The organism is Paraburkholderia ultramafica (assembly GCF_902859915.1).
Classification (GTDB): Bacteria; Pseudomonadota; Gammaproteobacteria; order Burkholderiales; family Burkholderiaceae; genus Paraburkholderia; species Paraburkholderia ultramafica.
The window spans coordinates 57,672-114,248 of the sequence record NZ_CADIKK010000005.1 but is presented as its reverse complement, the minus strand read 5'-3'; the positions used below and the strand labels follow the sequence as shown (position 1 = coordinate 114,248).

General features: G+C 64.1%; 53 protein-coding genes and 2 pseudogenes (2 of these 55 running past the window's edge). 30 read left to right on the top strand and 25 right to left on the bottom strand.

Annotated features, from left to right (window positions below):
- On the bottom strand, positions 1-79 hold the 5' portion of the coding sequence (locus tag HV744_RS07100; protein ID WP_175148831.1) for a hypothetical protein. Its footprint begins 851 nt before the window's first position; the window shows 79 of its 930 coding nt (coding positions 1-79); it begins with the start codon at positions 77-79; its stop codon lies beyond the left edge, outside the window.
- 159 nt (positions 80-238) lie between these two features.
- Here HV744_RS07100 and HV744_RS07095 point away from each other — a divergent pair, with 159 nt between their 5' ends.
- From HV744_RS07095 to HV744_RS07045, 11 genes are all read left to right on the top strand, one after another.
- Positions 239-844, top strand: a complete 606-nt coding sequence (locus tag HV744_RS07095) for a 2'-5' RNA ligase family protein (RefSeq protein ID WP_175148830.1) — start codon at positions 239-241, stop codon at positions 842-844.
- A gap of 511 nt (positions 845-1,355) precedes the next feature.
- Positions 1,356-1,757, top strand: coding sequence for a DnaJ family domain-containing protein (locus tag HV744_RS07090; protein ID WP_175148829.1), 402 nt, complete (start codon positions 1,356-1,358; stop codon positions 1,755-1,757).
- Complete coding sequence (gene tadA / locus HV744_RS07085) at positions 1,754-2,500, top strand: tRNA adenosine(34) deaminase TadA (protein ID WP_175148828.1); 747 nt, start codon at positions 1,754-1,756, stop codon at positions 2,498-2,500. Before HV744_RS07090 ends, tadA begins: the two co-directional genes overlap by 4 nt.
- A gap of 27 nt (positions 2,501-2,527) precedes the next feature.
- Positions 2,528-3,454 carry a muramoyltetrapeptide carboxypeptidase gene (gene ldcA, locus HV744_RS07080; protein WP_175148827.1) on the top strand — a complete coding sequence of 309 codons (927 nt, stop codon included), beginning with the start codon at positions 2,528-2,530 and terminating at the stop codon, positions 3,452-3,454.
- A 310-nt stretch (positions 3,455-3,764) separates the two neighbouring features.
- Positions 3,765-4,505, top strand: a complete 741-nt coding sequence (locus tag HV744_RS07075; protein WP_175148826.1) for a GntR family transcriptional regulator — start codon at positions 3,765-3,767, stop codon at positions 4,503-4,505.
- Positions 4,506-4,844: 339 nt separating this feature from the next.
- Complete coding sequence (locus tag HV744_RS07070) at positions 4,845-6,326, top strand: NCS1 family nucleobase:cation symporter-1 (protein ID WP_175148825.1); 1,482 nt, start codon at positions 4,845-4,847, stop codon at positions 6,324-6,326.
- Between the two features lie 79 nt (positions 6,327-6,405).
- On the top strand, positions 6,406-7,251 hold the full coding sequence (locus HV744_RS07065) for an aspartate/glutamate racemase family protein (protein WP_175148824.1): 846 nt from the start codon (positions 6,406-6,408) through the stop codon (positions 7,249-7,251).
- 265 nt (positions 7,252-7,516) lie between these two features.
- A complete protein-coding gene (puuE, locus tag HV744_RS07060; protein ID WP_175148823.1) occupies positions 7,517-8,467 on the top strand; it encodes an allantoinase PuuE in 951 nt (316 codons plus the stop codon).
- Positions 8,464-8,985: a 2-oxo-4-hydroxy-4-carboxy-5-ureidoimidazoline decarboxylase gene (gene uraD / locus HV744_RS07055; protein WP_175148822.1), complete on the top strand. Its 522-nt coding sequence runs from the start codon at positions 8,464-8,466 to the stop codon at positions 8,983-8,985. The genes puuE and uraD overlap by 4 nt, the downstream gene beginning before the upstream one ends.
- Before the next feature lie 72 nt (positions 8,986-9,057).
- A complete protein-coding gene (gene alc / locus HV744_RS07050) occupies positions 9,058-10,071 on the top strand; it encodes an allantoicase (RefSeq protein ID WP_175148821.1) in 1,014 nt (337 codons plus the stop codon).
- Positions 10,068-10,580: an ureidoglycolate lyase gene (locus HV744_RS07045; RefSeq protein ID WP_175148820.1), complete on the top strand. Its 513-nt coding sequence runs from the start codon at positions 10,068-10,070 to the stop codon at positions 10,578-10,580. Before alc ends, HV744_RS07045 begins: the two co-directional genes overlap by 4 nt.
- A 94-nt stretch (positions 10,581-10,674) precedes the next feature.
- Here the strand turns inward: HV744_RS07045 and HV744_RS37970 are convergent, their stop codons facing one another.
- The 4 genes from HV744_RS37970 to uraH all read right to left on the bottom strand — a co-directional run bounded on the left by HV744_RS37970 (position 10,675) and on the right by uraH (position 12,924).
- Positions 10,675-10,800: a hypothetical protein gene (locus HV744_RS37970; RefSeq protein WP_281363631.1), complete on the bottom strand. Its 126-nt coding sequence runs from the start codon at positions 10,798-10,800 to the stop codon at positions 10,675-10,677.
- Positions 10,797-11,039, bottom strand: a complete 243-nt coding sequence (locus HV744_RS07040) for a helix-turn-helix domain-containing protein (protein ID WP_175148819.1) — start codon at positions 11,037-11,039, stop codon at positions 10,797-10,799. The genes HV744_RS37970 and HV744_RS07040 overlap by 4 nt, the downstream gene beginning before the upstream one ends.
- A 47-nt stretch (positions 11,040-11,086) precedes the next feature.
- Positions 11,087-12,280, bottom strand: coding sequence for a urate hydroxylase PuuD (locus HV744_RS07035; protein ID WP_175148818.1), 1,194 nt, complete (start codon positions 12,278-12,280; stop codon positions 11,087-11,089).
- A gap of 290 nt (positions 12,281-12,570) precedes the next feature.
- On the bottom strand, positions 12,571-12,924 hold the full coding sequence (gene uraH / locus HV744_RS07030; protein WP_175148817.1) for a hydroxyisourate hydrolase: 354 nt from the start codon (positions 12,922-12,924) through the stop codon (positions 12,571-12,573).
- A gap of 592 nt (positions 12,925-13,516) precedes the next feature.
- Here uraH and HV744_RS07025 point away from each other — a divergent pair.
- Entirely contained in the window at positions 13,517-14,926 is a 1,410-nt protein-coding gene (locus HV744_RS07025) for an 8-oxoguanine deaminase (RefSeq protein ID WP_175148816.1), read from the top strand.
- 160 nt (positions 14,927-15,086) lie between these two features.
- Here HV744_RS07025 and HV744_RS07020 read toward each other — a convergent pair whose 3' ends face one another.
- On the bottom strand, positions 15,087-16,019 hold the full coding sequence (locus HV744_RS07020) for a LysR substrate-binding domain-containing protein (RefSeq protein WP_175148815.1): 933 nt from the start codon (positions 16,017-16,019) through the stop codon (positions 15,087-15,089).
- A 251-nt stretch (positions 16,020-16,270) separates the two neighbouring features.
- Here HV744_RS07020 and HV744_RS07015 point away from each other — a divergent pair, with 251 nt between their 5' ends.
- The 4 genes from HV744_RS07015 (at position 16,271) to HV744_RS07000 (ending at position 21,175) form a co-directional block, all read left to right on the top strand.
- Positions 16,271-17,872: an ABC transporter ATP-binding protein gene (locus tag HV744_RS07015; protein ID WP_175148814.1), complete on the top strand. Its 1,602-nt coding sequence runs from the start codon at positions 16,271-16,273 to the stop codon at positions 17,870-17,872.
- Between the two features lie 63 nt (positions 17,873-17,935).
- Positions 17,936-19,042 carry an ABC transporter permease gene (locus HV744_RS07010; RefSeq protein ID WP_175148813.1) on the top strand — a complete coding sequence of 369 codons (1,107 nt, stop codon included), beginning with the start codon at positions 17,936-17,938 and terminating at the stop codon, positions 19,040-19,042.
- Positions 19,043-19,083: 41 nt separating this feature from the next.
- The gene (locus HV744_RS07005; RefSeq protein WP_175148812.1) at positions 19,084-20,013 is read left to right on the top strand and encodes an ABC transporter permease; all 930 of its coding nucleotides are present in this window, start codon (positions 19,084-19,086) and stop codon (positions 20,011-20,013) included.
- Positions 20,014-20,080: 67 nt separating this feature from the next.
- Positions 20,081-21,175, top strand: a complete 1,095-nt coding sequence (locus HV744_RS07000; protein WP_175148811.1) for a BMP family ABC transporter substrate-binding protein — start codon at positions 20,081-20,083, stop codon at positions 21,173-21,175.
- A 151-nt stretch (positions 21,176-21,326) separates the two neighbouring features.
- On the opposite strand, the gene HV744_RS06995 is transcribed toward HV744_RS07000, so the two are convergent.
- Positions 21,327-21,533 (bottom strand): dodecin, encoded by a 207-nt coding sequence (locus tag HV744_RS06995; RefSeq protein ID WP_175148810.1) that lies wholly within the window; start codon positions 21,531-21,533, stop codon positions 21,327-21,329.
- A gap of 174 nt (positions 21,534-21,707) precedes the next feature.
- Here HV744_RS06995 and HV744_RS06990 point away from each other — a divergent pair, with 174 nt between their 5' ends.
- The 4 genes from HV744_RS06990 to HV744_RS06975 all read left to right on the top strand — a co-directional run bounded on the left by HV744_RS06990 (position 21,708) and on the right by HV744_RS06975 (position 26,508).
- Complete coding sequence (locus tag HV744_RS06990; protein WP_175148809.1) at positions 21,708-22,667, top strand: NAD(P)-dependent oxidoreductase; 960 nt, start codon at positions 21,708-21,710, stop codon at positions 22,665-22,667.
- Positions 22,668-22,750: 83 nt separating this feature from the next.
- A complete protein-coding gene (locus tag HV744_RS06985) occupies positions 22,751-24,343 on the top strand; it encodes an ABC-F family ATPase (protein WP_175148808.1) in 1,593 nt (530 codons plus the stop codon).
- Between the two features lie 241 nt (positions 24,344-24,584).
- Positions 24,585-25,775 (top strand): NAD(P)H-dependent flavin oxidoreductase, encoded by a 1,191-nt coding sequence (locus tag HV744_RS06980; RefSeq protein WP_175148807.1) that lies wholly within the window; start codon positions 24,585-24,587, stop codon positions 25,773-25,775.
- 76 nt (positions 25,776-25,851) lie between these two features.
- A complete protein-coding gene (locus HV744_RS06975) occupies positions 25,852-26,508 on the top strand; it encodes an OmpW/AlkL family protein (protein ID WP_175148806.1) in 657 nt (218 codons plus the stop codon).
- Positions 26,509-26,635: 127 nt separating this feature from the next.
- Here the strand turns inward: HV744_RS06975 and HV744_RS06970 are convergent, their stop codons facing one another.
- A complete protein-coding gene (locus HV744_RS06970) occupies positions 26,636-26,839 on the bottom strand; it encodes a DUF1289 domain-containing protein (protein WP_175148805.1) in 204 nt (67 codons plus the stop codon).
- Positions 26,840-26,995: 156 nt separating this feature from the next.
- On the bottom strand, positions 26,996-28,300 hold the full coding sequence (locus HV744_RS06965) for an Nramp family divalent metal transporter (RefSeq protein ID WP_175148804.1): 1,305 nt from the start codon (positions 28,298-28,300) through the stop codon (positions 26,996-26,998).
- A gap of 526 nt (positions 28,301-28,826) precedes the next feature.
- Here HV744_RS06965 and HV744_RS06960 point away from each other — a divergent pair.
- From HV744_RS06960 to HV744_RS06945, 4 genes are all read left to right on the top strand, one after another.
- Complete coding sequence (locus HV744_RS06960; RefSeq protein ID WP_175148803.1) at positions 28,827-29,927, top strand: polyamine ABC transporter substrate-binding protein; 1,101 nt, start codon at positions 28,827-28,829, stop codon at positions 29,925-29,927.
- A gap of 92 nt (positions 29,928-30,019) precedes the next feature.
- The gene (locus tag HV744_RS06955) at positions 30,020-31,189 is read left to right on the top strand and encodes an ABC transporter ATP-binding protein (protein WP_175148802.1); all 1,170 of its coding nucleotides are present in this window, start codon (positions 30,020-30,022) and stop codon (positions 31,187-31,189) included.
- Entirely contained in the window at positions 31,186-32,115 is a 930-nt protein-coding gene (locus HV744_RS06950; protein ID WP_175148801.1) for an ABC transporter permease subunit, read from the top strand. Before HV744_RS06955 ends, HV744_RS06950 begins: the two co-directional genes overlap by 4 nt.
- Positions 32,115-32,933, top strand: a complete 819-nt coding sequence (locus HV744_RS06945; protein ID WP_175148800.1) for an ABC transporter permease subunit — start codon at positions 32,115-32,117, stop codon at positions 32,931-32,933. The genes HV744_RS06950 and HV744_RS06945 overlap by 1 nt, the downstream gene beginning before the upstream one ends.
- A gap of 93 nt (positions 32,934-33,026) precedes the next feature.
- On the opposite strand, the pseudogene HV744_RS37170 reads toward HV744_RS06945, so the two are convergent.
- From HV744_RS37170 to HV744_RS06930, 3 genes and pseudogenes are all read right to left on the bottom strand, one after another.
- Positions 33,027-33,314: pseudogene (locus tag HV744_RS37170) on the bottom strand (methyl-accepting chemotaxis protein); the annotation flags it as partial.
- A gap of 289 nt (positions 33,315-33,603) precedes the next feature.
- The gene (locus tag HV744_RS06935) at positions 33,604-34,593 is read right to left on the bottom strand and encodes an alpha/beta fold hydrolase (protein WP_175148799.1); all 990 of its coding nucleotides are present in this window, start codon (positions 34,591-34,593) and stop codon (positions 33,604-33,606) included.
- A 62-nt stretch (positions 34,594-34,655) separates the two neighbouring features.
- A complete protein-coding gene (locus tag HV744_RS06930) occupies positions 34,656-36,161 on the bottom strand; it encodes a flavin-containing monooxygenase (RefSeq protein ID WP_175148798.1) in 1,506 nt (501 codons plus the stop codon).
- A gap of 143 nt (positions 36,162-36,304) precedes the next feature.
- Here HV744_RS06930 and HV744_RS06925 point away from each other — a divergent pair, with 143 nt between their 5' ends.
- Positions 36,305-36,994, top strand: a complete 690-nt coding sequence (locus HV744_RS06925) for a TetR family transcriptional regulator (protein ID WP_175148797.1) — start codon at positions 36,305-36,307, stop codon at positions 36,992-36,994.
- Positions 36,995-37,131: 137 nt separating this feature from the next.
- On the opposite strand, the gene HV744_RS06920 is transcribed toward HV744_RS06925, so the two are convergent.
- The 4 genes from HV744_RS06920 to HV744_RS06905 form a co-directional block, all read right to left on the bottom strand.
- Positions 37,132-38,313 carry a tetratricopeptide repeat protein gene (locus tag HV744_RS06920; RefSeq protein WP_175148796.1) on the bottom strand — a complete coding sequence of 394 codons (1,182 nt, stop codon included), beginning with the start codon at positions 38,311-38,313 and terminating at the stop codon, positions 37,132-37,134.
- Positions 38,314-38,428: 115 nt separating this feature from the next.
- Positions 38,429-39,109 carry a PspA/IM30 family protein gene (locus HV744_RS06915; RefSeq protein WP_175148795.1) on the bottom strand — a complete coding sequence of 227 codons (681 nt, stop codon included), beginning with the start codon at positions 39,107-39,109 and terminating at the stop codon, positions 38,429-38,431.
- 255 nt (positions 39,110-39,364) lie between these two features.
- A complete protein-coding gene (locus HV744_RS06910; RefSeq protein ID WP_175148794.1) occupies positions 39,365-39,595 on the bottom strand; it encodes a hypothetical protein in 231 nt (76 codons plus the stop codon).
- Between the two features lie 73 nt (positions 39,596-39,668).
- Entirely contained in the window at positions 39,669-40,304 is a 636-nt protein-coding gene (locus HV744_RS06905) for a hypothetical protein (RefSeq protein ID WP_175148793.1), read from the bottom strand.
- Positions 40,305-40,798: 494 nt separating this feature from the next.
- Between HV744_RS06905 and HV744_RS06900 the strand changes: the two genes are divergently transcribed.
- Positions 40,799-43,300: a penicillin-binding protein 1A gene (locus HV744_RS06900; RefSeq protein ID WP_175148792.1), complete on the top strand. Its 2,502-nt coding sequence runs from the start codon at positions 40,799-40,801 to the stop codon at positions 43,298-43,300.
- Positions 43,301-43,383: 83 nt separating this feature from the next.
- On the opposite strand, the pseudogene HV744_RS06895 reads toward HV744_RS06900, so the two are convergent.
- Positions 43,384-44,299, bottom strand: a pseudogene (locus HV744_RS06895) (lipid A biosynthesis lauroyl acyltransferase).
- 670 nt (positions 44,300-44,969) lie between these two features.
- On the opposite strand from HV744_RS06895, the gene HV744_RS06890 reads away from it, so the two are divergent.
- Together HV744_RS06890 and HV744_RS06885 are read left to right on the top strand one after the other, a co-directional pair.
- Complete coding sequence (locus HV744_RS06890) at positions 44,970-45,740, top strand: hypothetical protein (protein ID WP_175148791.1); 771 nt, start codon at positions 44,970-44,972, stop codon at positions 45,738-45,740.
- Between the two features lies 1 nt (position 45,741).
- Entirely contained in the window at positions 45,742-46,050 is a 309-nt protein-coding gene (locus HV744_RS06885; protein WP_175148790.1) for a hypothetical protein, read from the top strand.
- Between the two features lie 196 nt (positions 46,051-46,246).
- Here HV744_RS06885 and HV744_RS06880 read toward each other — a convergent pair whose 3' ends face one another.
- The 6 genes from HV744_RS06880 to HV744_RS06855 form a co-directional block, all read right to left on the bottom strand.
- Positions 46,247-46,426, bottom strand: coding sequence for a hypothetical protein (locus tag HV744_RS06880; protein WP_175148789.1), 180 nt, complete (start codon positions 46,424-46,426; stop codon positions 46,247-46,249).
- Positions 46,423-46,590: a hypothetical protein gene (locus tag HV744_RS06875; protein WP_175148788.1), complete on the bottom strand. Its 168-nt coding sequence runs from the start codon at positions 46,588-46,590 to the stop codon at positions 46,423-46,425. Before HV744_RS06875 ends, HV744_RS06880 begins: the two co-directional genes overlap by 4 nt.
- A 375-nt stretch (positions 46,591-46,965) precedes the next feature.
- Entirely contained in the window at positions 46,966-47,322 is a 357-nt protein-coding gene (locus HV744_RS06870) for a hypothetical protein (protein ID WP_175148787.1), read from the bottom strand.
- Between the two features lie 669 nt (positions 47,323-47,991).
- Positions 47,992-49,494, bottom strand: coding sequence for an efflux transporter outer membrane subunit (locus tag HV744_RS06865; RefSeq protein ID WP_175148786.1), 1,503 nt, complete (start codon positions 49,492-49,494; stop codon positions 47,992-47,994).
- A gap of 8 nt (positions 49,495-49,502) precedes the next feature.
- Positions 49,503-52,625 (bottom strand): efflux RND transporter permease subunit, encoded by a 3,123-nt coding sequence (locus HV744_RS06860; RefSeq protein WP_175148785.1) that lies wholly within the window; start codon positions 52,623-52,625, stop codon positions 49,503-49,505.
- Entirely contained in the window at positions 52,622-53,773 is a 1,152-nt protein-coding gene (locus tag HV744_RS06855; protein ID WP_175148784.1) for an efflux RND transporter periplasmic adaptor subunit, read from the bottom strand. Before HV744_RS06855 ends, HV744_RS06860 begins: the two co-directional genes overlap by 4 nt.
- Positions 53,774-53,992: 219 nt before the next feature.
- Here HV744_RS06855 and HV744_RS06850 point away from each other — a divergent pair, with 219 nt between their 5' ends.
- Positions 53,993-54,610 (top strand): TetR/AcrR family transcriptional regulator, encoded by a 618-nt coding sequence (locus tag HV744_RS06850; protein WP_175148783.1) that lies wholly within the window; start codon positions 53,993-53,995, stop codon positions 54,608-54,610.
- Positions 54,611-54,788: 178 nt separating this feature from the next.
- On the opposite strand, the gene HV744_RS06845 is transcribed toward HV744_RS06850, so the two are convergent.
- Entirely contained in the window at positions 54,789-55,001 is a 213-nt protein-coding gene (locus HV744_RS06845) for a hypothetical protein (RefSeq protein ID WP_175148782.1), read from the bottom strand.
- A gap of 256 nt (positions 55,002-55,257) precedes the next feature.
- Between HV744_RS06845 and HV744_RS06840 the strand changes: the two genes are divergently transcribed.
- On the top strand, positions 55,258-56,307 hold the full coding sequence (locus tag HV744_RS06840) for a LysR family transcriptional regulator (RefSeq protein ID WP_175148781.1): 1,050 nt from the start codon (positions 55,258-55,260) through the stop codon (positions 56,305-56,307).
- Between the two features lie 96 nt (positions 56,308-56,403).
- Here the strand turns inward: HV744_RS06840 and HV744_RS06835 are convergent, their stop codons facing one another.
- Positions 56,404-56,577, bottom strand: the 3' portion of a protein-coding gene (locus HV744_RS06835) for a DUF2795 domain-containing protein (protein WP_175148780.1). Its footprint extends 57 nt past the window's final position; the window shows 174 of its 231 coding nt (coding positions 58-231); its start codon lies off the right edge, out of view; its stop codon occupies positions 56,404-56,406.

Below are 56,577 nucleotides of genomic sequence, written 5' to 3'. Positions count from 1 at the left end.
AGCACATGGTCAGGATGGCTAATATCAGTTTCGATTTGCGTGGCCTGTTATTGCCGATGCTTTCAGCAAGCGCGGTCATTTCCGTGCTCCCGCCTCAGATTGTTGGCATCTACCTTGAAGCATACCTAAACCGCAGAGCCTCTCACAATGTGTCGTCTGAAACGATCAGACTCGCGGGCGAGTGCGCACCGTGAACGGAGATCCATCTACATGCCGGCTTTACCCGGTCAGGAACAACATGCCTGAACAACTCTGGCTGCCCGGGCTCGAAGCGCCGCCAACGCCGACAGACGGCCTGTTTTTCGCCGTCTTCCCGGATACCCACACGGCGACCAGCATCTCGAAGCTTGCCCAACAGCTTTGCGGGGCAACGCGCGCCCGTAGCAAACCGCTCGCGGCTGGCCGCTTGCACGTCACCTTGCTGCACCTCGGGAATTTCGCGGGCGGCTTGCCGCGCGATCGAGTCGAGGCCGCGATGCGGGCGGCCGCGTCGATCAGCATGGCGCCATTCACAGTCGAATTCGACTCGGTCGTCAGCTTTGCGTCGAAACCGCGGCCGGGGCCCATGGTGTTGAGCGGGGGCGACGGCGTCGAGGGTCTTCATGCGCTTCACGGCGCGCTGGGACATGCGTTGCAAGACGCTGGTCTGGGCGATCGCGCAGGTTCAATCGCCGCGCCTTATACGCCGCATGTCACGTTGGCGTATGGCATGCCTTGGGCCGCCGTACGCCCCGTTGAACCGGTGTGCTGGAACGTGCGGGAGTTTGCGTTGATGCACAGTTTGCTTGGGCGTACCCGGCATGTTGCGCTGGCGCGCTGGCCGCTAGTGGGTGGCGAGTCATGACCTGCGGCGCGCGTCGAGCGTGGGTGACGCCCATGCCAATGGGCGTCGGATCAAAACCGCACACCCGTCCCGCAACCGGCGGCAAAGCCGCCGCCGCTTCCACCGGCGCCACCGCAAAATACGCCGCAACCGGACAGCGCCATCGACATGATCGTGGCTGCCAGGGTCGCGCGCAGCCATGGTCGGAATAGGCGCTTGCACGGCCGCGCAGGGCACGCGGCGGATGTCGCGACGGGGCGGTTGAATCGTGGGTCGATCATTCCGGATCGCATAGCGTCAGGGACCTCGGGGAGCGAAGAGCAGGGGCACGAGCGGGGTCGCCTGCTGGAAGACTTTTTGGCGGTTCTGTCGCGGCGAAACGCGCCGCTCGGGCGAATCTCTCACTCTAGCCCACACTCATGCGCCCCCAAATACGCAAAATCTGAAAAGTGGCAAGATTTGCCAGCCGGACAATCGGAACGGTCGTGCGCTCCCTGATAGAATGCTTGAGCCGCAACGTAGTGGATTGCCGATGAAATTGCTTGATGCGCTTGTCGAACAGCGTATTGCCGCCGCAGCCGCGCGCGGTGAATTCGACGACTTGCCGAGCGCGGGCGCGCCGCTGCCCCTGGACGACGATGCACTGGTCCCGGAAGAAGTGCGCGTCGCCAACCGGATTTTAAAGAATGCGGGCTTCGTGCCGCCCGCTGTCGAGCAGTTGCGCGCATTGCGTGACCTGCAAACGGAGCTGAATGCCGTGAGCGACCAGGCTACCCGTTGCCGTCTGCAGGCGCGCATGCTGGCGCTCGACATGGCACTCGAATCGCTGCGCGGCGGCCCACTGGTTTTGCCGCGCGAATATTGCCGGCGCATTGCCGAGCGGCTGTCGGAGCGCGTCGGCGGCCTCGACACGGCAGACGTGGGTTCGCGGTGAGCGAGCCGCTTGTCCGCTGCGCCGCGTCAGAGCCGGCGTCGATAGAATCCGGCGACGCGCCGAATGTGCCGGCACTGCCTGCTTCGCCAGGCGGATTGGAGTCTCCCTGCGCCGAAGCTGCCGGATCGTCGCTGACAGATTGCGGCGCGGCCGCCGCCACGGCGACCAGCGCTTCCATGCCCGTCGATCCATCTGCACCAGCCGTCGTCTCCGATCGCGATCGCCGCTTCATGGCGCTGGCCCAGGCCGCCGCCGAAGAAGCGCGCGCAGCCGGCGAAGTGCCGGTCGGCGCAGTGCTCGTGCGGGGCGACGAAGTCATCGCCAGCGGTTTCAATCATCCGATCGGCGCGCACGACCCGTCCGCGCATGCGGAAATGGTCGCGTTGCGCGCCGCCGCGCAAGCCGTCGAGAACTATCGTCTGCCGGGCTGCGAACTCTACGTGACGCTCGAGCCGTGCCTGATGTGCGCGGGCGCGATCATGCACGCCCGGATCGCCCGCGTCGTGTTCGGCGCGCGCGATCCGAAAACCGGCGCATGCGGCAGCGTCGTCGATGCGTTCGCGAATCCGCAGTTGAATCATCACACCACGGTGAGCGGCGGGGTGCTCGAAGCCGAATGCAGCGCCGCGCTCAAGTCGTTCTTCGCCGGACGGCGTCGCGCGAGCCGCGCTGCGCGCGCGGCGGCACGTGGCGAAGCAGGTGCCGAGGCAGCCGGAGAGCCGGCTCCCGCTGAGCCGCTCTAAAACAACTACGTCCAACAGGTCTTGCCAATGACCGTTCATCGCAACTTCGAACTGATCGCGCCGTCCGGGTATCCGCATGACTCGGAGGCGCTGCATCGCGCGCTGCATCGCCTGCATGCGCAGGGGCACCGCGTCGGCGGCGAGGAGGCGGCGACGCGCCGCTATCAGCGCTTCGCCGGCACCGACGGCGAGCGCGCGGCAGATCTGAACCGGCTCGCCGATCCCTCGCGTGAGCTGCCCGACGTGGTGCTGGCCGTGCGCGGCGGTTATGGCGCGGTGCGCATCCTGCACGGGCTCGACTATGAAGGGCTGCAACGGCGGCTGACCGATCAGCCGGTCGCGCTGGTCGGGCATAGCGACTTCACCGCGATCCAGCTCGCGCTGCTGGCGCGTGCCGGCGTCAAAACGTTCGGCGGCCCGATGCTGGTGAGCGACTTCGGCGCGGAGGATCTCAGCGAATTCACGATGCACCACTTCTGGTCGGCGCTGACGAAGCCGACCATGACGGTGACGAGCAACACGCCGCAAGCGCATTCGGTCGACGTGTCGGGCATGCTGTGGGGCGGCAATCTGGCGGTGCTGGCGTCGCTGATCGGCACGCCGTATATGCCGCCGGTGCAGGGCGGCATCCTGTTTATCGAGGACGTCAACGAGCAGCCGTTTCGGGTGGAGCGGATGATTTATCAACTGCACCTGGCCGGCATCCTCGCGCAGCAGCAGGCTCTCGTGCTGGGCGACTTCTCAGGCAGCAAACCGTACGACTACGACAACGGCTACGACCTGCACGCGATGATCGAGCAGGTGAGGTCGTTGATCGGCATTCCGATCGTCACGGGTCTGCAATTCGGGCATGTCCGCAACATGCTGACCTTGCCGGTGGGTGCGGACGCGCATCTCGTCGCCGATGCGCACGGGTTCAAGCTGATGCTGGCGGGCTATCCGTGTCTCGGCTGAGCTGACGGAGCGAAGCGGGCGGTTGCCCGCTCTCTTTTTGCCTAAATAACGCAACTAACGGTCAGTAATTCACTTCTCACCGCGAGCAGTCCGTCCCGTGAATGTCTCACGTTTTGTTGACAAAACACGCCTGCAATAGACAGTCTCCACGTCACCTAATTAAACTGCTATTGAAGCCACGCCTTGCTGGTGGCGCCTACCGCTTAACCTGTAGCCCAACCCCATCTTGAAGATTGTCGATATTCGAGATAAAAATTGTTGACAATCTTTGTGTCCATCCTATGATGACCAACATACCGAGACGCAGATCATGTCCGACACAGACTCCGCCGCCGCGAACAGTTCGAAACCCGAAGCGATTGCCGAGCGCATCCGCGCCGCAATCCTCGAGCATCGGCTCGCACCCGGCGCCAAGCTGACCGAAGCGCAGTTGTGCGAAGTATTCGGCGTGAAGCGCGGCCCGATCCGGCAGGCGCTCGCGCAACTGGCGACCGACCGCCTCGTTGACCTCGAACCGAATCGCGGTGCGTTCGTCGCGAGTCCGTCGCTGCAGGAAGTGCATGAGGTGTTCGAAATGCGCCGGATCATTGAACTCGCGGTGGTCGAAAAGATTTGCAACGGTCATGGCATGCGGCGTTTGAATAGCATCGGCAGCATGATCGGCCGTGAACGCAAAGCGTTCGAAACACGTGATTTCCCGGCGTGGATTCGCCTGTCGGGCGAGTTCCATACCGAGTTGGCCGGACTCACCGGCAACGCCGTACTGTGCGACTGCCTGAACGGGCTGGTCGCGCGCTCGACGCTGATCTCCGCGCTGTACGAGTCGCTCGGAAAGAGCCCTTGCTCGTTCGAAGACCATGCAGCGATTCTCGCCGCGCTCGACGCCGGCGATGCAAAAGAGGCGGCGGCACTGATGTCGCGCCATCTGCAAAGCGTCGAGTTGAAGATGCTGGAGCGTCCCGCACGTGGCGCGGCGGACCTGCATGAAGTGTTCGGCGCGCTGAGCGTGGCGCCGAAGGATGCCTCCAAAGCCAGCTCCACACCGGGCTGAGGCAAGCAGCAAGGCGCGCGCCCGTTGGCGGTGCGCGCCGCACTGAATTGAACTGAACCGAATCAGGCGTTGCAGGGCGGCTTGGCGTGAGCGCTGCCGGCTTGCGCACGCGTGTCCGCCGCTACACGACGGATTTCGAGCAGCGACGCATCGCCGGGAATCCGCGGCGGCTGGCGATGCGATAACCACAAGTACTTCAGTACGGAGACACCCGCGGCACGGCCCGCACAGATCGCGCCGACTTCTTCACCCCAGGGCGGGCGAGGAGGGCGCGACTGGCATGGCCGATGCAACGTCCGTCGATGCGGTTATCGATGGTCCCAATCTCAAGGAGGAATCATGGCTCAGTTCAGTGCAGCGCCAGGCAGTCCCACCATTTCCACGTACGCCGACGACGGCGCGTCCGCCGATCCGTCGCTGCCGGCTGGCTACAGCGAGCGGCTCTACAACGCGGACCTCGCGCCGCTGCGCCATCAAACCTGGGGCGCGTACAACATCTTCGCGTTCTGGATGTCGGACGTGCACAGCGTCGGCGGCTATGTGTTCGCGGGCAGTCTGTTCGCGCTCGGCCTGACGAGCTGGCAGGTGCTGGTCGCGCTGCTGGTCGGCATCACGATCGTCAACCTGCTGTGCAACCTGATCGCCAAGCCGAGTCAGACGAACGGCGTGCCTTATCCGGTGGCGTGCCGCGCAACCTTCGGCGTGCTCGGCGCGAATATTCCCGCGGTGATTCGCGGCCTGATTGCGGTCGCGTGGTACGGCATTCAGACCTATCTGGCGTCGAGCGCGCTGGTGATCGTGGTGCTCAAGTTCATCCCCGCGTTGCTGCCGTATGCCGACGTTCATCATCATGGCTTCATGGGCCTGTCGACGCTCGGCTGGGTCGGCTTCATGCTGCTGTGGGTGTTGCAGGCGCTGGTGTTCTGGCACGGCATGGAGACGATCAAGAAGTTCATCGACTTCGCCGGTCCCGCCGTCTACGTGGTGATGTTCATTCTTGCCGGCTACATGGTGTATCGCGCGGGGTGGCGCAACATCGGCATCAACCTGGGCGGCGTCAAATATCACGGCATGCAGGTGGTGCCGGTGATGATCACGGCGATCTCGCTGGTGGTGTCGTACTTCTCTGGTCCAATGCTGAATTTCGGCGACTTTTCGCGCTATGGCAAAAGCTTTCGCAGCGTGAAGCGCGGCAACTTCTGGGGACTGCCGGTCAACTTTCTCGCCTTCTCGCTGGTGACGGTGATCACGACCGCGGCCACGCTGCCGGTGTTCGGCGAGCTGATTACGGACCCGGTCGAAACGGTCGGCCATATCGACTATCCGACCGCGGTGATCCTCGGCGCGCTGACCTTCACGATCGCGACGATCGGCATCAACATCGTGGCCAATTTCGTGTCGCCGGCCTTCGACTTCTCGAACGTCGCGCCGCGCCTGATCAGCTGGCGTGCGGGCGGGATGCTCGCGGCGGTGGCATCGATCTTCATCACGCCGTGGAATCTGTTCAACAACCCGGCCGTGATCCATTACACGCTCGACGTGCTCGGCAGCTTCATCGGACCTTTGTACGGGGTCCTGATCGTTGACTACTATCTCGTGAAGCGTCAGAAGATCGTGCTCGACGATCTGTACACGGTGGCGCCGACTGGCTCGTACTGGTATCGCAACGGCGTCAACTACCGGGCCGTGGCCGCGTTGCTGCCGGCCGCGCTGATCGCCGTGATCTGCGTGATGACGCCGGGGCTCGACGGTATGGCGAATTTCTCGTGGTTCATCGGCGCGGGGCTGGGTGCGCTGTTCTATCGCGTTCTTGCACGCTGAGTTTCCCGGTGCCCCAGGGGACTTCCTTCGAGGCGTCCCCGAAGAGGACTTCATTCAGGGCGCCGCAACAGGAGTCGATATGCGCATCAAACTGATCAACCCCAACACGACCCAACGTATGACCGAGGCGATGGGCCGCTGCGCGCGCGACGTCGCGGCACCCGGCACCGAGGTGATCGCAGTGAATCCGACCATGGGGCCGCCGTCGATCGAGGGCTATTACGACGAAGCGCTCGCCACGCCGGGCTTGCTGGCCGAGGTCGCCGCGGGCGAGCGCGCAGGCTGCGACGGTTATGTGATCGCCTGTTTCGGCGATCCCGGTCTGTACGCCGCGCGCGAACTGGCGCGCGGCCCGGTGATCGGCATCGCGGAAGCGGCGATGCACGCGGCGAGCGTGCTGGCGCCGGGCTTCTCGGTGGTGACGACGCTCGCGCGCACGTGCGGCATGGCGTGGCATCTCGCCGAGCGCTACGGCATGAAGCGCTTTTGCCGCAACGTCCGCGCGACCGACGTCGCGGTGCTCGATCTCGACAAGCCCGGCTCGGCGGCGCGCCGCATCATCCTCGACGAATGCCGGCGCGCGCTGGCCGAGGACGGGTCGGACGCGATCGTGCTCGGTTGCGCGGGGATGGCCGAGTTGTGCGCGGAGATCGAAGACGCGTTGGGCGCGCCGGTGATCGAGGGTGTGACGGCGGCCGTGAAGTGGACCGAGGCGCTGGTTGCACTGCGCCTGTCGACCGCCAAGCGCGGCGACTACGCGCGGCCGCTGGCCAAGCGCTACGACGGCGCGCTGGCCGCCTTCAGCCCGAGCGGGGCCGCTCTGAATCCGCAGCCGCCGCGTGGCTCCACCGGCGTTTCTTCCGCGCTTGCGCAGCAAAACGACGAGAGCACTGAAAGCGCTAAGCCGCGGATCTGCTGCGGGTAAACACTAGAAAACCGGGAGCAGCACATACATTCAGTCTGACACGCACTATCTGGCCCGGTGTATGGGCGCACCCGGACGTTTTCGCTACACTGGTCCAACTCGGCGCGGGTGCCAGAAGGGCTTTTTTACCGCTGATTCCGCTGTGTTTGCATCCGCGCCGGCGTGACTCACAGGCACCCCGCAAGCAGGCCCACGCGATGCCCACGTGCCCGCCGCGTGAGCGCCTCGCGAACTTTACGTACCGTCACTACGCATCCGTCAAACCATGCCACTCGACCCGAACTACCCACGCGATCTGATCGGCTACGGCCGCCACCCGGTGCAGGCAAACTGGCCGGGGCGAGCGCGAGTCGCGGTGCAATTCGTCCTGAACTACGAAGAGGGCGGTGAAAATTGCGTGCTGCATGGAGACCCCGGCTCGGAGCAGTTTCTGTCGGAGATCGTCGGCGCGGCGTCCTTTCCGGCTCGCCACATGAGCATGGAGTCGATCTACGAATACGGTTCGCGCGCGGGCGTGTGGCGCATCCTGCGCGAATTCGAAAAACGCAGCCTGCCGCTCACGGTGTTCGGCGTCGGCATGGCTATCGAACGGCATCCGGAACTGGCACGCGCGTTCGTCGAACTCGGGCATGAGATCGCGTGCCACGGCTATCGCTGGATTCACTATCAGGACGTGTCGCCGGAGCAAGAGGCGGAGCACATGCGTCTCGGCATGGAAGCGATCGAACGCGTGACGGGCGAGCGGCCGCTTGGCTGGTACACGGGCCGCGACAGCCCCAACACGCATCGTCTGGTCGCCGAATACGGCGGCTTCCTGTACGACTCGGATTACTACGGCGACGACCTGCCGTTCTGGATGGACGTCGACGTCACGGGCGGCGCGAAAGTGCCGCAACTGATCGTGCCGTACACGCTCGACACCAACGACATGCGCTTTGCCAGCCCGCAAGGCTTCAATACCGCGGACCACTTCTTCACCTATCTGCGCGACGCCTTCGACGTGCTCTACGAAGAAGGCGACGTAGCGCCGAAGATGCTGTCGATCGGCATGCACTGCCGCCTGCTCGGACGCCCGGGGCGCTTGCGGGCACTGCAACGTTTTCTCGACCATATCGAACAGCACGATCGCGTGTGGGTGACGCGGCGCGTCGATATCGCGCGGCACTGGCGCGAACATCACCCTTACCAGCAAAACAACCGCGGGGCAGCGGCATGAAGGCGATGCAATACACTCTGGACCAACTCAACAGTATCTCGACCGACGCGTTCGTCGCAGCGCTGTCGGGCATTTTCGAGCACTCGCCGTGGGTGGCGGAAGTCGCCGCGCAGCAACGGCCGTTCGCGAGCATCGACGAGCTGCATCGCAAGATGTCGGGCATCGTCGAAACAGCCGGCGAAGAGAAGCAACTGGCGCTGATCAACGCCCACCCGGAACTCGCCGGCAAGGCCGCGGTGCGCGGTGAACTGACCGCCGAATCGACGCGCGAGCAGAGCGGCGCGGGCCTCGCGCAGTGCACGCAGCAAGAGTTCGACAAGCTGCTTGCGCTGAACAGCGCGTATCGCGCCAAGTTTGGCTTTCCGTTCATCCTCGCGGTGCGCGGCTACGACCGTCACGGCATCATCGCGAACTTCGAGGCGCGGGTGAACAATAGCCGCGCCGACGAATTGCGCGCGAGCCTCGATCAGATCTATCGCATCGCACGTTTGCGGCTCGACGACCTGATCGACGCGTAGGCTCAAGCCACGCGTCGCGGACCTCGAACCGAAACGTATTTTCAGCACCAACACATATTAAGGACGACAAACATGGCACTCCCGATTCTCGACCCCAACGCACCGGAATTCACGCGCCGTTATGTGAACCTGGCGGACCCGCGTCTGGGCGCGCAGGCGCTCGAGGCCAGCGATGATTTCTTCGCTCCGAAGGAACGCATGCTGAATCCGGAGCCGGCCGTCTTCATTCCCGGCAAGTACGACGACAACGGCAAGTGGATGGACGGCTGGGAAACCCGCCGCAAGCGCGCCACCGGTTATGACTGGTGTGTCGTGAAGCTGGCGCGTGCGGGCGTGATCAAGGGGCTCGACCTCGACACCAGCCATTTCACCGGCAACTTTCCGCCGGCCGCGTCGGTGGAAGCCGCGCGCGTGGTGGACGGCACGCCGAACCAGTCGACGCAATGGACCGAGATCGTTCCGTCGGCCACGTTGCAGGGCAATAGCCACCACTATCATGAAGTCAGCGACGCGAACGCGTACACGCACTTGCGCGTGAACATCTATCCGGACGGCGGCATCGCGCGTTTGCGCGTGTACGGTCAGCCGCAAGTTGACTGGGCCGGCGCGAGCCGCACCGAACAGTTCGATCTGGCCGCGATGGAAAACGGCGCGTATCTGGTCGCGGCGAACAATCAGCACTTCGGCGCGGCGTCGACGATCCTGATGCCGGGCCGCGGCGTGAACATGGGCGACGGTTGGGAAACGCGCCGCCGTCGCGAGCCGGGCAACGACTGGGCGATCGTCGCGCTGGCGCAACCGGGCGTGATCAGGAAGATCGAAGTCGATACGGCGCACTTCAAGGGCAACTTTCCGGATCGCTGTTCGATTCAGGCCGCGTATGTGACGGGCGGCACCGACAGCTCGCTGGTCACGCAAGCGATGTTCTGGCCGGTGCTGCTGGGCGAACAGAAGCTGCAAATGGACGAGCAGCACTACTTCGAAAGCGAGATCGCGGCGCTCGGCCCGGTCACGCACGTTCGTTTCAACATCATTCCGGACGGCGGCGTGTCGCGTCTGCGTCTGTGGGGCACGCTCGCATCATGAAAACGCTCGCTATCGAACCATTGACGAAGGAAGCGTTCGCCGCGTACGGCGACGTGATCGAACTCGAAGGCGCGAAGCAGATTCCGATCAACCTCGGCACGACGATCCGCTATCACGATCTCGCGAAAGTGGATGTGACCGACGAGAACGGCCGCACGCTCGTGAACCTGTTTCGCGGGCAACCGCGCACGCTGCCGTTCGAGGTAAAGATGCTCGAACGTCATCCGCTCGGCAGCCAGGCGTTCGTGCCGCTGAACGACAAGCCGTATCTGGTCGTGGTGGCGCCGGCGGGCGAGCTGGATGCGTCGAAGATTCGCGCGTTCGTGACGAGCGGCTGGCAGGGCGTCAATTATGCGAAGGGCGTGTGGCACCATCCGCTGATCGCATTGGGCGATGTGAGCGACTTTATCGTCGTCGATCGTGGCGGCGACGGGCTCAACCTGAATGAACTGGATCTGGCCGAGTCGTTGTGGCTCACGGAAGATGCGTTGAGCGCGGTGGCTGTTTGAGGTTGGCTGCTTCGGCGTAGCAAGCCCGGGTTGATGAGCAAAAAAGCTCACAGCGGAAATGCTGTGGGCTTTTTGCATTGTCGAACGGACCTTATTAAGGGGCAACTAAAGGGCAACGCGAAACGGTACTTGCGTTGCCGTTGTATTTGAGGACGTAGTCGTCGCGCTCGCGAAACAGCGTGGCGACGTTCTTGCCCAGTACCTGGACGTCGAGTCTCATGGGTTCGCGTCCGGGCTGCGTTGTTCAGCGAGGATGTCTTCGAGCGTGCGCCCATGTCCATGCGCGACGAACTTGAGGTCGTAGCCCGCCGCTTCGAGCAGGCGCACGAGCACGGACACGCTCATATCGTTTTTGGCGAGCGTTTCCATGCGTGCGACGGTGGTGCGCGCGACACCTGCGCGGCGCGCCAACTCCTCTTGCGACAGCTTGCTGTCGCTCGCGCGAAAAGCCCGCTTCATGTTGCTTCGTCAATCGGAAAGCCGGACATCACGTCCGGCCAGCACACTTACTTCGCCGCGCCACCTTCGAACCAGGCGGCGATCTTCATCCGTTCGTCGTCGGTCATATGCGTGACGTTGCCGAGCGGCATCGCCTTCAACGTCACCGCCTGCTGATAGATGCGCTGCGCGTTCTGCGAGATCTCATCGGGCGTATCCAGCAGCACGCCGGCCGGCGCGCTGCCCATCATCGTCGGATGCGCGGAGTGGCAAGCCACGCAGCGCTGTTGCAGCACCGGCGCGATGTCGGCCAGCTTGACCGTCGGCGCGTTCGCGGCTTGCGCTTGCGGCACGATCGGCTTCGGCATGGTCCAGAAGAGCGCGCCGAACATCAGTACGATGCCGACCAGCGGCAGATACCACAACACCTGGCCACGGTGGCGCATCACGAAGAACTGGCGAATCAGCGCGCCGGCCAGCATGATGATCAGGAGTACGGCCCAGTTGTACGGGTGCGTGTAGGTCATCGCGTAGTGGTTCGACAGCATCGCGAACACCACCGGCAACGTGAAATACGTGTTGTGCACCGAGCGTTGCTTGCCGCGCTTGCCGTAGATCGGGTTCGGCGTGTCACCCTTGAGCATCGCGTCGACCATCTTGCGCTGGCCCGGAATGATCACGAAGAACACGTTGGCCGACATGATCGTCGCAAGCATCGCGCCCATGATCAGATAAGCCGCACGGCCCGCGAAGATATGGCATGCGAGCCACGCCGCGATCAGCACGTACACGCCGACGCAGATGCCGAGCACCTTGTCTTTATTGCCGAGGATGCGGCACAACGAGTCGTACACGATCCAGCCGGCCGCGAGGAAGCCGAGCGCCGACGCGACGGCGACCACCGGACCCATGTCTAGCACGTTCTTGTCGATCAGATAGGTGGTCGGCGAGAACAGGTACAGCACGGTAAACAGACCGAAGCCCGACAGCCACGTGGTGTACGACGGCCACTTCGACCAGTGCAGATCTTCCGGCATTTCCGGCGGCGCGACGGTGTACTTCTGCATGTTGTAGAAGCCGCCGCCGTGCACGTGCCACAGCTCGCCGAACACGCCGCGCCTGCGCTGGTTCGGATCCTGCGGCGGTTTCAGGCTGTTGTCGAGCGCGACGAAATAGAACGACTCGCCGATCCATGCAATCGCGGCGATGACGTGGAACCAGCGAATCGCCAGGTTCAGCCAGTCGGTGATAAAGCCTTCCATGAAACTCCTCCACTTCTGATTCGTTGTACGCGCGATGACGTTCGGCGCCTCGGTGGACCCGGCTGACGGGTCTCGGGCTGGCACCGCGTCACCGCGCTGACTGCGGGGTCGAAGACGCGGCGCGCTCAGTTCGCCCCGCGTCGTTTTTTTAATGGGTCTCAGGTTCGGGTCGGTTCAGGCCGGGCGCGGTCGATTGCATTGCGCAGATGCTCGCCGGGACATTCGTGAACACCAGCGAGCACCCGCGCAATGCAATCGAGCGTGACCGTATTGGCCGCCTCCAGCTGTCTCTAGCTGCCTCGATACGTGCTGTACGACCACGGCGACACCAGTAGCGGCACGTGATAGTGTGCGCCGGCATCGGCCACGCCGAAGCGCAGCACCACACGATCGACGAAGCGAGGCTGCGGGACCTTCGTGCCGATCGACGCGAAGTAGTCGCCGGCGCCGAACACGAGTTCGTATTCGCCCGCGACGAGCGCGTCGCCTTCGAGCAGCGGCTCATTGCAGCGGCCGTCGTCATTGGTGATGGTGGTTTTGAGCGCGCGTCGCGTATCGCCCGCGAGCGCGAAGAGTTCGACCTTGATGCCAGCGCCGGGACGGCCGTTCGCGGTGTCGAGCACATGGGTAGTGAGCTTTCCCATTCGCAATTTTCCTTATGTGAATGCGAGGTTTCGGCGGCAGCCCGATCCAGATACGTTTGCGGCGGATCGAGGCTCCACGTCAGTGGCTGCATACCCGTCGGCGAATTGAAGCGAGCGCCGTGGCAGCCATTGTAAAAAGGTTGTTCCGTTCAGCGCGCGCGAGATAGGAAAGATAATAGCTGGCACATGACGGACAGTCTGTTGAAAGCCGCAGCGAGTCGATTCGTTCGACTTTTGCAGGCTGATTCGCACGCCGATTCGATCGTACCGGCGCCAAAAATGGCCCACTATATTGGCAGCGTGAAGTTGGGTATCGCAGCGGCGCGAGTTGCCAGCGTTATTTTGGCCGTCGAAGTTTACGCCTGTGCGCCGCAGCACCGGCGCGCCGGATGCGGCTCGAGCGCGGCGCACGCCCGAAGGAAGCCTCAAAAGGAGGCGTCCGGAAGGAAGTCCCCTTGGGGGCGCCCCGAAGACGGCGGAATACGCTGGGTAACCGGGCCAACGGCGTTCGACGCGACGCGGCGGCACGGTTGGCGTGCCGTCACATCGCGTTCGAACGACTTTGCACGGCAGCATTAAAGCGGAGAAACGAATGACGATGGAGCAGACGGCGCAGCAGCCGGCATATCAGGGCGGTGAGCCGAAGAAAACGATGCTGGTGAAGCACGCGGACGTGCTGGTCACGATGGACGGCGCCCGGCGCGAATTGCGCGACGGCGGCCTGTATATCGAGGACAACCGCATCGTCGCGGTCGGACCCACGGCGCAGTTGCCGCAAACAGCCGACGAAGTGCTGGACATGCGTGGCCACCTGGTGATCCCGGGCCTCGTGAACACGCACCACCACATGTATCAGAGCCTGACGCGCGCGATTCCCGCCGCGCAGAACGCCGAGCTGTTCGGCTGGCTCACGAACCTCTATAAGGTGTGGGCGAACCTCACGCCGGAGATGATCGAAGTCTCGACGCTGACGGCGATGGCCGAGCTGTTGCTGTCCGGTTGCACGACCTCGAGCGACCATTTGTATATCTATCCGAACGGCAGCCGGCTCGATGACAGCGTCGCCGCGGCCCGGCGGATCGGCATGCGTTTTCACGCGGCGCGCGGCAGCATGAGCGTGGGGCAGAAGGACGGCGGCTTGCCGCCGGATTCGGTGGTCGAGCGTGAAGCGGATATCCTGAACGACACGCAGCGTCTGATCGAGACGTATCACGACGAAGGGCGTTACGCGATGCTGCGCGTGGTGGTGGCGCCTTGCTCGCCGTTCTCGGTGAGCCGCGACCTGATGCGCGAATCGGCGCTGATGGCGCGCCAATACGGCGTGTCCCTGCATACGCACCTCGCGGAGAACGTCAACGACATCGCGTATAGCCGCGAGAAGTTCGGCATGACGCCGGCGGAGTATGCGCAAGACCTCGGCTGGGTCGGTCACGATGTGTGGCACGCGCATTGTGTGCAACTCGACGACGCGGGCATCGAACTGTTCGCGCGCACCGGCACCGGCGTTGCGCACTGTCCGTGTTCGAACATGCGGCTCGCGTCGGGCATCGCGCCGGTCAGGCGGATGCGTCTGGCGGGTGTGCCGGTGGGGCTGGGTGTCGACGGTTCGGCGTCGAACGACGCCGCGCAGATGGTCGCCGAAGTGCGTCAGGCGCTGCTGTTGCAGCGGGTCGGTTTCGGACCGGATGCGATGACCGCGCGCGACGCACTGGAAATCGCGACGCTAGGCGGCGCGAAGGTGCTCAATCGCGACGACATCGGCGCGCTGGCGCCCGGCATGGCGGCGGACTTCGTGTCGTTCGATCTGCGTCAGCCGCTCTTTGCGGGCGCGTTGCACGACCCGGTCGCGGCGCTGGTATTCTGCGCGCCGTCGCAAGTGAGCTACAGCGTGATCGGCGGCAAGCTGGTCGTGAAGGACGGACAGTTGACGACGCTGGAACTCGGGCCGGTCATCGAGCAGCACAACCGGCTGGCGAAGACGCTTTACGAAGCGGCGGCGTAAACAAGACCAAAGCGAAGACCAAAGCGAAGACCAAAGCGAAGACCAAAGCGAAGACCAAAGCGAAGACGAAAGCGGGAGAGAGCCGAGAGGAGCAAGCAGGCTTACCGGCGGCCGCCGCCACGCATCGCATGGCTGCCGATAACCCCCGTGCAACAAACCGTCAGGGCTTGTCGATCAACGTCCTGGTCGCTTCGGCGACCAGACTGCGCAGCCAGCGCACTTCATCGGAGTAATGCACGCGCTCGTGCCACAACTGGTAATACTGCATCGGCGGGAAATCGAGCGGCGCGGGCACCACGGTAAGCGGCAGGAACCTGGCGTAGTAATCGGCGAACAGGCGCGTCGTCGTGAAGATCAGATCGGACTTGATCAGCACGTACGGCGCCAGATTGAAGTACGGCAACGTGACGACCACGTGACGCTTTAACCGCTCGCGCGCGAGATGCACGTCGATCGCACCGCGCTGGCCCACCGAGTAAGGAGTCGGCGCGAGATGCGGCGCATTCAGGTACTGGTCGAGCGTGAGGCCGCCGCGTTTGGCGAACGGATGCGTGTTGCTCATCAGGCAGACGATCTGATCGACGAACAGGTTCGACAGGTGCAGTTGCTCCGGCGGCTCCGGCCAGTTGCCGACCACGATGTCGAGCTTGCCGTCCTCGAGCGCGAGTTCGTAGTCGAAGGCGGGCCCCAGCGAGTGAAATTCGAGCGTCGCGTTCGGCGCGGCCTGGCGAAAGCGTTCGACCACCGTCGGCACGAACAGCACGTTCAGATAGTCCGGGCAGCCGATCCGGTAGCAACGGATCGAGGTCGCCGGATCGAAGTTGTGCTGCTGGAACTTGATGCGTTCGATCTCGCGCAGCGCGTTCTGCACCGGTTCGAGCAGGCGCAGGCCGTACTCGGTCGGCACCATGCCGGACTTGCCGCGCACCAGCAGCGGGTCGCCGGTGATGTCGCGCAAACGGCGCAGCGCCGCGCTGATCGCAGGTTGCGATTGATTCAGTTTGACAGCCGCGCGGGTGACGCTGCGCTCCATCAACAGGGTATGCAGGACGCGCAGTAGGTAGGTATCGATCGCCTCGCGTTGCTGACTCATGACTTCTCCGAAATATATGTTCTGGCTGATCGATCGGGCGTGAGGGTATATGGGTTTTAATATGAACGAAATACGGCGTCAAGGGTGGCATACCCGCAGAGCCGCGCTGCGGCGCGGGTTCGGGGGAATTTTGACGGCTCGACTGACTGGGTCGAATTAGGTATTGTCATCCGGTTCTGGTGACGGATCGTCTGCCGGCAAGGTGGACGGACGCGCGGTAACCGGCAGTCACTGACGTACTACGGAATCACATGAGCGACTCTTCTTATAGCGACGGCGCCGCCGCGCAGCCGGCAACCGGGCCGGAACAGGCGGCGCACCGGCTGGTGCTTCAGGGCATCACCAAACAGTATCCGGCGGTGCGAGCCAACGACGACGTCACGTTGATCGTCGCGCCGGGTGAAATCCATGCGGTGCTCGGCGAAAACGGTGCCGGCAAAAGCACGCTGATGAAGATCATCTACGGCGCGGTGCGGCCCGACGCCGGCGAGATCCGCTGGGAAGGCGAGGCGGTCGAGATCGCGAGCCCGGCGGCGGCGCGCAAGCTCGGCATCGGCATGGTGTTCCAGCATTTCTCGCTGTTCGAGACGCTCACGGTCGGCGAAAACATCGCGCTCGCGCTCGACGAACCGTTCGATCTGAAGACGCTCGCCAAACGGATTCGCGAAGTCTCGGCCGACTACGGTCTCGACATCGATCCGCAGCGTCACGTGCATAGCCTGACGGTGGGCGAGCGGCAACGCGTCGAAATCGTGCGCTGCCTGTTGCAGAACCCGCGCCTGCTGATCATGGACGAACCGACCTCGGTGCTGACGCCGCAAGCGGTGCGCAAGCTGTTCGCGACGCTGCGCCGGCTGGCCGCCGAAGGCTGCAGCATCCTCTACATCAGCCACAAGCTCGATGAAATCCAGCAGCTGTGCGATACCGCGACGGTGATGCGCGGCGGCCGCGTGACCGGTCACGTGAAGCCGAAGGGCGAGACCCATGCGTCGCTCGCGCAATTGATGGTCGGCCATTCGCTGCCCGATTACACGCGGCGCGAGCACAATCCGGGCGCCGTCCTGCTCGATGTGAAGCAGTTGTCGGTGGCGAGCGACGACCCGTTCGGCACCTCGCTCGACAACGTGTCGTTTGGCGTGCATGCGGGCGAGATCTTCGGCATCGCGGGCGTCTCGGGCAACGGCCAGGCGGAACTGCTGTCGGCGTTGTCGGGAGAGAAGCGCGGCGTGCGCGCCGACGCGGTCACGATTTGCGGCAAGCCGGCCGGACGCCTCGGCGCAGGCGGCCGGCGCGCGCTCGGTTTCGGCTTCGTGCCGGAAGAACGTTTGGGCCGCGGCGCGGTGCCGGCGATGTCGTTGTCGGAAAACGCGCTGCTCACTGCGCATCGTCAGCAGATGGTGAGCTCGGGCTGGATCAAGGCGGGCGCGATGCGCGCATTCGCGAAGCGCTGCATCGAAGCGTTCGACGTGCGTTGCGGCGGCTCGGAAGCGCTCGCGCAAAGTCTGTCGGGCGGCAATCTGCAGAAGTACATCATGGGCCGCGAGATTCTGCAGGCGCCGAAGGTGCTGGTGGTCGCGCAGCCCACGTGGGGCGTCGACGTTGGCGCGGCGGCGTTCATTCGTCAGCAGTTGCTCGATCTGTCGGCGCGCGGCGTCGCGATCCTGGTGATCTCGGAGGAACTGGAAGAGTTGTTCGATATCTGCGATCGCATCGCGGTGCTCGCCGGTGGCAGACTCTCGCCGGTGCGCGCGACGGGGGCGACCAACGCCGAGGAAATTGGCCGCTGGATGGCGGGCCTGTTCGGCGGCCGCGAGGGCGCGGCGCCGTCGGCGGAACATCCGGCACATGCGTGAGCCGAAGCCGGCCAGCGCCGCGTTCGACCACCGGAACCAGAACCAATAAATCACACGCTACCCATGATTCTTCCCTATCGACTCGAAGCCCGCACGACGCCCTCGCGCACGATGCAGTTCGCCGTGCCGCTGATCGCCGCGTTGCTCACGCTCGCAATCGGCTTTCTGATCTTCAGCCTCGTGGGCCGCGATCCGCTGCAGGCGATGCACGCGTTTTTCATCGAACCGCTGTCCAGCGTGAACGGCTGGTCCGAGCTGCTGCTGAAGGCGTCGCCGTTGTGCCTGATCGGCCTCGGTCTCGCGATCGGCTACCGCGCCAACGTCTGGAACATCGGCGCCGAAGGGCAGATGCTGCTCGGCGGCATCGCCGCCAGCGGCGTCGCGATCTATTTCGATCAGGCCACCGGCTGGTGGATCCTGCCGACCATGATGCTCGCCGGCGTGCTCGGCGGCATGGCGTGGGCGGCGATTCCCGCGCTGCTGAAGAGCCGCTTCAACACCAACGAGATTCTCGTCAGCCTGATGCTCACGTACGTGGCCACGCAGTTGCTGATCTACCTGGTAAGCGGCCCGTGGCGCGATCCGCAGGGCATGAACTTTCCGCTGTCGGAAATGTTCAGCGGCGACGCGCTCTATCCGACGCTATACGGCGACTGGCACTGGAAATGGCTGCGCGGCACGCGGCTGAACGCGTCGGTGTTCGTCACGCTGATTGCGATTCCGCTCGTGTGGCTCTTCATGCGCAAGAGCTTCGCGGGCTACCGGATGAACGTCGGCGGTCTCGCGCCGCTCGCCGCGCGCTATGCCGGCTTCTCCGACAAGAAGACCATCTGGACTTCGCTGCTGATCAGCGGCGGCCTCGCGGGCCTCGCCGGCATGGGCGAGATCGCCGGCCCGATCGGCCAGTTGCAGGCGACATGGTCGCCGGGCTACGGCTTCACCGCGATCATCGTCGTGTTCGTCGGGCGGCTGCACCCGATCGGCATCGTGCTCGCGAGTCTGCTGATGGCCTTGCTGTATCTCGGCGGGGAGGCGGTGCAGACCTCGATGCAGTTGCCGCAGGCGCTCTCCGGCGTGTTCCAGGGGCTGCTGCTGTTCTGCCTGCTGGGCGCCGACCTGTTCGTGAACTACCGGGTGCGCAGCCGAACGCTCGCCGCCGCGGTTCACTGAATTGCTCACTGATTAGCTCACTGTTTTCCCGCCGGACTTCCATGGATATTCAACAAGCCAGCGCGCTCACCTCGAGCGCCGTCACCGCCGCGATCCCGCTGATGTTCGCGGGCGCGGGCGAACTCGTTACCGAGAAATCGGGCGTCCTCAACCTCGGCGTCGAAGGCATGATGCTGATGGGCGCCGTGACCGGCTACGCGGTCACGTCGATCACCGGCAGCCCGTGGCTCGGCGTGCTCGCCGCGATCGCCGCCGGTCTCGCGATGTCGCTGCTGTTCGCGTTTCTCACGCTGACCATGCTCGCCAATCAGGTCGCCACCGGTCTGTCGCTGACGATCTTCGGCATCGGCCTGTCGGCGTATGTCGGCAAGCCGTACACGTCGGCGGCGGTGCGCGCGACCATCGACACGTGGACCCTTCCCGGCCTCTCGAAAATTCCGGTGCTCGGCCCCGCGCTCTTTAGCCTCACGCCGCTCGATTACCTCGCGTTCCTGATGTTCGCGGTGATCGGCTGGTTCCTGTACCGCACGCGCGCCGGACTGGTGCTGCGCTCGGTCGGCGAATCGCCGCAGGTCGCGCACTCGGTCGGCTTTCCGGTGATCGGCGTGCGCTACGGCGCGGTCGCTTTTGGTGGCGGGATGGCTGGGCTCGCGGGCGGGTATTACTCGATCGTCAATCTGCATCTGTGGCAGGAAAATCTGACCTCGGGCCGCGGCTGGATCGCGCTCGCGCTGGTCGTTTTCGCGACGTGGCGGCCGGGGCGCCTCCTGATCGGCGCGCTGCTGTTCGGCGCGGTGACCGGCCTGCAGTTTTACGCGCAGGCGATCGGCGTGCCGGTGCCGACGCAATTCCTCGCGATGCTGCCGTACGTCGCGACGGTCGTCGTGCTGGTGCTGATCTCGCGCAATCCGAACACGATCCGTCTGAATGCGCCCGCATCGCTGGGCAAGCCGTTTTTCTCGGCGGGCTGATCGACCAGACATCGGCCACACTCATTTGCCATACCTTCATCATCCGACCAACACGACAGGACCAAAAATGACGAGAAGAAATCTGCTGACCGCTTTCGCCTGGGGCGCGGCGTCGCTCGCGCTCGCCGTGCCGCTCGCGCAAGCCGCGCAGGCCGCCGACGCGCCGGGCGTGGCGTTCGTCTACCTCGGCAATCCGGGCGATGCCGGCTGGACCTTCGCGCACGACCAGGGCTCGCGGGAAGCAGAAGCGAAGTTCGGCAACAAGATCAAGATCACCCGCGTCGAGAACGTGCCGGAATCGGCCGACTCGGAGCGCGTGTTCCGCGACCTGGCGAACAAGGGCAACAAGATCATCATCGGCACGAGCTTCGGCTTTCAGGACTTCCAGCTGAAGGTCGCGAAGGATTTCCCGGACGCGGTGTTCCTGCACGCGACCGGCTACAAGAAGGCGCCGAACTTCGGCACCTACGACGTGCGCATGTATCAGGGCGCGTATCTGGCCGGCGTCGCCGCGGGCTACGTGACCAGGACCAATACGCTCGGCTTCGTCGCGTCGGTGCCGATTCCGGAAGTGATCCGCAACATCAACGCATACACGCTCGGCGCGCGCTCGGTGAATCCGAAGGTGCACACGAAGGTCATCTGGATCAACAGCTGGTTCGATCCGGGCAAGGAAAAGCAGGCGGCTGAAACGCTGATCGGCCAGGGCGCCGACGTGCTGCTGCAGAACACCGATTCGAGCGCGACGCTGGCCACCGCGTCGGAAAAGCACGTGCACGCGTTCGGCTGGGATTCGGACATGAAGAAGTTCGGTCCTGAAGCGCACCTCGGTTCGGTGGTCGCGCACTGGGGCGTCTATTACACCGCGGCGATCCAGCAGGTGCTGGACGGCAAGTGGAAGAACGATCCGGTGTGGTGGGGCATTCCGCAGAAGGCCGTCAACCTCGAGAACCTGAACACGTCGGCGATCCCGGCTGACGCGCAGAAGCAGGTCGCGGCGAAGCGCGACGAGCTGGCGGGCGGCAAGTGGGACGTGTTCACCGGCCCGCTCAAGGATCAGTCCGGCGCGGTGAAGGTGCCGGCCGGCAAGACGCTGACCGATCCGGAACTGCAACGTCTGAACTGGTACGTGGAAGGCGTGGACGGTTCGCTGCCGAAGTAAGTCGTCCCGCTCAGCCAACGCTGAACGATTCATGATGGACCAGGCGGCGGTCTCAGCAACCGCTGCTTTCAGGAGCTGCGTCCAGCAACGGACGCAGCTTTTTTTCACTGCGAATCTGGCACTGACGTGCGACGCGCGTTGATGCCGTGCGTCAGTCGATCCGCAAGCCGACCTTGATCGTCACCTGCCAGTAGACGACCTTGTCGTTTTCGATCTGGCCCCGCGTTTCCGTGACTTCGAACCAGTGCAGGTTGCGCAACGTCTTCGATGCTTTTGCAATCGCGGTGCTGACGGCGTCGTCGCTCGATATGGCCGACGAGCCGGTCAGTTCGATCTGTTTGTAGACATGATCTGACATGAACTTCCTCCTTTGGTCTTCGTTGATGTCCAAAAAGTATAGGCAAAGGGAAGCGCGGCGCGCGGCCGCCGCATCAGCGGGTTGTCCCGCACGTCGCGTGCCCGGTATGCGGTGACGGCGCGCGGCCGTTATCATGTCCGCGCAACGCAATCTGACAGCCGACGAGGTTCGAAAGTGGAAATTGGTTTTTGCGGTCCCGGTCTGATGGGCGCGCCGATGATCCGGCATCTGCTGCGCGCCGGGCATACGGTGCATGTCTGGAATCGCACGCGGGCCAAGGCCGAGGCACTGGTCGCGGACGGCGCGAGCGTCGCCGATACGCCGCGCGAACTGGCCGCACGATGTGAAGCGGTGCTGCTGTGCGTCGCGGATGCGGCGGCGGTGGAGGAGACCGTGTTCGGCGCAACGGGGCTGTTGAGCGCCGAATCCGCCGCGCCGACCCGGCTGCGCTGGATCGTCGATCACTCCAGTATTCCGCCGGCCGCGACGCGCGCGTTCGCGCAGCGCGCGGCGGCGTGGGTGCCTTCATTCGCGTCTTCATTCGCGGCGCCGACCGCGGCGGCGCGCGAAGGCGCGGGCGCGGCGCGCATCGGTTGGGTCGACGCGCCGGTGTCGGGCGGCGTCGCGGGCACGAACGCCGGCACGCTGGCGGTCATGGCCGGCGGCGCGGCGAGCGATATCGACGCCATCAAGCCTTTGCTCGACGCCTACGCATCACGCGTCACGCATATGGGCGCGGTCGGTGCCGGACAAACCGCCAAGCTGTGCAACCAGACCATCGTCACCGCGACGCTGGCGGCGATTGCCGAGGCGGTCAGCCTGGCGCAGCGCAGCGGCCTCGATGCGGCGAAACTCATCGAGGGTCTCGCCGGCGGCTGGGCCGACTCGGTGCTGCTGCAGATTTTCGTGCCGCGCATGACGCAGACCGGCCTCGCGCCGATCGGCGCGTTGCGCACGTTCCAGAAGGACATCGACACGGTCGCGGCCACCGCGTACGAGACCGGCACGCCGATGCCGGTGTCGTCGACGGTCCAGCAACTGCTGCGGCTCGGCGCGGCGATGGGGCTCGCCGAGGCCGATCTGTCGGCCTTCATCGACGTTTTGCAGACGCCGCGCGGCGGCGCAAGCCGGTAGCGCCGAGTGCGCGTGGGTTGAATTCGCGATAACCTGCTAAAATATTAGGTTTTTCGCCGATATCACATTCAAAGGGACGCGCCGTGCTGTCTACCGCCAATATCACCATGCAATTCGGGCCGAAGCCCCTCTTCGAGAACATTTCGGTCAAATTCGGGGAAGGAAACCGCTATGGCCTGATCGGTGCGAATGGCTGCGGTAAGTCCACCTTCATGAAGATTCTGGGTTCCGACCTGGAGCCGAGCTCGGGCAACGTGATGCTCGAGCCGAACGTGCGCCTCGGCAAGCTGCGCCAGGACCAGTTCGCGTATGAAGACGTGCGCGTGCTCGACGTCGTGATGATGGGCCACACCGAAATGTGGGCCGCGATGACCGAGCGCGACGCGATCTACGCGAACCCCGACGCCACCGACGACGACTACATGCACGCCGCCGAGCTCGAAGCGAAGTTCGCCGAGTACGACGGCTATACCGCCGAAGCGCGCGCGGGCGAACTGCTGCTCGGCATCGGCATCGCGATCGAAGACCACAACGGCCCGATGAGCAACGTGGCGCCGGGCTGGAAGCTGCGCGTGCTGCTCGCGCAGGCGCTGTTCTCGAAGCCGGACGTGCTGCTGCTGGACGAACCGACCAACAACCTGGACATCAACTCGATCCGTTGGCTGGAAGACGTGCTCAACCAGTACAACTCGACGATGATCATCATCTCGCACGATCGACACTTCCTGAACCAGGTCTGCACGCACATGGCCGACATGGACTTCGGCACGCTGAAGGTCTATCCGGGCAACTACGACGACTACATGCTGGCCAGCACGCAGGCGCGCGAGCGTCAGCAGAACGCCAACGCGAAGGCGAAGGAACGCGTCGCCGACCTGCAGGACTTCGTGCGCCGCTTCTCGGCGAACAAGTCGAAGGCGCGTCAGGCCACCAGCCGTCTGAAGATGATCGACAAGATCAAGATCGAGGAATTCAAGCCGTCGTCGCGGCAGAACCCGTTCATCCGTTTCGAGTACGAGAAGAAACTGCACAACATCGCGGTGGTGGCCGAGAAGATCTCGAAGAAGTACGACCGGACCATCTTCAACGACTTCAGCATCAGCGTGCAGCCGGGCGAGCGGATCGCGATCATCGGCGAGAACGGCGCGGGCAAGACCACGTTGCTGCGCTCGCTGCTCGGCAAGCTGCAACTCGATCACGGCACCGTGAAGTGGGCGGAAAACGCGAACATCGGCTACATGCCGCAGGACACGTATGAAGAGTTTCCGGACGACGTCACGCTGATGGACTGGATCGACGGCTACCGCAAGGAAGGCGACGACGAGCAGATGGTGCGTGGCACGCTCGGCCGCCTGCTGTTCAATGCGGACGACATCCGCAAGTCGGTCAAGGTGCTGTCGGGCGGCGAGAAGGGCCGCATGATCTGGGGCAAGCTGATGCTGGGCCGCCACAACGTGCTGCTGATGGACGAGCCGACCAACCACATGGACATGGAATCGATCGAGTCGCTGCAGATCGCGCTCGACAAGTTCGAAGGCACGCTGATTTTCGTGTCGCACGACCGGGAGTTCGTGAGCGGGCTGGCGAACCGGGTCATCGAAGTGAAGACGAACGGTACGCTGAACGACTTCGGCGGCAACTATGAAGACTTCCTGCTGAGCCAGGGCGTGCAATAAGCTTATCGGCGCACGCGCTGCTCGCGCCGCGTCACGTTGCACCGCAAAGCCCGCTTCGTTGAAGCGGGCTTTTTCTATCGCGCGTCCGGCGCGCATCGCGTTCAATGTTTGATTCAGATGATCGGCATCAACCAATCAACGCGCGCACCCAGCTCATTCGCAGCCGCATTGACCTGACGCAAAGCAGGTCGCGCCCGACAGTCGATTATCAATGGTTTGATCATTCGTCATCGGGCCAGTCATGCTCAACTCTCATTCCTTCTCACCGCTGGTGATCCGCGGCCGCTCGCTGTTGCCGATCGTGCAAGGCGGCATGGGCGTCGGCATCTCGGCCCACCGGCTGGCCGGCAGCGTCGCCCGTGAGGGTGCGCTCGGCACCATCGCCAGTATCGACCTGCGTCATCATCATCGTGACCTGATCGAGCTGTGCCGTCAGTCACCAGATACCGCAACGCTCGAACACGCGAACCTCACCGCGCTCGCGCGCGAAATCCGCGCGGCCAAAGCGCTCAGCGAAGGCCGCGGCATGATCGCCGTCAACGTGATGAAAGCGGTCAGCGCGCAGGCGGACTACGTGCGCGTGGCCTGCGAGAGCGGCGCCGACGCGATCGTGATGGGCGCGGGCCTGCCGCTCGATTTGCCGGACATGACCCAGGGCCACGACATCGCGCTGATCCCGATTCTGTCGGATAGCCGCGGCGTCGCGCTCGTGCTGAAGAAGTGGATGAAGAAAGGCCGCTTGCCCGACGCGGTCGTGATCGAACATCCGGCCCACGCGGGCGGGCATCTCGGCGTCAGCAACCTGGCCGACATGGATGATCGCCGCTTCGGTTTTTTGCGTGTTCTCGAAGAACTCGAGACCGTGTTTGCGTCGCTCGGTTTGAAGCGGCAGGACGTGCCATTGATCGTCGCGGGCGGCATCAACAGTCACGAGGCCGTGCGTGAACTCCTGCACGCGGGCGCGAGCGGCGTGCAACTCGGCACGCCGTTCGCCGTCACCGAAGAAGGCGACGCGCATCCGAACTTCAAGCGCGTGCTGGCCGAAGCGACACCCGATGACATCGTCGAATTCGTCAGCGTGACCGGGCTGCCCGCGCGCGCCGTGAAAACGCCGTGGCTGATGCGCTATCTGCGCCACGAAACGAAGATCCGCGACAAGGTCGGCGCGCTCAAACACGCGTGTCCGACCGCGCTCGAATGCCTGAGTGTATGCGGCTGGCGCGACGGCATCGAGAAGTTCGGCCACTTCTGCATCGACACACGGCTTGCCGCGGCATTGCGCGGCGACGTGGCCAACGGTCTGTTCTTCCGCGGGCGTGAAGCGTTGCCGTTCGGCACCGCGATTCGCAGCGTCCACGATCTGATCGAGCTGCTGCTGACCGGTGTGGCGCGACCGGCTGTCGCAGGGCGATGGTCGTTCTCGCTGGGTTGATTCGGGTCAACGCGCAACCTGACGGGAACTTCGACAATCCCCGCACGACATCAACATCCATCACACGGGGAAGCACATGAAGTACTCGCTCAGGAAGAAGATCAAGGCCGCCGCGGTTGTGTCGAGCCTGCTATGCGCGGCCGCGCTGGCGCCGCAGGCACAGGCCGCCAGCGACGACGCGATGAGCGGCATTCACGCGGGCGACGTGCTGGTGCGTCTGCGCGCCATCAGCATCATCCCGAACGTGACCACCAGTCAGACGCTGTCGGCGCTCAACGTGGGCGTCAACAACGCGATCGTGCCTGAGCTGGATCTGACCTACATGATCCGCGACGACCTCGGCGTCGAGCTGATTCTCGGCACGTCGCGCCATCAGGTGACGTCGAGCCTCGGCGGTCTCGGTGGCGTGAACGTGCTGCCACCCACGCTGCTGCTGCAATATCACTTCAACCACGCAGGGCGCATTCGTCCGTATCTCGGCGCGGGTATCAACTACACGCTGTTCTATAACAACGGCCTGAACGCAGGCGGCCAGCCGATCGCGATCTCCAATCACAGCTTCGGCCCCGCGTTGCAGGCCGGCGTGGACGTGCAGGTCACCAGGTCGCTGTTCGTCAATGCGGACATCAAGAAAGTCTGGATGCACACGGACGCATCGCTCGGTGGTCAGTCGCTCGGCCGGTTGAGCATCGATCCGGTGATCGTCGGTCTGGGTGTCGGCATGAAGTTCTGATTTCGGCGCGGCGCCAGCCGCGCTACGTTCGCGATAAAGAAACGCCGGGGATGATCCCGGCGTTTTTCATGGTCGCGATGTTTTCAAGCGCTGAACGGATGCCCGGCAAAAACGGCGCAGCGCAAGACTAGAGTTTGTCGTTCTGGAAGCGCATGGCCGTGCCTTCCTGCTCGATGCGCACCCACACGGCGTGCTTTTCCTCGTCGCTCAGGAACACCCAGTTGGACACTTCGGTGGCGGTGCGGCCGCAGCCTTTGCAAACCTCGTCGAAGAGCGTGGAGCAGACGCCGATGCACGGGCTGTCGGGAAGATCGTGGAGATTCGAAGCCATCGGGAACCTTGGAGCGCGGAAGCGAAGATCCGCTATGTTAACCGATGCGCGGCGTGCACCTCGCCGTGGCGAGCAGCATGGCCGAGGTTTGCGCGTTCCGGCGCTGAGAATACATACCTGCGCCTTCATTCGCCGGCAGGCAGGAAAAAAGCCGCGTTACCCGCCAAACGCCAACTGCCACAGCAACGCGCCGTTGAGCACGATGATGAACGCCGCGGACAGCCACGCCAGCGCGAGCGGCACGCCGCGCACGCGCCAGCCGTGCATCAGGCAAGCGTCCGACGTGTAGCGGATCAGCGGCACGACCGCAAGCGGCAATTGCAGGCTCAGCACCACCTGGCTTGCCACCAGCAACTGGTTGGAGCCGTGCTGGCCGAATAGCGCGACCGCGAACAACGCCGGCCCGATCGCCAGTGCACGGGTGAGCAGCGCGCGCTTCCAGCGCGGCAGACGGATCCGCAGAAAGCCTTCCATCACCGCCTGACCCGCCAGCGTGCCGGTGACGGTCGCGCTCAGGCCGCACGCGAGCAGCGCCGCCGCGAACAGGATGCTGGCCCAGTGCGTGCCGACGAGCGGCGCGATCAGCCGGTGGGCGTCGGCGAGATCGGTCACGTCGCGATGGCCGCTGGCATAGAACACCGCGGCGGCCACGATCAGCAGCGCCGCGTTGATCACGAAAGCAAACGCAAGCGACGCGAACGTATCGATATTGACGACATGCAATGCGACCTTGATCTGCTCGTCGCTGCCTTCCGGCGCGTGGTGCTTGACGAGCGCCGAGTGCAGATAGAGGTTGTGCGGCATCACCGTCGCGCCGACGATGCCCGCCGCCAGCCACACCATGCCCGCGTTCCGCAGCAGCTCGAGGCTGGGCGCAGTGCCGGCCAGCGCGGCGTGCCAGTCGGGCCGCGCCAGCGCCAGCTGGACCACGAAGCACAGGCCGACGAAGCCGATCAGCAGCGCGATCACCGCTTCGAGCTTGCGACCGCCTTTCTGCTGAAGCGCGAGCAGCGCGAACGTGCAGACCGCCGACATCAGCACGCCGACCGTCAGCGACACGCCGAGCAGCAATTGCAGCGCGACGGCGCTGCCGACCACCTCGGCGACGTCGCACGCGATGATCGCGACTTCGCTGGTCAGCCACAGAAAGAGGGTGCCGGGCCGGCCGGTGCGTTCGCGGCAGATCTGCGCGAGATCGCGCCCGGTCACCACGCCCAGCCTCGACGACAGCCATTGCAGCAGCATCGCCATCAGACTCGACAGCAGCACCATGCCGAGCAGGCGGTAGCCGTAGCCCGCACCGGCGCCGAGCGCGGTCGCCCAGTTGCCGGGGTCGATATAGCCGACCGCGATCAGCGCGCCGGCGCCGACGAACGAAAACCAGTGCGCAGGACGTGCCGGCCCGCTGCCCGGCAGACGCCGGCGGCGGTTGGGGCGCAACGCGAATGGGTTGGTGTTCATCGATGCCTGAGGTTCAAGACTGCATCCTCCCGCAAGCCACGTGCCCACGGCGCATACGGCGCATACAGCGGACGGCGCGGCGGAGCCCGAGGCCAGGCGCGCTGTTAGCAGTGCGCTGTCCGTCGGTCCTCTAGCGCCTATTGTGCACCGTGAAACGCCATAGGGCTCACGCCCTTCCCAAACGCGCGCGGCAACGCCGCCCGGTTCGCATAAAACGATGGGAAACGCCCACCGGCCGCCACGCGTTGCACGACCGACGCGTGGTCTCGTCGCGTCAACTTGACAACCAGATAACAACGCGGCCGCCGCCGGTGTTTTTTTCGGGTAGACACGCGCCGATAACCCGCTAAAATTGCGCCCATTTTCCACTGGTGCGGCCTACGCTGTACCGTTTGCGCGACAGCCTGGCGTTTTTATTGGAGCGCGCAATAATTGATGGTAGTTTTCGGGTTTTTCACGGGAGCCGTGCGCGTGATGCCGCGGCGTGAGCGACGACAGCCAGCGTGAGCCGGCCAGGGAGAACGGGATGAAAAAACGGGTAGTAGGGCAAGTGGCGGCGCTGATCTTGTGCGCGACGCCGTGGTTGACGGCCGCTGCGAAAGATACGCAGCTGAACGTGTATAACTGGTCCGATTACATCGCCAAGGACACCATCCCGAACTTCACCAGGCAGACCGGCGTCCAGGTCAAGTACGACAACTACGACAGCGACGACACGCTGCAAGCCAAACTTCTCACCGGCAATTCCGGCTATGACATCGTCGTGCCGACCAGCAATTACGCCGGCAAGCAGATCGCCGCGAATATCTTCGAGCCGCTCGACAAGTCGAAGCTGCCGAACCTCAAGAACCTCGACCCGTCGCTGATGGCGCTGGTGGCCGGCGCCGATCCGGGCAACAGGTACACGGTGCCGTGGGCTTACGGCACGACCGGTCTCGGCTACAACGTCACCAAAGTGCAGCAGATTCTCGGCAAGAACACGCCGCTCGATAGCTGGGACATCCTGTTCAAGCCGGAAAACATTTCGAAGCTGAAGGCCTGCGGCGTGTCCGTGCTCGATGCGCCGGACCAGATGTTCGCCGCCGCGCTGCACTACATGGGCAAGGATCCGATGAGCACGAACCCGGCCGACTACCGCGCCGCGCTCGAGATGATGAAGAAGATCCGCCCGTACATCACGCAGTTCAACTCGTCGGGCTACATCAACGACCTGGTCGGCGGCGACGTATGCTTCGCGTACGGCTGGTCGGGCGACGTGGTGATCGCCAAGCATCGCGCGGCCGAAGCGAAGAAGCCGTACAAGATCGAGTACCTCATTCCGAAGGGCGGCGCGCCGGTGTGGTTCGACGTGATGGCGATTCCGAAGGACGCGAAGCACAAGGAAGCCGCGCTCGAATGGATCAACTACATCGAAACGCCGCAGGTTCACGCCGCGATCACCAACGCCGTCTACTACCCGAGCACGAACCTCGAAGCGCGCAAGTACGTGGACAAGGACGTGGCGAACGACCCGGCCGTGTACCCGCCGCCTGAAGTCATCAAGACCCTGTTCCTGCTCAAGCCGCTGCCGCAGGACATCCAGCGGCTGCAAACGCGGCTGTGGACTGAGTTCAAGTCCGGCCGCTGACCCGCGGCAACCGTGAACGGGTAAGCATCATCATGAAGCCCTCGGTGTCCACCGGGGGCTTTGTTCGTCAAACGCCAGAGTGAAGCAGCATCATGACAAGTAGTGACCAGTCGGGCGCGGTGGCAGGGGCGGCCGCGCCGTCCCTGGGCCTGAGCGCCGTTACGGGCGACGCAGCGGACCAGTTCATCCAGATCGTCGACGTCGTGAAGAAGTTCGGCGAGACCGTGGCGGTCAAAGGGGTCAACCTGTCGGTGAAGAAGGGCGAGCTGTTCGCGCTGCTCGGCAGTTCCGGCTGCGGCAAGTCGACCTTGCTGCGGATGATGGCCGGGCTGGAAAGCGTGACCTCGGGCAAGATCCTGATCGACGGCCAGGACCTCGCGCAATTGCCGCCGTACCGCCGGCCGGTCAACATGATGTTCCAGTCGTACGCGCTGTTTCCGCACATGACGGTGGAGGCGAACGTCGCCTTCGGTCTGAAGCAGGAAGGCGTGCCGAAAGCCGAACTGAACGAGCGCGTGCAGACCGCGCTCGAACTCGTGCAGATGGGCCGCTTCGCGAAGCGCAAGCCGCATCAGCTGTCGGGCGGCCAGCAGCAACGCGTGGCGCTGGCCCGCTCGCTGGTCAAGCGGCCCAAGCTGCTGCTGCTCGACGAGCCGATGTCCGCGCTCGACAAGCAGATTCGTCAGCGCACCCAGATCGAACTGGTCAACATTCTCGACAAGGTCGGCGTGACCTGCATGATGGTCACGCACGATCAGGAAGAGGCAATGACGATGGCGGACCGCCTCGCCGTGATGAGCGAAGGCGAGATCGTCCAGCTCGGCACGCCGCATGAGGTCTACGAGTATCCGAACAGCCGTTTTTCGGCCGAGTTCATCGGCTCGACCAATCTGTTCGAAGGCCATACGGTCGAGGATGAACCCGACTACGTGTTCATCGAAACGCCCGACCTGCCGTGCCGCCTGTACGTGAGCCACGGCATCACCGGGCCGCTCGGCATGCCGGTGACCATCTCGGTGCGGCCCGAGCGCATCGCGCTCACGCGCAAGCCGCCGGAAGGCGCGTACAACTGGGGCAAGGGCGTCGTCACGAATATCGCGTACATGGGCGGCTATTCGCTGTATCACGTGAAGCTCGACGGCGGCAAAACGGTGATCGCGAACGTGACGAGCCTCGCGCTCACCGAGATCGATCCGCCTACGTGGGGCGACGAAGTGTACGTGCGCTGGAGCGCATCGGCCGGTGTGGTGCTGACGTCATGAAGCGCGCGCTCAATGCCTTTGCCAGCTGGCCGGTGCGGCGCTTCAACCTGACCGGCCGCAGCGCGGTGGTGGCCGGGCCGTTCCTCTGGCTGCTGCTGTTTTTCCTCGTGCCGTTCCTGCTGGTCGTGAAGATCAGCTTCGCCGATTCACAGCTCGGCATTCCGCCGTACACGCGACTGGTCAACTTCGCGGAAGGCGCGCTTCACATCACGCTCGACCTGTCGCATTACGCGTTTCTGCTGACCGACAGCCTCTATTTCGCGACCTATGTGAGTTCGGTGGTGATCGCCGCGATCTCGATGTTGCTGTGTCTGCTGATCGGCTATCCGATGGCGTATTACATCGCGCGTTCGAACCCGGCAAGCCGCAACGTGCTGATGATGGCCGTGATGCTGCCGTTCTGGACGTCGTTTCTGATTCGTGTGTACGCATGGATCGGCATCCTGAAGAACAACGGCTTGCTGAACAACTTCCTGATGTCGACCGGACTGATTCATGCGCCGATCGAGCTGTATCACACGAACACCGCGGTCTATATCGGCATGGTCTATTCGTACCTGCCGTTTCTCGTGATGCCGCTGTACGCGCATCTGGTGAAGATGGATCTGACCTTGCTCGAAGCCGCGTACGACCTCGGCGCGAAACCGTGGAAAGCGTTCTGGCAGATCACGTTGCCGCTGTCGAAGAACGGCATCATCGCCGGTTGCCTGCTGGTGTTCATTCCGGCGGTGGGCGAGTACGTGATTCCTGAATTGCTGGGCGGCGCGAACACGCTGATGATCGGCCGCGTGATGTGGAATGAGTTCTTCGACAATGCCGACTGGCCGATGGCGTCCGCGGTGACGTGCGCGATGGTGTTGTTGCTCCTGGTGCCGATGGCGTTTTTCCAGCACGCGCAGGCAAAGGCGATGGAGGAAAGGCGCTGATGAAACCGAACCGGATTTTGCAGCTCATTGCCTTGGGGATCGGGTTTCTGTTTCTGTATATCCCGATCGTGAGTCTGGTGGTGTATTCGTTCAACGAATCGCAACTGGTCACGGTGTGGACGCGCTTTTCGACGCGCTGGTATGCGGCGCTGCTGCGGGATGACGAACTGATCACGGCGGCGTGGTTGTCGTTGCGGATAGGGTTGCTCACCGCTTTCGCGTCGGTGATCATCGGCACGTGGGCCGGTTTCGTGCTTGCGCGAATGGGCCGCTTTCGCGGCTTCACGCTGTATACCGGGATGATCAACGCGCCGCTGGTGATTCCCGAGGTGATTCAGGGAATCTCGTTGCTGCTGCTGTTCATCGAAATGGCCAAGTGGCTGGGATGGCCGGCCGGGCGTGGCATCTTCACGATCTGGATCGGGCACGTGATGCTGTGCATTTCGTATGTGGCGATCATCGTGCAATCGCGTGTGAAGGAGTTGCACCCTTCGCTCGAAGAGGCCGCGCTGGATCTCGGCGCGACGCCGCTGCGCGTGTTCTTCTCCATTACGCTGCCGCTGATTTCGCAGGCGCTCGTGTCCGGCTGGCTGCTGTCGTTCACGTTGTCGATCGACGATCTGGTGCTGTCGGCGTTCCTGTCCGGCCCCGGTTCGACGACGCTGCCGCTGGTGGTGTTCTCGCGCGTTCGACTCGGGCTGAACCCGGAAATGAATGCGCTGGCGACGCTGTTCATCGCGGTGGTGACGGTCGGCGTGGTGGCGGCCAATTATTTCATGCAGCGCGCGGAGCGCAAGCGGACGGTGATGGCAGTCTAGGTTCGGGTGCCCCCCGCGGCGCACGTTCAGTGCGCGCCGCGCGAGGCACGCCTACGTTCAAACCTGATAACCGATCCGCACGCCGCCCCAGTGGCGTCCGCCGACTTCCTCGACGTGGCCCGATACGTCGCAGATCTCGATGCCCAGTTTGCCGGCTTGCGCGGCAATATCGCCGACGACCCCATGCGAACGGGCCGCTCGGCGAAAGCTGAAACGCGACATGGTCGTCTCCTGGATGGCGCGGGTGGTGCAGGTGGTGCCGCGGATGCTGATGGTGCAAATGCGAGCGCGGTCACCCCGGCGCGGATGCAGCGTCTTCTCCGTGCGTTTACGGCACACTTTCAATCGACTTGATACGGGGTATCCCGCAGTCGTTATGATGTGCGGTCGAACTGCTTCGCAGTGATTCCCCCGCAGCCTTTCCCTTTTTTACCGGCAACCATGATCGACTCCTTCGCGCGCGTTTCGGGCTGGCAACAGCTCTATCACCTGTGGGAGCTGCTCGTAATGCTCGGCAAGTTTCTCTGGGGACTGCTGCGTCTGCTGGGGGGCGGTTGAGTATGACGAAAGGACGGACGGGCGCAGGCGTATAGCGGGATTCGCGCGCAGCCGCTGCGCGCGAACTGGCGAATCGATGAGTCGATGAATCAGCGGGAAAGGAACGGTAAGCTCAGGCCGGCGCGCGGTGCGTGCCTTCGCCAGCCGGCACATCCGTCGCGGACGTGCCGAGAAACGCGCGCAGATCGGCCAGCACGCGCTCGGGCGCTTCTTCCATCGGAATGTGGCCCAAGCCCGCATATATGAGCGACTTCGCGCCCGCAATGCGGCTCGCAAACTCCGCCGCGTGCGCGCTCGGGATCCAGCGATCCTTCGCACCCCATAGCACCAGCGCGGGCACCTCGAGCTTCTTCAGCACGCCGGTGTCGACTGCGCTGAAATCGAGCGCCGGCACCATCTTGCCGATCGCGGCGCGCGTGCCTTCGCCGTGGAAGAACTCGACGTAGCGCCGCAGCGTCGCTGCGTCGATCTTGCGCGGATCGCCATACACGTTGCGCACCGCGCTTTTGACAATCGCTTCGGGCAGCAAGCACGGCGAACTGATCCGCACCAGCGCGCTATTGAACAGGCCGATGTAAATCGGCAGCTTCATCGGAAAGCCGGCCGAGTCGATCAGCACCAGCCGTTCGACGGCCTCGCGATGGCGCACCGCGTAGTCCCACGCAATCAGCCCGCCGAGCGAATTGCCGATGACGGTCGCGCGCGAGATGCCGAGCGCCTGCATGAACGTATCGATGAAAAGGCGGTAGGTCGGCAGATTCATCGTTTCGATGGCACCGCTGCTCGAACGCAGCGGCCCTGTCACGCCGAATGGCGGCAGGTCGAGGCGGATCACGCGGTGCCCGCGCTCGAGCTCGTCGGCGACACGATTCCACGTATGCAGCGAAGACGCGAAACCATGGATCATCACGATCGTGTCGCCGCGGCCTTCATCGATGTAATGCACGTCGGCGCCCATGATCTGCACGAACTTCGAGCCGCTTAGCGTGTAGCGCCGGCGCAGTTCGGCGCGCGGCACGCTGGTGATGCCGAGGCGCGCGGCGAGCGAACGGGGCGGCAGCGCGGCGCTGGATGAGGGCGTGGTCGATTCGATGCCTGCCATGTTTTTGTCTCCCTTTTTTTTTCGCTTTGGTGCGAGTGGGATCGCGCCCGCTTCGCGCGGCCTCAACGCGCGAAGCGATAATCGCGCGGCCGTACCCGCCGGGTGCGTTTGCGAAAGCTGAAGGTGAACCCCGGCCACAACGCGGTGACCTTGCCGCTCTTCGTCTGATACCAGCTATGGCAGCCGCTGACCCATACGGAGTGCTGCATGGTCTTTTGCAAGCGCGCATTGAAATCGCGTTGCACGTCGGGCCGCAGATTCATCGTGCGCGCGTTGCGCCGGCGCAGTGCGCGCAGGCACTCGGCGATGTACTGCACTTGCGACTCGATCATGTAGATCATCGAGTTGTGGCCGAGCCCCGTATTCGGGCCGACGATCATGAAGAAGTTCGGGAAGTTCGCGATGCTGACGCCGAGGTAGGCCTGCGGCCCGTCGCGCAACCACATCGCGCCGAGATCCGCGCCGTCGAGGCCGGTCACGTTGAACGGCGCGCCGACGTCGTTGACCTGGAAGCCCGTGCCGCAGATGATCGCGTCGGCGCGGCGAAGCACGCCGTCGTCGGTCACGATGCCGTCGGCGACGATCTCGCGGATGCCGGCCGTCACCACGTCGACATTCGGCTGGCTGACGGCGGGGTAGTAGTCGCTCGACAGCAGCACCCGCTTGCACCCTAGCCGGTAGTTCGGCGTCAGCTTCGCGCGCAGCGCCGGATTCTTCACGCGTCGTGCCAGATAGCTCAGGCAGAACTTCATCGGCAGCTTCATCAGCTTCGGGTTGACCACGAACGCGATCGCGCGCGCTTCGAGTTGCCAGTAGATCGCGCTGCGCACGAGGCGCTGCGCGAACGGCAGATGGCGGAACAGCCAACGCGCGCGCGGCTCGACCGGCTTGTCGGGCTTCGGCATGATCCACGGCGCGGTGCGCTGGAACAGGTCGAGTTGCGCAACGCGCGGCTGGATTTGCGGCACGAACTGAATCGCGCTCGCGCCAGTGCCGATGACCGCGACGCGTTTGCCTTCGAGCGGATACGCATGGTCCCAGCGCGCCGAGTGAAACAGCTTGCCTTCGAAGCGTTCGAGTCCGGCGATTTGCGGCATCGCGGGGCGCGACAACGGGCCGCTCGCGGCGATCACCACATCGGCCTCGACAGGTTCACGCGTGCCGTTCGCATCGATCTCGGCCTGCCAGACCTGGCGTGCCGCGTCGAAACGCGCTGAGACAACGCTCGCGTTGCAGCGCACGTGACGCTCCACACCGTACTTGCGCGCGCAATGTTTCAGGTAGGCGAGGATTTCCGCCTGGCCGCTGAACTCACGCGACCATGCCGGATTCGGCTCGAACGAAAACGAATAGAGATGCGACGGCACATCGCAGGCCGCGCCGGGATAGGTGTTGTCGCGCCACGTGCCGCCGATCTCGCCGGCCGCCTCGTAAATCGTGAACGACGTGATGCCCATCCGCAGCAGGCGAATCGCCATGCCGATGCCGGCAAAGCCGCTGCCGACAATCGCGATGCGTGGCGCGGCGGGTGGTGCAGGGGTGGCAGGCGTCACGGCGTTCTCCGGCATGGGGCAAAAGTCTGATGCAAGATCCAGGCGTCTACATATGTCTACTGCGGCGTAACGCGCAGAGTAGACAACTGTACACATCGAGTCAAGATCGTTTAGAGTGCTCCTATTAAACGCGCGCACCGCGCAGTGATTTAAAGCCCATGAAATCCGTACCCGACGCGGCGGCCCTCGCCGACCATGGCGCTGCCACCGGGCAGGAATTGCCGGCTGGCAAGCGCAAGCTGATCGAAGCCGCACTGCGGCTGACCGCCAGCGGCCGCAGTTTTGCGAGCCTGGGTTTGCGCGAACTGGCGCGCGAGGCAGGGCTCAATCCCAACACGTTCTACCGTCATTTCGACACGCTCGACGAACTGGCGCGCGAGGCCGTCGAATCGGTGAGCCGGCGCTTGCGGCCGATGCTGCGGCGTGAGCGCTGGCTCGCCGCGCACGACGAGCCGCATAGCGTGGCGCGTCGCGCGTGCGTGGCGTTCTTCGCGTTCACGCTGGAAAACCGCGAGGCTTTCCTGAGCGCGCTGGCCGAATATCACGGCACATCGCCGGTGCTGCGCGAAGCGGTGCGCGCGAACCTCCACGAGGTGTCGGCGGAAATGGCGGACGACGTCGTGCAACTGGAGTTGATGCCGACGCTGGCTCGTGAAACCGTCGATGAAGTCTGCACGCAGATCGTGCTGCAACTGTTTCATCTATCGGCCGAATACATCGACGCGCATGCCGCGCGCCGTGCGGCGCTGATCGATTACGCGGAGCGTTTTATCGTCAGGCTGTTTGCGGGCTCGTTGCTGCTTGCGCAGCATGAGGCGGGCAGGGCGCAGGCGTCGGCGCGGGCTTGACTGAAGCCTCGCGAGCCGAAACCTCATGAAGCGAATCGGCAAAAAAACAGGCTCCGTACAGGAGCCTGTTCTTCAATTGACGCTTGCCTGATTGCCGCCGATTCACGCCAGTTCGCGCGGGCGGCACGGCACGATGCTCAGGTATCGGTCCAGCCGCCGGAGTCGTCGTTGCTGCCCATGTCGACACCGCCGCCGTTGTCGCTCCAGTCGTTCGATCCCTGGCCGAAGTCGAGGCCGCCGCCATTGCCGCCGTCATTGCCACGGCGACGCGCTTCGTCGTCGACGATCACGTCACGCTCCACCACGCGCTCACGTCCGGAATTCAGCGCTTCGCCAAGCAGCACGCCAGTGAGCAGGCCGCCCATGCCGCCGCCGAAACCGCCACCGCCTTGCTGCACGATGACCGGCGGCTGTTGCTGATACGGTCCTTGCTGTGGATAAGGTGCTTGCGGCGGATTGCCGAAACGCTCGGCTTCCTGCGCATACGACGACTGTTGGGCCGGCGCGGCAGCCGGATCGGGCCGCCCGTCGGCGCGCGCACGCAGGCTGCCGATGCGCTGCTCGAGTTCGTCGAGTTGATACGGCGGCAGCGGATTCTTGCCGTTCGACAAGGTTTCGACGAAGCCGCGCAACTGGTCTTCGGTCGCTTCGACTTCCTTCTCCAGCGCCTCATGACCCGGCGCGGTGGAGAGCTTCACGTCGAGCTTCAGCGAACGCACGGCGTTGAGCATGTCCGTCGCGCGCTTGAGTTGCACGCGACGCTCGTCGCCGGCACGCGTGTCGTCTTGCGTGCGGGCCCGGCGCAACGTCCAGCGCAGCACTAGCGCGATCACACCAATCAGAACAAGGATACCGATCCACATACCAACCCCCGGACCATGCCGTTGTTGCGCTTGCGAGATCATCGCCGACTGTTGCTGCACAGCAGGCGCATTCTGCTGTACGAACGGATTCGTGGCGCGCCTGGTGGCGTTGCCGCCCGCATCGCCCGCGCGTTCCGCGTCCCTGCGGATGCGTGCTTCGGTTTGCGCGAAGCGGGTCGCGTCGGTGAAGCGGATTTGCGGGTCGAGCGTCTTCGCCTGTTGCAGCTGGGCGAGCGCGTCCGCATAACGGCCTTCGCGATCGAGCACCTGGCTGTACAGGTAGTGTGCGTGGGCATTGTTCGGATGCGCCTGCAGCACCTCGCTCAGGCCGGCATCGGCCTGCTGCCAGTTGCCTTGCGACATCGCGGATTCGATCTGCTGAGCCGTCGGCACAGCGAACGCCGCGGCGGACACCAACAGCAACGAAGCGAACCCGGTTGCGAGAAATTTTTTCATTTACGGACCGGGCGCGTGGCGCCCGTCTCCTTCAGTCGTTTCCAGTGGCCGCGCAGGTGCTCGGCCGGCATACCGGACGTCCGCACGCGGGCGCCGGTATGGTCTGCCGGCGCAATTACTGGGCCGGCGTGTTGAGCTGCTTCTTCAACGCTTCCAGACGGTCTTCGACCGACGGGCCGCGGTTCAGATCCGCGAGCTTGTCGTCGAGCGCCTTGCCGCTCGTGGCGTCTGCCGAATTCAGGCGGGCGTCCGAACGGGCATTCGACAATGCCACCTTGTCTTCCAGCTTCTGGAAATCTTCGGACAGATTCTTGCCGCCGATGCCGCCCAACGCGGTGGCCGCGACGTCTTTGGCCTGAGCGATCTGCTGCTTGGCTTGCAGGATGTTCGAACGAGCGTTCAGGTCGTTGCGGCGGCTGCGCATGTCTTCGATCTGGCTCTTCAACTGCGCCACCGACGGCTCCAGCGTGGTCAGTTCCTTCGTCAGCGCATCGCGTTCGGCTTCGGCCGTGGCTTGCGCGCCGAGGGCTTCACGGGCGAGCGCTTCGTCGCCGGATTGCAGCGCGCGCTTCGCGCCGTCTTCGTACTTCTTCGCCTTGTCCGCGGCAACATCGCGCTTGCTTTGCTGCGTGGCCACTTGCGCCTGAATCTCGATCAGCGAGTTCTCAGCACGGCCGATGCTTTCGTCGAGTTCGCGCACGATCTGGCGCGAGTCGCGCGACGGATCTTGCACGGAGTCGGCCGCGTCGTTCAGGAGACCTTTGAGCGTGCGCGAAATGCTGTCAAAAAGCGACATGAAAACCTCCAAAGAATAGTGTTGGCGCTGAATTATCCCGCGCGCTTGACTGCTTTCCACTGCTACTTTACGCCGCTGCGCGCGAAGCTGCGCAACGATCGGACCGGAGTTCGGGGCGCGCTCGCCAATTGCAATAGCGGTGCCGTAAATTGTTCGGTTTGAATATTGAATTGCTGACAGTCTCAAAGCTTAAAGCGCGCGAGGAGTGGTTGATCAGGTGGCGGATATTACACCACGGGCTCTCTTAAAAACGGCTTAAAGGATGCAATGGCGCAATTGCGCATTTTGCGCGCGGCGGGCTTCGGCGATGTAAATGAAAAGGGCGCGCGTGGTGCCCTCAGCTTCAATGGTTGCGGGCATGCGAACCAGGCTGCGGCCTATTTGACAGTGCGGGTTCAATGAAGCGAATAATGCGTACGTAATGTACTTGCCGCTGTCGAACAGATCGCTATTCAAATGCTTAAGCTTGCAATATCGAAAGCTCATTCATTTGATTCACGTTAATGTAACGATATGCAACGGCCTGATTCGCGGTGTGCGGAAAATGCCGCATCTTTCATCAGGCGAAGCGGCCGCCTTCGGTGCTCGGGTTGCTGCGCGGATCGTCGTCGTCGCGCGGGGTGTCGATGCGCGGGCGCTTCAACACGGTGCGCAACTGCGCTTCCGTATCCAGCGGCTGCGGGGGCGAAGCTTCATCGGCCGCAGCTTTCGCGGCTGCTACGCGCGCGACCGCTTCGGCGGTTGCCGCGGCTTCCAGATCGACTTCGGCGGCGAGCGCGGCTGCCAGACCCGCAGGCAGCAGCGGGGCAGGTTGCGCAGCCGGGGCGCGCGGCAATGCACCCGCACCCGACGGCGCGCCAGCCGCCGCCTCAAAGTCCGCTGCCGCGACGCGATCCGCCGGCGCGCCTGCGCCGTCCACGCGTGTTTGCAGCGCCGCCGGCAAGGCCGCGCGCGCGTGCCGTGTGCCACGCGCCACCCGCTGCAGCGCCGCGTCGAGCGCGTCAGGCGCGCGGGGCGCGCGCAGCCGGTCGACGATGCTCGCCGCTTTCACCTGTTCACTGGTTGCGCCAAAGCTCAGCACCGCGCGCCGCATCAGCTCGCTGACGCTAATGCCCAGATTCTCGGCGGTGGCGGTGATCGCGCGTTTTTGCGCGGTCGTCACGAATACGACGATGCGCTCGCTGGGCTTGTTCATGGTCGGCTCGCAGATTTGTTGGCATTGGCGGGTCAAGGCGTGCATCTGGCATACGCCATCGCGCGCATTCGTGTGGTCGCGCGCGCCGGGTCCATCATATGACGAGTTGCGCAGATGCGGAACGGGCGTGACATGAAAATCCCGTGACATCAACGAGTTGTGGCGTTTCCAGGCGGCTTGTCCACAGCCCTTTCAACATTTTCTGTTGATAACCCGGGCGCCGCGCGCAGCGGGGGCTGCGGACCGCCCGAAACTACCTGCGCTCTGGGCGCGAAGGGAATTCTTACAAAAAAACTGACTTGAGGCGCGCTTGAATTCTTTAAAATGCGCTGTTACGTTGCGCCGGGCAGGATCCCAGGCGTGCCGTGCGGCCGGCCGGGGGCAAGCGGCAGCGCGGTGGTTTCCGTCTCAGGCTACGATGCTCGATCACGACCCATGCGCGCGCCATGAGCGCGGGCAGAAAGGCGTTCAGTCATGCGCCCACTATTCCAGTCATGCCAATCATCAAACGACCGCATTCCTCCCATTCTCCGTCCGGTGAAGACCGGGACTCCTACCACCGCACTCCAGGACGCCATGCTGCTTCGCGCGATGCCGAGGCCGGCCGCCGTTCGCCCGGCACGACCGTCGCCATCTGGTTCGCCGGGCTGGTCGCGACCATCGCGGTGGTGGGCGCGCTGATCGTCGGCTATGCGCTGGTGGTGATGGGGCCGCAACTGCCGTCGCTCGACGCGTTGACCGACTATCGTCCGAAGGTGCCGCTGCGGGTCTACACCGCCGACCACGTGCTGATCGGCGAATTCGGTGAGGAGCGGCGCAGCCTCGTGCGCTTCCAGGACATTCCCGACCAGATGAAGAAAGCGGTGCTCGCGATCGAAGACTATCGCTTCTACGAGCACGGCGGCGTCGACTTCCTGGGCATTCTGCGCGCCGGCTTTGCCGACCTCGCGCACGGCGGCGCGTCGCAGGGCGCGAGCACGATCACGATGCAGGTGGCGCGCAACTTCTTCCTGTCGAGCGAAAAGACCTACACGCGCAAGATCTACGAAATGATGCTCGCGTACAAGATCGAGCGCGCGCTGACCAAGGATCAGATTCTCGAGCTGTACATGAACCAGATTTATCTGGGCGAGCGCGCCTACGGCTTCGCCGCGGCCGCGCGCGTGTACTTCGGCAAGGATCTGAAAGACATCACGCTGGCACAAGCCGCGATGCTGGCCGGCTTGCCGAAGGCGCCGTCCGCGTATAACCCGGTGGTCAATCCGAAACGCGCGAAGATCCGTCAGGAGTACATCCTGAAGCGCATGCTCGAGCTGAAATACATCAGCCAGGAGCAGTACGACCAGGCGGTGAAGGAAGAGATCCACACGAAGAATCCGGGCAACGAATACAGCGTGCACGCGGAATACATCGCCGAAATGGTCCGGCAGATGATGTACGCGCAGTACAAGGACGAAACCTATACGCGCGGTCTGAACGTCACCACGACGATCGACTCGGCGGATCAGGACGCCGCGTATCGCGCGGTGCGCAAGGGCGTGATGGATTACGAGGGGCGCCACGGCTATCGCGGACCGGAAGGCTTCGTGCAACTGCCCGAGCCGGGCGACGACCGCGACCAGACCATCGACGACGCGCTCACCGATCACCCGGACAACGGCGAGATCATCGCCGGGGTGGTGACGGACGCGAGTCCGAAGCAGGTGAAGGCGCAACTGGTGGACGGCACCCAGGTGACGATCAGCGGCGACGGCCTGCGCTTCGCCGCGGGCGCGCTGAGCGTACGCGCGGCGGCGGCCACGAAGATCAAGCCGGGCTCGATCGTGCGCCTCGTCGCCGACGACAAGGGCAACTGGCAGATCACGCAACTGCCGCAAGTGGAAGGCGCGCTCGTGTCGCTCACGCCGCAGGACGGCGCGATCCGCGCGCTGGTCGGCGGCTTCGACTTCAACAAGAACAAGTTCAACCACATCACGCAGGCATGGCGTCAGCCGGGTTCGAGCTTCAAGCCGTTCATCTATTCGGCGGCGCTCGACAAGGGCCTGGGACCGGCGACGATCATCAACGACGCGCCGTTGTACTTCCCGGCGAGCACGCCGGGCGGCGACGCGTGGGAGCCGAAGGACGACGACCAGCCGGACGGTCCGATGCCGATGCGCCTCGCGTTGCAGAAGTCGAAGAACCTGGTGTCGATCCGCATCCTCTCGTTCATCGGCACCAGGTACGCGCAGGACTTCGTCACGCAGCGTTTCGGTTTCGACGCCGACAAGACCCCACCGTATCTGCCGATGGCGCTCGGTGCGGGCCTCGTCACGCCGTTGCAGTCGGCGGGCGCGTACTCGGTGTTCGCGAACGGCGGCTACCGGATCAACCCGTATCTGATCAACGAGGTGACGGACGCGCGCGGCGAGCCGCTGTCCAAAGCGCAGCCGTTGACGGCCGGGCGCGACGCGCCGCGCACGCTCGAGCCGCGTAACGTGTACATCATGAACAGCCTGCTGCATTCGGTGGCGACCGCCGGCACCGGCGCGGGCACCAACGTGCTGCATCGTTCGGACCTGCAGGGCAAGACGGGTACGACCAACGACGCGAAGGACGGCTGGTTCGCCGGCTATCAGCAGTCGCTGGTGGCGGTCGCGTGGATGGGTTACGACCAGCCGAAGAGCCTCGGCAGCCGTGAATTCGGCGCGCATCTCGCGTTGCCGATCTGGGTCGAGTACATGCAGCGCGCGCTGCGCGGCGTGCCGCAAGCCGAACCGCAGCAGCCTGACGGTGTGAGCGTGGCAGACGGCGAACTGTTCTTTACCGACATGATGCCGGGCAACGGCTTCGTCGCCAGCATCGGTCTGGACTCGGCGAACCCGACGGCCGGCGTGAGCGATGCGGTCGGCGGAGTCGGGCCGGCCGGCATGACGCCGCCGGCGGTGCCGCCGCCGACTGTGTCGTCGAACGAGAAGAAGCAGATCATGGATCTGTTCGAGTCGAACAAGCCTTGACGCTGTAACGCTTAGCCGGCGCGGTTTTCATGATGCACCGATGAAAAACTGCGTCGGCTGTGTGCCACTAATGTGACAGGCCATCACTTGACTGCTATCAGGCGCGCAGGCTCCTGCAACATTACGGCGCCGGCATGCTGCGCCAATTGGTCGGGTGCAAGGTGGGCATATCTCAGCGCCATCGCGAAGGTTGACCACCCGCCTGGTATCGAAGCAGTGCGCAAGGGCGCAAGAATCCGCCGCGCGTCGACCGACACATCATCGGATGGAAAATCGCTTAGTGGGTCGAAAATGGTCAGCTTGTAGCCGCGATAGTCCGGCAGCACCTCAGTCACAAACGGCACCACCCGCGCATTACCCGCGCGCCCCATCCGCGACACCGATGTCAGCGTGCACGCCGGCACGCCGAAAAACGGCACGAACACCGAATCGCGCAAGCCAAAATCCATATCGGCTGCAAGCATCACCGGCTTGCCTTCGCGCAACGCTCGCCGCACGCTGTCGCCGCGCGGAATCATCTCGGTGCCGAAGCGGCCGCGCTGGCGCCTCACCATCGCATCGAGCAGCAGGTTCGACATCGGCGTATAGAGCGACGCAACCGGGTGGCGCGTCATACATCATGCAGCCCGCCTCGATGCCGACAAAATGGAAGCCGACGAAAATAGTCGGTTGCGCCTGGATGTGGGCGAGATCGATCGCACTCTCCACTTCGACGACACGCGCCAGCATCTGCGCATTGCCGAACCATTGCGGGTCGCGCTCGACGTAGCTGTGAATCACATGGCAGAAGTGCGCGCGCGCCAGACGTTCGCGCGCATCGTCGCTCATGTCCGGGAAGCACAGCTTCAGATTGGTATGCACGACGCGCCGGCGGCTGCTCGGAATCCGGTACAGCAACGCGCCGATGCCGGTGCCGATCCGCGCGACAAGCCCGTAGGGCAAGCAAGCAAACGTGCGCAGCAGACCCGTCATCAGACAGATGAGTATTCGACTTTTCACAAGGCGGGGACCCGGTGGATGCTGGATGGCGAACACGCCGGCCGCCGCAACCTCAGGGTCGCCGACGATCGAAGTGACATGCGCGCGCGTCAAACCGGGTCTCGCGCTGCGCGTTCTGAAGATGGACGCCTCGCTCGCGGCGAGGCGCTGTGCTGCTGGAGGCCGACACCGTTTAGGCATCGGGCGTCCGGGTAGAACCCAAGGTGAAAACACCGCAGGCGCGATTAAAACACAGCGCCGATCCCGGACAGACAATCGGTTGGCGCGAGCGCCGGGAAAATGCCGCTAAAGCCTTGCCGGATCTCGCTTTTTGCCCGCCCTTTCAAAAACTTGCGTGTGCGGCCCGCATGGCCCGCACACGCACGCTCATCAAGGCTTGTTCGACTCGAACAGATCCATGACCGGTTGAAGATAGCTTGGAAATAGCGGTAACCTACTGATTATTAACAGATAGTCTCGCGCCGGTCAGCAACGGGCATTATCAAGGTTTTCAGGGATTTTACGGGGTTGCCGATAGGATTGAGGCACACTTTGGGCACAGCGCCCGGATGCTGTGTAGGCCGCTCGTACTAGATATCGCTGCCGCGCATGCGTGCCAGCGCGCATCCCAAAAACATGTCCAGGCAACATTCTGCTAGGTTTACGCCGTCACAAATGACGGGATCAATCAATGAGCGGTACGGAGCTTAAAACGGATGCGTGGCATCGGTATGTGATGTATCGAAGTGACGATTCATCGCTTATGCCTTTTGCGTCGCGCGAGGAAAAACAGCAAGCCGGCGAGGCAGGTCGGAAGTTCACAGCGTCGGCGTACCCGGAGGTGTGGGCGCAAGACGCTGCGCTCGTCGCCCGCGTTCGACAGTTCCTCGGTGCAAATTTCCACTGGCACGGCCGACTGACGAAGAACGGGACCGCGCAGGAAGTGGTCCAGACCTTGCACGACATGGTACGCGGGGGCAGCGTTATCGTAGTCCCGGAGAAAGCGCTGGGCGGCGGATCCGTGGGAAGTGGCACGTCGGCCGCCAGCGCGCCCGCCTACGCAGCATTGGACCCGGAGGACGCCGAACAGATGCGGGCGTTTGCCCGTAGCATCCTGTACCCGCCCGGCGAACCGGTTCTATCGGGCGACTACAGTCCAGACCGGGAGGCTTCCGGGCAACTCGCCGCGGCGAAAGCGGCAATGTCTGGTGACGATGGCAGCTTGACGACGCCGCTCGGCGATGCGCAGCCGTTCGAGTACAGCGAGGATGTTTCGAGCGGCGACGTACAGGACTTGGCCGCGCGTGGGCTCAGCGAAGAAGAAGAGGCCGAATGTGGCGCGCTGTATGACCGGGATATGGAAGAATGCAATTTCGCGCGCGCGATATATCAAGACCCGCGCACTTACGCAGTGTGCACGCAGCGTGCTTTTTCCAACTACCAGAGCTGTAGAGGATACTGAAATGGCGAAACCCCCACGTGCGACTATCGTTTTCTATGATGAAGAAACACAGCAACTGAAACTGTGTACGGTGTTTCGGCGTGAAGTGCAGGTGGTCATTGACCGCGAACTGGCGAGAAGCGGCGGCATGACCATACCTCCCGACGCATCAGAGCACAGTACACAGCCGATTGGGGATGAAGACGCGCGCAAGCTCGGCGCAATGGCGATACTTATGCAAGCTGGTGTACACGAGGAGCTACGCAATCGGCTTCATATCACGACTGCGGAGCCGATAGACTGGTCGCCGCCGCCTCGTCCGGGAAGCTAACCTCCTCTCGTGACCCCGCATCTGATCCCATCAAATCACCAATGCCTCTTTCCGCCAACTGACGCCAGGACTTTCGGATTTTTGCTGATTGTTGGGCGTCGGGGCGAAACGGAAACTCGCGGGTTCCGGATGCTGAGCTAGCCCCGGTTGTCTTGGCATACTCGCCCGTCGCTCCCTTCCCCGGACGGCGGGCATTTTATTGGCCGTTGCCCTGATTGCTCTGCACCCGCTTTAGGCCCGCTTCGAGCATCACGTCCAGGACGCGCTTACCGCCCCAGCTTGCCACGGTGATCGCCAGCGCAGTCAGCGGCGCCGGCGCATGCCGCCATTCGCATAGGAAAAACGCCGCGAGGCCGGCGACAAACGAAGCCGTCACAACGCTGCCGATCTCAACCCACACCGGCCGCCGGGCCCATCGGAAGCGAGCCCCTGGAACGCCGCCGCCGCGCCGCCGATCAACGACAAAACGACAGGGAGCGCCCAGGATTCGAGCGGAATATCGCCAACCTCGCGTGACAGCGAATCCTGTGTGGCGGTCATCGCATACGCCGTTGCTACCCACATCAGGCCCCACGAGGCCCACCAGAAATTGAATCAATCGACGCACGGCGCCCCCTTCTTGTTGTTTCGAGCTTCGAGAAACGCCAGCACCATGCCGGACCCGGCCATTCCTAAATAGAAAATGACCTGTGCGACATTCTCAAAACGCCCGGTCGCAGCGAACACTGGCATGACATAAAACACTGACGTCACCCAATACAGGTATTGCCTGTGGCGCCGGACCCACGGCAGCGAATACCGATCCGGTAGCAGATCCTCGTGTTCACACGCGTCCCATTCGCGAGCGCAAGTGATGCGCGATCGCATCGAGGCGAATCAGTCGCCTACATTTTGGGAGCGCACGACGGCCCCGATTCAGCGGCCGCTAGCATTGGAGGTCGCGTGAACGAACATCCGACGCTCCATGTAGTTTCGATGTCTGGCGGCAAAGACAGCACAGCGACTGCGCTCGTCGCGATCGAATTGCATGGCCGGGAGAACTGCCGGCGAACAATGCCTGCAGACAAGGCGATCGAACACGACCGCGCGCATGACGCCCAGCCAGTCGCAGACGATACCGGGGCGCGCGACGCGGCACGGTATCGGTGGCTGCGGCAGCCGCCGCGCTTCCTCCCGCGTGATCCAGCGTATCCGGATCGGTGGCTCGGGCCACTCCGGCAAAGCTGGCGCCTTGTCGATCCATTCCCAATCGTTAGCCGCGTCCAGCATCATTGAGCGCATCACGCTGAGATACCTATTACGCGTGGCAGGCGTCAGGGGCTTACCGAGTTTATCGAGACCCAGGTAAGACGGATTCCTGATCAATATTATTGGGTGCATAAGCGGTTCAAGAATCGGTCGGCGGGGGAGGCGGGGGTTTATTGAGGCTGCCGGAGTCGTCGCTGTGGTGGGGGCTTGAAGCGGTATTGGCGGCGCTGCGGGCCTGTGACTTATCCATGACGCGTCAGCAAACGCATCTGCACTTGAATCCATTGCGCGCTCAAGTACCTAGTCGGGATCTCCAGGCGTTATCAACAGGGCTGTGAACAGAATCTGTGGATAAGCGGCGGTGCGGTCATTTCACCGCGCCGTGGCCCGGGTATTCCCGTGCCCCTGCATCCACCGGCACCGCACCCGACAAACCGATTCGCTTCAAGCACTTAAGCGTGTACCCCTATAGTTATCAACAGCCCTATCAACACAAACTGGGGATAAGGTTGAGGCATCCCAACCGCTTCATCCCAAGAAAAAGCGGCCGTCCGACGCTCGCTGGTTCATTCCGTACCGCTCCCACAAATCCCAGCGCGATCAATGTGTTAGCTCGCTTGTCAGATAGTTTTCAACAGGATCTTCAACACAAACTGGGGATAAGTCAGTCGCTATCCGTACGGAATCCCAGGTTTAGTCGGGCATCCCCGCATTCGCCGCCGACGTTGAGGACGCCGCCGCTTCGACCGGCGGATTCCCCATCGCCTGAAACAGAGCCGCCGTGTCCGTCAAACGCGCACTGGTATAGCGGATCTCATCGAGCTGCGCGTTGCGAAACTGCTGCTCGCTCGAACGCGTCGCCGCGACCGGCAGTGCACCCAGCCGATAACGTCCCGACGTCTCCTCGAAAATGCCCTGCGCCGAGCGCGCGGCGATGTTCGCCGCGTCGAGCGCCTGCGCGTCGTGCTCCAACGCGGCGAGCGTGTCGGCGACGTTCTGGAACGCGGCCAGCACGGTCTGCTTGTACTGCGAGACCGTGGCGTCATACGTGTGCTGCGCGGCCCGACGCTGCGCCACCAGCGCACCGCCGTGAAACAGCGGCTGCGACAACGACGCGCCGATGCTCCATATCGCCCCCGCGCCGGACAGCGCCACCGGCCAGCTAAAGCCGCCTTGTCCCATCGATGCGCTCAGCGACAGGCTCGGAAACATCTGTGCCGTCGCGACGCCGACATCGGCCGCCGCGGCCTTCACTGCGGCATCGGCAGCCTGAATGTCGGGCCGCGAGCGCAACAGCTCCGACGGCACCACGACCGGCACCTGTTCAGGCACATGCAGCCGCGCGAGCTCGAGGTCGTTCGGCGCGGCATCCGGCGTGCGGCCGAGCAGCACCGCCAACGCATGACGCGTGGTCAGCCACTGCTGCTCGAGACCCGGCAAGCTCGCCGACAGACTCGCCGCGCTCTGTTGCGCGCTCAACTGATCGGCGTGCGAGACCGCGCCCAACGCATAGCGCCGCTGCGTGTCGCGCGCCTGATCGTTGGCGACCGTCACGAGCCGTTCGGTGGTGTCGATCTGCGCATGCAGCGCGGCGCTGGTGATCGCCGCCGTCACGATGTTGGCGGCGAGCGCGCGGCGCGCGGCGTCGAACTGGTAAGCCTGCACGTTCACGCGCGCGGCGAGCGCCGCGTTGGCCAGACGCACGGCGCCGAACAGGTCGAAGGTGTAATGCGCCTGCAATTGACCGACGAAGATGTTGTAGAGAAACGTGTTGGGGCCGATCTCGGGAATCGCCAGCGCGCGGTTGCGGGTCGCCTGGCCGCCCGCGTCGATGGTCGGCAGCAGCGAACTGCCGACCTGCGCACGCAATTGCTCGCGCGCGGCGGCAAGACTTTTATCGGTGGCGGCGAGCGTCGGGCTGTTGCGCAAGCCTTCATCGACCAGCGCGTTCAACGCATCCGACTGGTACAGCTTCCACCATTCGGGCACCGGCTGCGCGCCGACCATGAACTGCTGCGTGACGCCTTGCGCGGGCACGGTCTGCGCTGGCTGCGCCTGGGCGCCGTAATGCGCCGGCTGCGGCATCGCGGGCGGCTCGCCGGTCGGTCCGAACGAACAGCCGGCCAGCGCGCAGGCAACGGCGAGCGCGCCGAGTCGCGCATAGCGGCAGAGGGGGGGCAGTGCAAAAGTAGCCATAGCCATGCTCAATTCCCCGTATGCGTCGCGCCGGACGGCGTCGGTGGTTCGCGCTCGTCGCCCCGCACCCTGAACGACGCGGCGTACAGCGCGGGCAGATAGAACAGCGTGAGGATGGTCGCGCTCGTGATGCCGCCCATCAGCGCGGTCGCCATCGGGCCGAAGAAGTTCGAGCGCAACAGCGGAATCAGCGCGAGCACGGCGGCGGCCGCGGTCAGCGTGATCGGCCGGAAACGCCGCACGGTCGCGCCGACAATCGCGTCGAAACGCTTCTGCCCCGATGCGATGTCCTGCTCGATCTGATCGACCAGAATCACCGAGTTGCGCATGATGATGCCGAACATCGCGATCACGCCGAGCATCGCGACGAAGCCGAACGGCTTGCCGAACAGCAGCAGCGTGAGGACCACGCCGATCAGCCCGAGCGGCGCGGTCAGCACGACCATCAGTACGCGCGCGAAGCTCTGCAGCTGGATCATCAGCAAGGTCAGTACGGCGATCACCATGATCGGAATCTGCGCATTAATCGACGTCTGGCCCTTGGCGCTTTCCTCGACCGAGCCGCCCACTTCGATCCGGTAACCGACCGGCAGCGTCGCGCGAATCTGGCTGAGCGCACGGTCGACCGCGTGCGTGACGTCGATGCCTTGCGCGCCTGGAGCAACATCGGACTGCACGGTGATGGTGGGCTGGCGGTCGCGCTCCCAGATCACGCCGTACTCGAGGTCGTTGCGCAGATGGCCGAGCGTGCCGAGCGGCACGGGGCCGTTCGGCGTGGGCACGGCCAGCGCAACGAGTTGCGACGGGTCCACGCGTTCCGCGCGCGGCGCGCGCAGATCGACGCTGATCAGCTTGTCGCGTTCGCGGTACTGCGTGACGGTGTAACCGGAGAGCGTCATCGCGAGGAAGCTCGAGATGTCTTCGGAGCTCACGCCGAGTTCGCGCGCGCGCTTCTGGTCGACTTCGAAACGCACCGAACGCTCGGCGGGTTCGTCCCAATCGAACTGGACGTTGCGGGTGCCGCGGTCGCCACGCATGGTGGCGGCGACGCGCTCGGCGATCGAGCGCACGGTCGCGATGTCGTCGCCGCTCACGCGGAACTGCACCGGATAGCCGACCGGCGGCCCGTTCTCGAGGCGCGACAGGCGCGTGCGGATCGCCGGAAAGTTATTGCGCAATTCCGGTTCGAGCCACTGCGCGAGCTTCTCGCGATCCTTCACCGACTTCGCGGTGATTACGAACTGCGCGAAATTGGGCTGCGGCAATTGCTGATCGAGCGGCAGATAGAAACGCGGCGCGCCGGTGCCGACGAAGCTCACCGTATGATCGATTTCCGCACGGCCCACCAGCGCCTTTTCGAGCCGCTGTGCCTGGCGCAACGTGGCTTCGAACGACGCGCCTTCAGGCAGGCGCACATCCACCAGCAGCTCGGGTCGGTCCGAACTCGGAAAGAACTGTTGCGGCACCAGCGTGAAGCCCGCCATCGCCAGCATGAACAGCACGACGGTGATCACCAGCACGACGAAGCGCCGCTCGATGCACCAGCTGATCCAGCCACGCAGGCGTTGGTAGAAGCGCGTGTCGTAGATATCGTGTTCGTGGTCTTCCGCTTCGTGCGCCTGACGCTTGCGCTCGGGCAGCAGGTGATAGCCGAGTAGCGGAATCAGCACGACGGCCGCGAGCCATGACGCGATCAGCGCGATCGCCGACACCTCGAAGATCGAACGCGTATATTCGCCGGTGCTCGATTTGGCCAGCGCGATCGGCAAGAAGCCGGCGACGGTCACGAGCGTGCCGGTCAGCATCGGAAACGCGGTGCTGGTGTACGCAAAGGCCGCCGCGCGCGTGCGGTTCCAGCCTTGCTCGAGCTTCACCGACATCATCTCGACCGCGATGATCGCGTCGTCGACCAGCAGCCCCAGCGCCAGCACCAGCGTGCCGAGCGACACTTTGTGCAGCCCGATGTCGAACAGATACATGCAGAGCGCGGTGACGGCGAGCACCACCGGAATCGAGATCACGACCACCATGCCGGTGCGCACGCCGAGCGACACGAGGCTCACCACCAGCACGATTGCAACGGCTTCGGCGACGGCTTCGAGAAAGTCGTCGACCGAGCGCTCGACCGCGTTCGGCATGCTCGACACTTCGACCAGTTGCAAGCCGGCCGGCAATGCCTTGCGCAATTGCGCGGTTTGCTGATCGAGCGCCCTGCCGAGGCGGATCACGTCGCCGCCCGGCTGCATCGTCACGCCGATGCCGAGCACGGCCTTGCCGCCGAAGCGCATTTGCGTGACGACCGGATCGTCGTAGCCGCGCTTGATCGTCGCGATGTCGCCGAGACGGAACGTGCGGTTGTTGATGCGGATCAGCGTGTCGGCGAGCGCGGCGACGTCCTTGAACTGGCCGGTGGGCCGCACGAACACGCGGTCGTCGGCGGTGGTCAGCGTGCCCGCCGGAGAGACGCTGTTCTGCGAATTGATCGCCTGGCCGAGTTGCTGCGGCGAGATGCCCAGACGCGTGAGTTGCGTGTTGGCGATTTCGATGTAGATGTGCTGGTCCGGATCACCGAAGTAGTCGACCTTGCCGACGCCCGGCACGCGCAGCAGTACCGTGCGCAACTGGTCCGCGTAGTCGTGCAGTTGCGCGGCGGAAAAGCCGTCGCCTTCGAGCGTGTAGATGTTGGTGTAGACGTCGCCGAATTCGTCGTTGAAGAACGGGCCCTGAATGCCCGGCGGCAAGGTCGCCGCGATATCGCCGACTTTCTTGCGCACCTGATACCAGGTCTCGGGCACGTCCTTGACCGGTGCCGAGTCTTTCATCGAGAAGAATATCAGCGACTCGCCGGGGCGCGAGTAGCTGCGTATGAAATCGATCGCGGGCGTCTCCTGCAGCTTGCGGCCGATGCGGTCCGTCACCTGTTCCTGCACCTGCCGCGCGGTGGCGCCGGGCCAGAAGGTGCGGATCACCATCACGCGGAACGTGAACGGCGGGTCTTCGGATTGCGCGAGCCGCGTATAGGCGAGGATGCCGAACGCGGTGGCGAGCGCGATCAGGAAGACGACCAGCGCCTGATGACGCAGCGCCCAGGCGGACAGGTTGAAGCGTCCTTCTTCATGCATCGTGCTCATGAAGCGAAGTCCTCGGGATGCAGCGGTGCGATCACGCGGACTTTTTCGCCGGCGGTCACCGTATGCACGCCTTGCAGCACGACGCGTTCGCCGTCCTTGAGCCCCTCGCCGATCACGATGGTGCGCTCGTTGAAGCGCGTGACCGTGACGCGGCGCAGTTCCAGCGCGTTGTCGGCGGCGCGCACGACCCAGACGGCCGGCTGACGGCCTTCGTGGAACAGCGCGGTGACGGGCAGCGTGAACCAGCCGTGCTGGTTCGCCGCGCCGTTCGACGTCAATGGCATGACCGGCGCGACCGGCGCGATATCGGCCGTCATGCCGAGGCGCACGTCCGGGCCGGGGTTGTCGAGCGTGAGCCGCGCGCGCCAGGTGCGGCTTTGCGAGTCGGCGGCGGGTGACAGTTCGCGCACGCGCGCAGTGAACTTGCGTCCCGGCAGCGCGGCGAGCGTGACGTTGGCGGATTGCCCGACCGCGAACGCGGCGAGCGCGCTTTCCGGCACGTCGCAGAGCACGTCGATGTCGCCGCTCCACGCGAGGTTGTAGACGGCCTGGCCCGCGGACACGTTCTGACCGGTGTCGGCCTGTTCCGCCGTGATGACGCCCGCGTGACCGGCGACGAGCGTGGTGTACTGCAACTGGTTCTGCGACAGGGCCACCTGTTGCGCCGCCTGGTCGCGCTGCGCGAGCGCGGACGCGTACGCATTGGTGGTCTGTTCGAGCTGCGCTGGCGCGATCAGGTTTTCTTTCGCCTGTGCCTGGTCGCGATCGAGTTGCTGCTTCGCAAACACGAGGCTGTGCTGCGCGGCCTCGAGTTGCGCCTGGGCGCTGGCCGCGCTCTTTTGCGCATCCGCCGGGTCGAGCTGGGCGACGATCTGCCCGCTCTTCACGACGTCGCCGAGGCGCACCCGCCGTTCAATGATCTTGCCGCCGACGCGAAACGACAGCGGCGTCGAATAGCGCGCCTGCACTTCGCCGGGCAACGACGCCGCTGGCATCGCACTGCCGTCCGCATACACGGCGACGGCAACCACAGGCCGGGGCGCGGGCGCCGCCGCTTCGTTCTTCGAGCACGCGGCCAGCGTGACGACGCCGGCCAGCGCAACGGCGCAGGCTGCGTGGCGCACATACCGATGGGACTGCTGGCGCATCACTGACGATGCGGGAGAACCGGGACGCTTCACAATTACCCCAACTGGAGACAGCGAACGAACACGGCAAGCCGCAGTGGCCCGCCAGCGAAGACCCGCAGACCGATTCATGCGATAGGCATACGTGTCTGACTTCAAATGGAGAAGTGCATTCTAATACACACCTGTATTTGAATGTAGATGTGAATTGGAATTCTTTTCGGTGCTAGACTTGCGCCCATGAAACGGCAACGACTGACACGCGAGCAAAGCAAGGACCAGACGCGCGAGCGTCTGCTCGACGCTGCGCAAGCGATTTTTATGAAGAAGGGCTTTGTCGCGGCGAGCGTCGAAGACATCGCGGCGGCGGCAGGCTATACGCGCGGGGCGTTCTATTCGAACTTCCGCAGCAAGAGCGAGTTGTTTCTTGAACTATTGCGGCGCGATCACGAAACGATGCAGGCGGGGCTGCAGGCCATCTTCGCGAGCGCGGCCTCGCGCGAGGAGATGGAAGCACGCGTGCTGCGTTACTACAGCAACCTGCATCGCGAGAACAAATGCTTTCTGCTGTGGGTCGAGGCGAAGCTGCTCGCGGTGCGCGACGGCCGCTTCCGGCTGCGTTTTAACGCGTTCATGCAGGAGAAGCTCGAACAGATGAGCGCGTACATTCGCGAGTTTTCGGCGCGCGTCGGCACGCCGATGCTGATGGAGCCGGAGTCGTTGGCAATCGGTTTGATGGGCTTGTGCGACGGCGTGCAGTTCTTCTACACGGTCGACCCGCAGAACGTGCCGACGGAGCGGGCCGAAGCGGTGCTGGCGGGATTTTTTGCGCGCGTGGTGTTCGGACGCGACGCGTGATGCGTGCGGCGTCCACGCGCTAGGGGAAGCGGGGCGGCCGGTTCAGGCCGAACCGCCATCCGGCCGGTGCCGTTCATAGCGGCGCGACCGACGGGGCGATTCGAAATGTGGAAGGGTGCCTGACCGACGTAGATGCCGACGTAGATGCCGACGCAGATGCAGATGCCGTTGCGGCGAATCAGTTGGTCGGCAATTGCGCGCAGACGTCGGCGGCCGGCGCCGCGCAGGCGAACGAGTACTGCCCGCTGTAGCGCAGGACTTCCTCACCGGCATGCAGGACGACCTTGATGTCCGGGCAGCGCTCGTAGGCGATGAAGGCCGAACAGGCTGCGGCGGACCAGCAGACCAGCGAGAACGCGATTTTTTCGAAAAGCTGAAAACGATGTGTCATAGCGGTTAATTTCCTTTCGGCCGCTATGTTAACAGAATACTAGGGTTTATACCTAGTCGAAATCAGCGGCGCGCTTCGCAATGGTGACGCGAGCGCCTCGCCAACCTGACTGGAATGTCATGTTGAGGTCAGGGTTGGGACATGATCAGGTCGATACAATCGGTTCGTTGGGCAAACCCGCGCGCGCCTTGCCGCACGGGTCGATACAGGCGGCAAGGGTTGCGCCGGCCCGGCTTTACCGAGGCAGGAGTCGTCCATGAATCAACTGCAATCGATGCGCGTGTTCGTCAAAGTGGCGGACCTCGGCAGTTTCGTCGGCGCGGCCGGCGCGCTGGACCTTTCCACCGCGGTTGTCACGCGGCATGTGGCCGATCTGGAAGCGCGTCTCGGCACGCGGCTACTGAATCGCACCACGCGCCGGCTGTCGCTGACCGAGTCCGGCAGGACTTATCTGGAGCGTGTGCGGCACATTCTCGACGACCTCGAAGGCGTCGAGCAAATGGTGGTGGCGCGCAATCACGAACCGGTCGGCACGTTGCGTATCGTCGCGCCGGTGGTGTTCGGGCTGCATAGCCTCGCGCCGGTGGTGCAGTCGTACGCGGCGCGTTATCCGGACGTGATGCCGGACGTCACGCTCGCGGATCGCCACGTCGATCTGGTCGAAGAAGGCTTCGACGTCGGCATTCTGGTCGCGCGGCACATGCGCAGTGCGAGCATCGTCACGCGACGCCTGACGACCGGCAGCATGACGGTCTGCGCGACGCCCGCGTATCTGGCGCAGCATGGCATGCCGACGCGTCCCGAGCATTTGCTGAAGCATCCGTGCCTGAGCCGGCCGTCCGAACAGGGCGGCGAGGAGCGGGTGTTCAGCGGGCCGGACGGCGAAGTCCGGGTACGGCCGGTCAACGCGATCGCCGCGAACAACACCGAGATGCTCAGGCAATTCGCGCTGCTGGGCATGGGAGTGGCGATTCTGCCGAGCTATCTGATCCGCAGGGATCTGGCGTCCGGGCGGCTCGTGCCCTTGCTCAACGATTACCGTTTGCCGCAGATCGAGATCACGATTGCGTATCCGAGCCGACTTCATCTGCCAGCGAAGGTGCGCACTTTTATCGATCACCTCGTCGAGCATTTCCAGCGGGCTGGCGAGCCGGCGCGAGATGCGCGGATCGTGGCGGCTGCGAAGCCGGTTGCGGACGCGCTGGCCGGGACAGACGACCCGGCGGTGCCGGCGTTGTCACGCGAGGTGGTGCGTCGCTTGCCCAAGGCGTCGCGCACGCGGATCGTGGAGTCGTCGCAGGTTTGACGCTGACTGACGTGACGGCCTTCACGCGGGTCGGCGGGTGACGTGCAGCTTTGGGATGGGTGGCAACTACGGCCGCGCGCAGGTTGTGCCCGTCGCTTACGCGCCCAGCCCCGGGCCGTAATTACCGCTGATCAGACGCGTGACGGACGCGACATCGACGTAATCCTGCTCCGGCATCCCGTCGAGCATCGACAACACCTCGTTGCTCGCGCCGGCTTCACGCGCGGCGTCGACCAGCGCGTCCTTGTTGGTCGGAAAATGGACTTCGCT

Excerpts from the sequence above, each read along its gene's own strand:
- HV744_RS07095 (WP_175148830.1), top strand. The coding sequence starts at position 239 with ATGCCTGAACAACTCTGGCTGCCCGGGCTCGAAGCGCCGCCAACGCCG.
- HV744_RS07090 (WP_175148829.1), top strand. The coding sequence starts at position 1,356 with ATGAAATTGCTTGATGCGCTTGTCGAACAGCGTATTGCCGCCGCAGCC.
- ldcA (WP_175148827.1), top strand. The coding sequence starts at position 2,528 with ATGACCGTTCATCGCAACTTCGAACTGATCGCGCCGTCCGGGTATCCG.
- HV744_RS07075 (WP_175148826.1), top strand. The coding sequence starts at position 3,765 with ATGTCCGACACAGACTCCGCCGCCGCGAACAGTTCGAAACCCGAAGCG.
- HV744_RS07070 (WP_175148825.1), top strand. The coding sequence starts at position 4,845 with ATGGCTCAGTTCAGTGCAGCGCCAGGCAGTCCCACCATTTCCACGTAC.
- HV744_RS07065 (WP_175148824.1), top strand. The coding sequence starts at position 6,406 with ATGCGCATCAAACTGATCAACCCCAACACGACCCAACGTATGACCGAG.
- puuE (WP_175148823.1), top strand. The coding sequence starts at position 7,517 with ATGCCACTCGACCCGAACTACCCACGCGATCTGATCGGCTACGGCCGC.
- uraD (WP_175148822.1), top strand. The coding sequence starts at position 8,464 with ATGAAGGCGATGCAATACACTCTGGACCAACTCAACAGTATCTCGACC.
- alc (WP_175148821.1), top strand. The coding sequence starts at position 9,058 with ATGGCACTCCCGATTCTCGACCCCAACGCACCGGAATTCACGCGCCGT.
- HV744_RS07045 (WP_175148820.1), top strand. The coding sequence starts at position 10,068 with ATGAAAACGCTCGCTATCGAACCATTGACGAAGGAAGCGTTCGCCGCG.
- HV744_RS37970 (WP_281363631.1), bottom strand. The coding sequence starts at position 10,800 with ATGAGACTCGACGTCCAGGTACTGGGCAAGAACGTCGCCACGCTGTTT.
- HV744_RS07040 (WP_175148819.1), bottom strand. The coding sequence starts at position 11,039 with ATGAAGCGGGCTTTTCGCGCGAGCGACAGCAAGCTGTCGCAAGAGGAG.
- HV744_RS07035 (WP_175148818.1), bottom strand. The coding sequence starts at position 12,280 with ATGGAAGGCTTTATCACCGACTGGCTGAACCTGGCGATTCGCTGGTTC.
- uraH (WP_175148817.1), bottom strand. The coding sequence starts at position 12,924 with ATGGGAAAGCTCACTACCCATGTGCTCGACACCGCGAACGGCCGTCCC.
- HV744_RS07025 (WP_175148816.1), top strand. The coding sequence starts at position 13,517 with ATGACGATGGAGCAGACGGCGCAGCAGCCGGCATATCAGGGCGGTGAG.
- HV744_RS07020 (WP_175148815.1), bottom strand. The coding sequence starts at position 16,019 with ATGAGTCAGCAACGCGAGGCGATCGATACCTACCTACTGCGCGTCCTG.
- HV744_RS07015 (WP_175148814.1), top strand. The coding sequence starts at position 16,271 with ATGAGCGACTCTTCTTATAGCGACGGCGCCGCCGCGCAGCCGGCAACC.
- HV744_RS07010 (WP_175148813.1), top strand. The coding sequence starts at position 17,936 with ATGATTCTTCCCTATCGACTCGAAGCCCGCACGACGCCCTCGCGCACG.
- HV744_RS07005 (WP_175148812.1), top strand. The coding sequence starts at position 19,084 with ATGGATATTCAACAAGCCAGCGCGCTCACCTCGAGCGCCGTCACCGCC.
- HV744_RS07000 (WP_175148811.1), top strand. The coding sequence starts at position 20,081 with ATGACGAGAAGAAATCTGCTGACCGCTTTCGCCTGGGGCGCGGCGTCG.
- HV744_RS06995 (WP_175148810.1), bottom strand. The coding sequence starts at position 21,533 with ATGTCAGATCATGTCTACAAACAGATCGAACTGACCGGCTCGTCGGCC.
- HV744_RS06980 (WP_175148807.1), top strand. The coding sequence starts at position 24,585 with ATGCTCAACTCTCATTCCTTCTCACCGCTGGTGATCCGCGGCCGCTCG.
- HV744_RS06975 (WP_175148806.1), top strand. The coding sequence starts at position 25,852 with ATGAAGTACTCGCTCAGGAAGAAGATCAAGGCCGCCGCGGTTGTGTCG.
- HV744_RS06970 (WP_175148805.1), bottom strand. The coding sequence starts at position 26,839 with ATGGCTTCGAATCTCCACGATCTTCCCGACAGCCCGTGCATCGGCGTC.
- HV744_RS06965 (WP_175148804.1), bottom strand. The coding sequence starts at position 28,300 with ATGAACACCAACCCATTCGCGTTGCGCCCCAACCGCCGCCGGCGTCTG.
- HV744_RS06960 (WP_175148803.1), top strand. The coding sequence starts at position 28,827 with ATGAAAAAACGGGTAGTAGGGCAAGTGGCGGCGCTGATCTTGTGCGCG.
- HV744_RS06955 (WP_175148802.1), top strand. The coding sequence starts at position 30,020 with ATGACAAGTAGTGACCAGTCGGGCGCGGTGGCAGGGGCGGCCGCGCCG.
- HV744_RS06950 (WP_175148801.1), top strand. The coding sequence starts at position 31,186 with ATGAAGCGCGCGCTCAATGCCTTTGCCAGCTGGCCGGTGCGGCGCTTC.
- HV744_RS06945 (WP_175148800.1), top strand. The coding sequence starts at position 32,115 with ATGAAACCGAACCGGATTTTGCAGCTCATTGCCTTGGGGATCGGGTTT.
- HV744_RS06935 (WP_175148799.1), bottom strand. The coding sequence starts at position 34,593 with ATGGCAGGCATCGAATCGACCACGCCCTCATCCAGCGCCGCGCTGCCG.
- HV744_RS06930 (WP_175148798.1), bottom strand. The coding sequence starts at position 36,161 with ATGCCGGAGAACGCCGTGACGCCTGCCACCCCTGCACCACCCGCCGCG.
- HV744_RS06925 (WP_175148797.1), top strand. The coding sequence starts at position 36,305 with ATGAAATCCGTACCCGACGCGGCGGCCCTCGCCGACCATGGCGCTGCC.
- HV744_RS06920 (WP_175148796.1), bottom strand. The coding sequence starts at position 38,313 with ATGAAAAAATTTCTCGCAACCGGGTTCGCTTCGTTGCTGTTGGTGTCC.
- HV744_RS06915 (WP_175148795.1), bottom strand. The coding sequence starts at position 39,109 with ATGTCGCTTTTTGACAGCATTTCGCGCACGCTCAAAGGTCTCCTGAAC.
- HV744_RS06910 (WP_175148794.1), bottom strand. The coding sequence starts at position 39,595 with ATGAGCTTTCGATATTGCAAGCTTAAGCATTTGAATAGCGATCTGTTC.
- HV744_RS06905 (WP_175148793.1), bottom strand. The coding sequence starts at position 40,304 with ATGAACAAGCCCAGCGAGCGCATCGTCGTATTCGTGACGACCGCGCAA.
- HV744_RS06900 (WP_175148792.1), top strand. The coding sequence starts at position 40,799 with ATGCCAATCATCAAACGACCGCATTCCTCCCATTCTCCGTCCGGTGAA.
- HV744_RS06890 (WP_175148791.1), top strand. The coding sequence starts at position 44,970 with ATGAGCGGTACGGAGCTTAAAACGGATGCGTGGCATCGGTATGTGATG.
- HV744_RS06885 (WP_175148790.1), top strand. The coding sequence starts at position 45,742 with ATGGCGAAACCCCCACGTGCGACTATCGTTTTCTATGATGAAGAAACA.
- HV744_RS06875 (WP_175148788.1), bottom strand. The coding sequence starts at position 46,590 with ATGACCGCCACACAGGATTCGCTGTCACGCGAGGTTGGCGATATTCCG.
- HV744_RS06870 (WP_175148787.1), bottom strand. The coding sequence starts at position 47,322 with ATGATGCTGGACGCGGCTAACGATTGGGAATGGATCGACAAGGCGCCA.
- HV744_RS06865 (WP_175148786.1), bottom strand. The coding sequence starts at position 49,494 with ATGGCTACTTTTGCACTGCCCCCCCTCTGCCGCTATGCGCGACTCGGC.
- HV744_RS06860 (WP_175148785.1), bottom strand. The coding sequence starts at position 52,625 with ATGAGCACGATGCATGAAGAAGGACGCTTCAACCTGTCCGCCTGGGCG.
- HV744_RS06855 (WP_175148784.1), bottom strand. The coding sequence starts at position 53,773 with ATGCGCCAGCAGTCCCATCGGTATGTGCGCCACGCAGCCTGCGCCGTT.
- HV744_RS06850 (WP_175148783.1), top strand. The coding sequence starts at position 53,993 with ATGAAACGGCAACGACTGACACGCGAGCAAAGCAAGGACCAGACGCGC.
- HV744_RS06845 (WP_175148782.1), bottom strand. The coding sequence starts at position 55,001 with ATGACACATCGTTTTCAGCTTTTCGAAAAAATCGCGTTCTCGCTGGTC.
- HV744_RS06840 (WP_175148781.1), top strand. The coding sequence starts at position 55,258 with ATGAATCAACTGCAATCGATGCGCGTGTTCGTCAAAGTGGCGGACCTC.